This window comes from Niabella aurantiaca DSM 17617 (assembly GCF_000374125.1).
Taxonomy (GTDB): Bacteria; Bacteroidota; Bacteroidia; order Chitinophagales; family Chitinophagaceae; genus Niabella; species Niabella aurantiaca.
Map to the genome: position 1 here is coordinate 115,343 of NZ_KB893646.1, position 57,671 is coordinate 173,013.

41 protein-coding genes (2 of these 41 running past the window's edge) are annotated in these 57,671 nt (G+C 47.6%); 17 read left to right on the plus strand and 24 right to left on the minus strand.

Annotation, left to right across the window (positions count from 1 at the left end):
* Positions 1-637: the 5' portion of a DUF1800 domain-containing protein gene (locus B160_RS0123405; RefSeq protein WP_018630386.1), read on the minus strand. Its footprint begins 836 nt before the window's first position; the window shows 637 of its 1,473 coding nt (coding positions 1-637); the start codon lies at positions 635-637; its stop codon lies beyond the left edge, outside the window.
* A 294-nt stretch (positions 638-931) separates the two neighbouring features.
* Here B160_RS0123405 and B160_RS0123415 point away from each other — a divergent pair, with 294 nt between their 5' ends.
* On the plus strand, positions 932-1,711 hold the full coding sequence (locus B160_RS0123415; RefSeq protein WP_018630388.1) for an enoyl-CoA hydratase/isomerase family protein: 780 nt from the start codon (positions 932-934) through the stop codon (positions 1,709-1,711).
* A gap of 51 nt (positions 1,712-1,762) precedes the next feature.
* Here B160_RS0123415 and B160_RS0123420 read toward each other — a convergent pair whose 3' ends face one another.
* On the minus strand, positions 1,763-2,770 hold the full coding sequence (locus tag B160_RS0123420; protein ID WP_018630389.1) for a WG repeat-containing protein: 1,008 nt from the start codon (positions 2,768-2,770) through the stop codon (positions 1,763-1,765).
* Positions 2,771-3,001: 231 nt separating this feature from the next.
* Between B160_RS0123420 and fumC the strand changes: the two genes are divergently transcribed.
* Complete coding sequence (gene fumC, locus B160_RS0123425) at positions 3,002-4,399, plus strand: class II fumarate hydratase (protein WP_026309977.1); 1,398 nt, start codon at positions 3,002-3,004, stop codon at positions 4,397-4,399.
* Positions 4,400-4,689: 290 nt separating this feature from the next.
* On the opposite strand, the gene B160_RS0123430 is transcribed toward fumC, so the two are convergent.
* The 6 genes from B160_RS0123430 to B160_RS0123455 all read right to left on the minus strand — a co-directional run bounded on the left by B160_RS0123430 (position 4,690) and on the right by B160_RS0123455 (position 12,548).
* Complete coding sequence (locus B160_RS0123430; protein ID WP_211218107.1) at positions 4,690-5,766, minus strand: Fic family protein; 1,077 nt, start codon at positions 5,764-5,766, stop codon at positions 4,690-4,692.
* Positions 5,767-6,016: 250 nt separating this feature from the next.
* Positions 6,017-6,724, minus strand: a complete 708-nt coding sequence (locus B160_RS0123435; protein WP_018630392.1) for a lipoprotein signal peptidase — start codon at positions 6,722-6,724, stop codon at positions 6,017-6,019.
* Positions 6,725-6,822: 98 nt separating this feature from the next.
* The gene (locus tag B160_RS0123440) at positions 6,823-8,181 is read right to left on the minus strand and encodes a phosphatase PAP2 family protein (protein WP_169540124.1); all 1,359 of its coding nucleotides are present in this window, start codon (positions 8,179-8,181) and stop codon (positions 6,823-6,825) included.
* A gap of 512 nt (positions 8,182-8,693) precedes the next feature.
* Positions 8,694-11,177 (minus strand): bifunctional UDP-N-acetylmuramoyl-tripeptide:D-alanyl-D-alanine ligase/alanine racemase, encoded by a 2,484-nt coding sequence (locus B160_RS0123445; protein WP_018630394.1) that lies wholly within the window; start codon positions 11,175-11,177, stop codon positions 8,694-8,696.
* Between the two features lie 2 nt (positions 11,178-11,179).
* Positions 11,180-12,151: a TerC/Alx family metal homeostasis membrane protein gene (locus tag B160_RS0123450; RefSeq protein ID WP_018630395.1), complete on the minus strand. Its 972-nt coding sequence runs from the start codon at positions 12,149-12,151 to the stop codon at positions 11,180-11,182.
* Between the two features lie 31 nt (positions 12,152-12,182).
* Positions 12,183-12,548 (minus strand): HesB/IscA family protein, encoded by a 366-nt coding sequence (locus B160_RS0123455; protein WP_018630396.1) that lies wholly within the window; start codon positions 12,546-12,548, stop codon positions 12,183-12,185.
* Positions 12,549-12,751: 203 nt separating this feature from the next.
* Here B160_RS0123455 and B160_RS0123460 point away from each other — a divergent pair, with 203 nt between their 5' ends.
* From B160_RS0123460 to B160_RS0123485, 5 genes are all read left to right on the plus strand, one after another.
* On the plus strand, positions 12,752-13,708 hold the full coding sequence (locus B160_RS0123460) for a Fic family protein (protein ID WP_018630398.1): 957 nt from the start codon (positions 12,752-12,754) through the stop codon (positions 13,706-13,708).
* A gap of 74 nt (positions 13,709-13,782) precedes the next feature.
* A complete protein-coding gene (mqnC, locus tag B160_RS0123465; protein WP_018630399.1) occupies positions 13,783-14,907 on the plus strand; it encodes a cyclic dehypoxanthinyl futalosine synthase in 1,125 nt (374 codons plus the stop codon).
* Positions 14,908-15,014: 107 nt separating this feature from the next.
* The gene (locus B160_RS0123470; RefSeq protein WP_018630400.1) at positions 15,015-16,292 is read left to right on the plus strand and encodes an NAD(P)/FAD-dependent oxidoreductase; all 1,278 of its coding nucleotides are present in this window, start codon (positions 15,015-15,017) and stop codon (positions 16,290-16,292) included.
* Positions 16,293-16,550: 258 nt separating this feature from the next.
* Positions 16,551-18,161, plus strand: a complete 1,611-nt coding sequence (locus tag B160_RS0123475; RefSeq protein ID WP_018630401.1) for a Na+/H+ antiporter — start codon at positions 16,551-16,553, stop codon at positions 18,159-18,161.
* A 308-nt stretch (positions 18,162-18,469) separates the two neighbouring features.
* Positions 18,470-18,958: an asparaginase domain-containing protein gene (locus B160_RS0123485; RefSeq protein WP_018630402.1), complete on the plus strand. Its 489-nt coding sequence runs from the start codon at positions 18,470-18,472 to the stop codon at positions 18,956-18,958.
* A 9-nt stretch (positions 18,959-18,967) separates the two neighbouring features.
* On the opposite strand, the gene B160_RS0123490 is transcribed toward B160_RS0123485, so the two are convergent.
* The 7 genes from B160_RS0123490 to B160_RS0123520 form a co-directional block, all read right to left on the minus strand.
* Entirely contained in the window at positions 18,968-19,441 is a 474-nt protein-coding gene (locus B160_RS0123490; RefSeq protein ID WP_018630403.1) for a hypothetical protein, read from the minus strand.
* A gap of 75 nt (positions 19,442-19,516) precedes the next feature.
* Positions 19,517-22,174 carry a beta-glucosidase gene (locus tag B160_RS0123495; RefSeq protein WP_018630404.1) on the minus strand — a complete coding sequence of 886 codons (2,658 nt, stop codon included), beginning with the start codon at positions 22,172-22,174 and terminating at the stop codon, positions 19,517-19,519.
* Between the two features lie 247 nt (positions 22,175-22,421).
* The gene (locus tag B160_RS0123500) at positions 22,422-24,182 is read right to left on the minus strand and encodes a SusD/RagB family nutrient-binding outer membrane lipoprotein (RefSeq protein ID WP_018630405.1); all 1,761 of its coding nucleotides are present in this window, start codon (positions 24,180-24,182) and stop codon (positions 22,422-22,424) included.
* 44 nt (positions 24,183-24,226) lie between these two features.
* Entirely contained in the window at positions 24,227-27,553 is a 3,327-nt protein-coding gene (locus B160_RS0123505) for a SusC/RagA family TonB-linked outer membrane protein (protein WP_018630406.1), read from the minus strand.
* Between the two features lie 372 nt (positions 27,554-27,925).
* The gene (locus tag B160_RS0123510) at positions 27,926-29,590 is read right to left on the minus strand and encodes a SusD/RagB family nutrient-binding outer membrane lipoprotein (protein WP_083927750.1); all 1,665 of its coding nucleotides are present in this window, start codon (positions 29,588-29,590) and stop codon (positions 27,926-27,928) included.
* A gap of 42 nt (positions 29,591-29,632) precedes the next feature.
* On the minus strand, positions 29,633-33,106 hold the full coding sequence (locus tag B160_RS0123515) for a SusC/RagA family TonB-linked outer membrane protein (protein WP_018630408.1): 3,474 nt from the start codon (positions 33,104-33,106) through the stop codon (positions 29,633-29,635).
* Positions 33,107-33,155: 49 nt separating this feature from the next.
* Positions 33,156-34,364 carry an ROK family protein gene (locus tag B160_RS0123520; protein ID WP_018630409.1) on the minus strand — a complete coding sequence of 403 codons (1,209 nt, stop codon included), beginning with the start codon at positions 34,362-34,364 and terminating at the stop codon, positions 33,156-33,158.
* A 181-nt stretch (positions 34,365-34,545) separates the two neighbouring features.
* Here B160_RS0123520 and B160_RS0123530 point away from each other — a divergent pair, with 181 nt between their 5' ends.
* Positions 34,546-35,775 (plus strand): TCR/Tet family MFS transporter, encoded by a 1,230-nt coding sequence (locus B160_RS0123530; RefSeq protein WP_018630411.1) that lies wholly within the window; start codon positions 34,546-34,548, stop codon positions 35,773-35,775.
* A gap of 150 nt (positions 35,776-35,925) precedes the next feature.
* On the opposite strand, the gene B160_RS0123535 is transcribed toward B160_RS0123530, so the two are convergent.
* Together B160_RS0123535 and B160_RS0123540 are read right to left on the minus strand one after the other, a co-directional pair.
* Positions 35,926-36,294, minus strand: coding sequence for an arsenate reductase family protein (locus tag B160_RS0123535; protein WP_018630412.1), 369 nt, complete (start codon positions 36,292-36,294; stop codon positions 35,926-35,928).
* 227 nt (positions 36,295-36,521) lie between these two features.
* On the minus strand, positions 36,522-38,624 hold the full coding sequence (locus tag B160_RS0123540) for an LTA synthase family protein (RefSeq protein WP_018630413.1): 2,103 nt from the start codon (positions 38,622-38,624) through the stop codon (positions 36,522-36,524).
* A 269-nt stretch (positions 38,625-38,893) separates the two neighbouring features.
* Here B160_RS0123540 and B160_RS0123545 point away from each other — a divergent pair, with 269 nt between their 5' ends.
* The 3 genes from B160_RS0123545 to B160_RS0123555 all read left to right on the plus strand — a co-directional run bounded on the left by B160_RS0123545 (position 38,894) and on the right by B160_RS0123555 (position 40,773).
* Positions 38,894-39,469: a NifU family protein gene (locus B160_RS0123545; protein WP_245562275.1), complete on the plus strand. Its 576-nt coding sequence runs from the start codon at positions 38,894-38,896 to the stop codon at positions 39,467-39,469.
* Between the two features lie 21 nt (positions 39,470-39,490).
* Positions 39,491-40,126, plus strand: coding sequence for a M23 family metallopeptidase (locus tag B160_RS30000; RefSeq protein ID WP_157558203.1), 636 nt, complete (start codon positions 39,491-39,493; stop codon positions 40,124-40,126).
* Between the two features lie 83 nt (positions 40,127-40,209).
* A complete protein-coding gene (locus B160_RS0123555) occupies positions 40,210-40,773 on the plus strand; it encodes an AAA family ATPase (protein WP_018630416.1) in 564 nt (187 codons plus the stop codon).
* Positions 40,774-41,289: 516 nt separating this feature from the next.
* Here B160_RS0123555 and pdxA read toward each other — a convergent pair.
* The 4 genes from pdxA to B160_RS0123585 all read right to left on the minus strand — a co-directional run bounded on the left by pdxA (position 41,290) and on the right by B160_RS0123585 (position 49,015).
* Positions 41,290-42,375 (minus strand): 4-hydroxythreonine-4-phosphate dehydrogenase PdxA, encoded by a 1,086-nt coding sequence (gene pdxA, locus B160_RS0123560; protein WP_018630417.1) that lies wholly within the window; start codon positions 42,373-42,375, stop codon positions 41,290-41,292.
* Positions 42,376-43,024: 649 nt separating this feature from the next.
* Positions 43,025-45,883 (minus strand): carbamoyl-phosphate synthase large subunit, encoded by a 2,859-nt coding sequence (carB, locus tag B160_RS0123570; RefSeq protein ID WP_018630419.1) that lies wholly within the window; start codon positions 45,881-45,883, stop codon positions 43,025-43,027.
* Positions 45,884-46,177: 294 nt separating this feature from the next.
* A complete protein-coding gene (locus B160_RS0123580) occupies positions 46,178-47,779 on the minus strand; it encodes a S8 family serine peptidase (RefSeq protein ID WP_018630421.1) in 1,602 nt (533 codons plus the stop codon).
* Positions 47,780-48,046: 267 nt separating this feature from the next.
* A complete protein-coding gene (locus B160_RS0123585; RefSeq protein WP_018630422.1) occupies positions 48,047-49,015 on the minus strand; it encodes a c-type cytochrome in 969 nt (322 codons plus the stop codon).
* A 235-nt stretch (positions 49,016-49,250) separates the two neighbouring features.
* Here B160_RS0123585 and B160_RS0123590 point away from each other — a divergent pair, with 235 nt between their 5' ends.
* Together B160_RS0123590 and bcp are read left to right on the plus strand one after the other, a co-directional pair.
* Positions 49,251-51,113, plus strand: coding sequence for a M23 family metallopeptidase (locus B160_RS0123590; protein WP_157558204.1), 1,863 nt, complete (start codon positions 49,251-49,253; stop codon positions 51,111-51,113).
* A 23-nt stretch (positions 51,114-51,136) separates the two neighbouring features.
* Entirely contained in the window at positions 51,137-51,604 is a 468-nt protein-coding gene (gene bcp, locus B160_RS0123595) for a thioredoxin-dependent thiol peroxidase (protein ID WP_018630424.1), read from the plus strand.
* Between the two features lie 15 nt (positions 51,605-51,619).
* Here bcp and B160_RS30005 read toward each other — a convergent pair whose 3' ends face one another.
* On the minus strand, positions 51,620-52,132 hold the full coding sequence (locus B160_RS30005) for a Uma2 family endonuclease (protein WP_051107233.1): 513 nt from the start codon (positions 52,130-52,132) through the stop codon (positions 51,620-51,622).
* A 192-nt stretch (positions 52,133-52,324) separates the two neighbouring features.
* Here B160_RS30005 and B160_RS0123610 point away from each other — a divergent pair, with 192 nt between their 5' ends.
* Positions 52,325-52,666, plus strand: a complete 342-nt coding sequence (locus B160_RS0123610; RefSeq protein WP_018630426.1) for a hypothetical protein — start codon at positions 52,325-52,327, stop codon at positions 52,664-52,666.
* On the opposite strand, the gene B160_RS0123615 is transcribed toward B160_RS0123610, so the two are convergent.
* Together B160_RS0123615 and B160_RS0123620 are read right to left on the minus strand one after the other, a co-directional pair.
* Entirely contained in the window at positions 52,663-53,418 is a 756-nt protein-coding gene (locus B160_RS0123615; protein ID WP_157558205.1) for a hypothetical protein, read from the minus strand. The two genes, B160_RS0123610 and B160_RS0123615, sit on opposite strands and share 4 nt — an antisense overlap.
* A 107-nt stretch (positions 53,419-53,525) precedes the next feature.
* On the minus strand, positions 53,526-54,305 hold the full coding sequence (locus B160_RS0123620) for a biotin--[acetyl-CoA-carboxylase] ligase (protein ID WP_018630428.1): 780 nt from the start codon (positions 54,303-54,305) through the stop codon (positions 53,526-53,528).
* Positions 54,306-54,397: 92 nt separating this feature from the next.
* Here B160_RS0123620 and rsfS point away from each other — a divergent pair, with 92 nt between their 5' ends.
* The 3 genes from rsfS to B160_RS0123635 all read left to right on the plus strand — a co-directional run.
* Positions 54,398-54,802 (plus strand): ribosome silencing factor, encoded by a 405-nt coding sequence (gene rsfS / locus B160_RS0123625; RefSeq protein WP_018630429.1) that lies wholly within the window; start codon positions 54,398-54,400, stop codon positions 54,800-54,802.
* A gap of 75 nt (positions 54,803-54,877) precedes the next feature.
* Positions 54,878-56,944 carry an ATP-dependent zinc metalloprotease FtsH gene (ftsH, locus tag B160_RS0123630; protein WP_018630430.1) on the plus strand — a complete coding sequence of 689 codons (2,067 nt, stop codon included), beginning with the start codon at positions 54,878-54,880 and terminating at the stop codon, positions 56,942-56,944.
* Positions 56,945-57,165: 221 nt separating this feature from the next.
* Positions 57,166-57,671: the 5' portion of a LutC/YkgG family protein gene (locus B160_RS0123635; RefSeq protein WP_018630431.1), read on the plus strand. 136 nt of this gene lie beyond the right edge of the window; the window shows 506 of its 642 coding nt (coding positions 1-506); the start codon lies at positions 57,166-57,168; its stop codon lies off the right edge, out of view.

Genomic DNA, 57,671 nt, shown 5'->3' on the forward strand with positions numbered 1-57,671 from the left:
ACTCGCCGCGTGCGTTTGCCGTCCAACCCGTAAAAGCCCGGGCGCCTTCCTTTATGTCATTTTCAGTATAGTTTCCACGCCCCAATGTGAACAGCTCCATTACCTCCCGGGCAAAATTCTCATTCGGATGTCCCTTTTTATTCTGCTGGTTGTTCAGAAAATAGAGCATCGCCGCAGACTGTGATACTTCTTTCAACAGGGTTCTGAAGTTGCCCAGGGCATTTTTGCGGAGGGTATGTAAGAAAAGCTGGTTGTAAAAAAGATTACCGTTACGGCTGGCAAAGTGTCCGTGCCAGAAAAAAGCCATTTTTTCGCGCAGCTGTGCGGCACTGGCAACCATTTCCTTCAGCCAGTAGAGATTCAAATCCTTTACCGCCGCCCGTTGCTTCCGGTTCAGGATCCTGCGGTCTTCCGCAGTCAGCTTTGCCCGTTTTCCCGGCGTCAGATAGGATTCGTAAAGCTGCAGCAGCTCATCACTGGCAATATTGATATACCCCGGCTCTTTGGCCGACGCCTTTACCAGGGCCTTATAATATTGCTGCGGTGTATATTTTTCCAGATCCTGTAACTGCTCAACGGCAGGTCCAAAACCTGCGCGCCATAAAAGATGCTGATTCTTTTTCTGATTGGAAGCCATCACATCGTATTTTAACTATTGACCTGTCATATTTTAAAAAGTTTAAATCCAGAACCAAAAAGATGCCGGAGCAGCGCTTGAAGATTTGAAAACGGGAGAATGGGAAATGAGATTTCAAGCAGGAAACCGGTTCGATGCCCGGTATTGAATTTCCGAACCTGATCGATAACAGGGTGCTAAGTCAGGTATGCACATTTCACTTCTCGCGTACATTGACCCTGAAAACGGATCTGCCCTGGAACTTTAAACTTTAAACGTCGAACATTGTATCTTAGATTTGTAAAAAGGATCTTTATGAGCTATCAGACCATTTTAACATCTGTTGAGGATGCCACCTTAACCATTACCATCAACCGGCCGGATAAGCTAAATGCGCTGAACCAAACCGTACTCTCAGAACTGGCGCTGGTCATTGACGATTTCATTACCAACCCGGCGATCCGGTCGGCGATCCTTACCGGCAGCGGAGAAAAGGCCTTTATTGCGGGCGCCGATATTTCGGAGTTCTCCGCCCTGGATGCGGCCGGGGGAACAGCGCTTGCACAGAAAGGGCAGCAACTTTTTGCCCGGATCGAAAACGCACCCAAGCCCATCATTGCTGCCGTGAATGGTTTTGCGCTGGGCGGCGGCTGCGAGCTGGCCATGGCCTGTCATTTTCGCCTGGTCAGTGAAAATGCCAAATTTGGCCAGCCGGAAGTAAACCTGGGGCTTTTGCCGGGCTACGGAGGTACCCAGCGGCTGACCCGCCTGATCGGTAAAGGGCGGGCGCTGGAGCTGCTGCTCACCGGGAATATGATCGACGCAGTTACCGCCTTCAACTACGGACTTGTAAATCATGTGGTGCCCCAGGGCGAATTGCTGCTGAAAACCCGGTCCATCCTTTCCGTTATCCATACAAAGGCGCCGCTGGCCATTGCCGCATGCATAGAAGCCGCTAACCTGGCAGAATCCGCCGGGGACGCAGGTTACGAAAACGAGGCAAAAAGCTTCGGCAAGCTGATCGCCACCAATGATGCCCGGGAAGGGATCGCAGCATTTATGGAAAAGCGGAAGGCGGAGTTTAAGGGAAACTGAGAATCGAGAAATCAGATGTGAAAAATGGAAAGACTAAAACTCGATGCTCAATCAAAGCTTCTCCAGATATTCGTTCACATTAAATTTATTCGGCGCATCCGGATGTTCCTTAAAATATTGTGCACAGGACTCCAGCGCTTCTTTCAGCCATTGCCCGTATGGCGTTTTATCCTTACCATCCCACCCTGCATGAAAGTAGTCCCCGGCGGGGGTCCGGTAAAAAAGGAACGGATCCTCTTTGCCAAAACTTCCATAACGGTAACCCTGGATCTTATAATAAGGCGACAGGGCAGAAGGGCGGCCGACCAGCTCAAACTGTAGCACGGCCTCTTTTCCTTCCTGCTTTGAAGCATGATTGGCATTCCGGATCTTCGACAACACTTCCATCCCGCCGATCTCATCCAGTATCTTTTGCTCCCGTTCCGTGTATTTAAACGGGTAGGGTAAAAAACCGCCATCCACAGGCAGATCCTTTTCCGATTTCCGCTGCTGCATCAGCTGAACGCTTTTTCCTTCCCGGTTGATATAAAAGGTTTTCGCATTCTCTTTATAGGCCATGGGCGGATGTTCAGGATCCTTGCTCCGGTCCCAGTAGCAGCCGTTACAAGCAAACGCATAGCCATAGTTAAACGGCGAAACCCAATCCCATTGCGGCCGGATGGCCACCTTTCCCTGCTCATTCACAAACCCTACCTTACCCTTCTGTACACAGCGGGCCAGGCCTTCTTCAAAATAATCGGGACCGTTGTCATAAGCCAGCGGCCGGTATAGGAACAGCCCTTTCCGGTTGTACACACTTCCAAATGAGATGGCCGTTCCGTTATCTGCCGGATCAATATCAAAGAGGTTGATGAGGGGATCGGTGATGGGCTCACCGGGTTCAAAATACATGACCGGGGCTCCTTTTGCGGGGATCACCACCCGTCCCTTATCGTCTTTTACACCTATTAAAGAATCTTCGGGATCCATAAAATAATAAAGTTTTTCCTGCGCAGTCAGCAGCATGGGAAGCAAGGACATAACCGTGAGGATGCAGGAACGGAACAGGCGGTTCTTCATACTTTCTTTTTATACTGTTTTTATATTAAAAACCGGGCTGAAGATAAATAAACTTTATTTACCAATACCTTTGCGGCAAGCGGCTGTATCAAAAGTCACCGTTGTCATTGGCATTTATTTCAGCATCGAATACGAGGTTTGATTCTCAATAGATTCTGAAACAAGTTCAGAAAGACATTTCGTGATAAAACGACTTTTGAGACGGTCACAACTCAAACTTAAAAAATGAATATGGAGTACAGAATTGAAAAAGACACAATGGGTGAGGTAAAAGTGCCCGCAGATGCGCTCTATGGCGCACAAACACAACGCTCGATTGACAATTTTAAGATTGCCGCCGATATTAACCGGATGCCGAAAGAGATCATCAGGGCCTTTGCTTACTTAAAAAAAGCAGCCGCGATCACCAACACAAAAGCCAAAGTGCTTCCCAAGAAAAAATCAGACCTGATCGGAAAAGTATGCAATGAGATCCTGGAAGGAAAATTAGACGACAGCTTCCCGCTGGTAGTGTGGCAAACGGGCAGCGGTACCCAAAGCAATATGAATGTAAACGAAGTGGTCGCCTACCGGGGCCATGTGCTCAATGGCGGCCGGCTTACTGATAAGGATAAGGTGCTCCATCCTAATGATGACGTAAATAAATCGCAAAGCAGCAACGACACTTTTCCCACGGCGATGCATATTGCCGCTTATAAGATCCTGGTTGAAGTAACCATCCCCGGTATTGAAAAGCTGAGGGACACACTGCAGAAGAAGAGTAAGCAATTTATGAAAGTGGTAAAGATCGGCCGCACCCATTTTATGGACGCCACCCCTTTAACACTGGGCCAGGAGCTGAGCGGCTATGTATCCCAGCTGAACCACGGTCTGAAAGCCATAAAAAATACCCTCCCCCATTTGTCGGAACTGGCATTGGGCGGTACGGCCGTAGGAACCGGTATCAATACGCCTCCCGACTATGCAAAGAACGTGGCCGCTGAAATTGCAAAGCTGACCAAACTACCGTTTAAGACCGCAGAGAATAAGTTTGAAGCCCTTGCGGCGCATGATGCCATCGTAGAGGCCCACGGCGCACTGAAAACAGTGGCGGTAAGCCTGATGAAGATCGCCAACGATATCCGCATGCTGTCTTCCGGTCCGCGCAGCGGCATCGGGGAGCTGTTCATCCCAGACAATGAGCCCGGCTCTTCCATCATGCCCGGTAAGGTAAATCCTACCCAATGTGAGGCGCTCACCATGATCGCCGCGCAGGTACTGGGCAACGATGTAGCCATCAATATTGGCGGTGCTACCGGCCATTTTGAGCTGAACGTGTTCAAACCGGTAATGATCTATAACTTCCTGCACAGCGCGCGCTTGATCGGCGACGGATGTGTTTCCTTTAATGATAAATGTGCCACAGGGTTGAAGCCGATCGAAGAGAATATTAAAAAGCACCTGGACAATTCGCTGATGCTGGTTACTGCCCTGAACCCGAAGATCGGGTACTATAAAGCCGCCGAAATTGCCCAGAAGGCGCATAAGGAAAATACCACGCTAAAGGCCATGGCCGTTAAACTTGGCTACCTTACCGAAAAGGAATTTGACGAATGGGTGGTACCGGCCAAAATGGTGGGAAAAATATAAATATGCGGCTGTATTGATGTGAGATCCCTTGTGGGAGACTTCACAGCGGAGTTCATTGATTTTGCAAAAGAAGATTGCCTTTAAATCCGGCGATCTTCTTTTTTATGATATAAGCAGGGTTTGTTTACAGGATCTTTGTTTACAATCCTACTGTAATCAGGCACGCGTGTAAGCAAAACCGTTTACACGCGCTCATTTTTGGCAAACACCGTAAACAAATAATACCCGGGCCGGTAAACGCAGAAAGCCCGTGGCCGTATGAATTTTTGGGGTGCTGTACAAAAAAGAGACTATTGGCCGGGATCCTTATGATCATCAAACAAATGCAGGTACCCTTCAAAGGCATAGAGCTTTCCTCTTTGTCCGCCGGTGATCTCTTTTACGATCTTCAATGCTTCCAGCAGCTCGATCATCTTATAAGCGGTCTTGGGCTGTTTACCAATTACGGAGCCTACGGTTTGTGCATTTACGATCGGCTGCGAATACATGTAGTTCACCACTTTATAAGCATCCCCGCTGCGCACGCCTACATCTTTCAATTTTTGATCGATGGCCTTTTGCAATTGCAGGATGCCATCAAAGGTAGCCACGCCGCTTTTTGCCGTTTCGATGATGCCGGTAAGGAAAAACTTAAACCATTGACCGATGTCGTTATGAATGCGTACCCGCATCAGGTTATCATAATAGAGCATCCGGTTGCGTTCAAAAAAATCGGACAGGTATAAGATCGGTTGTTTTAAAATGCCTTTGCTGACCAGGTAAAGGGTGATCAGCAGGCGGCCTACCCTTCCGTTTCCATCCAGGAACGGGTGAATGGTTTCAAACTGGTAGTGGATCAACGCTATTTTCAGCAGATCAGGCAACGGATTCAATTCGTCATTGGCAAACTTTTCCAGGTCGCCCATCAGTTCACTGATGCTATGCTGCGCCGGCGGCACAAAAACCGCATCATTAATGGTGGCGCCGCCAATCCAGTTTTGAGACCTGCGATATTCGCCCGGCTGTTTATGCTTGCCTCTTACTCCCAGCAGCAGTACTTTGTGCGTTTGCCGGATGAGCCGGGAGGAAAAAGGCAAAGTGTGCAGCAGTTTTACGGCTTCGTTCATTGCTGCGATATAGTTTTGCACCTCCTCCCAGTCGTTCCGCTTTTCGCTGTCAATTTCCTCTTTGGGCAAAAATGCTTCTTCTATATTTGTTTGTGTGCCTTCTATTTTGGAGGATTGGGTAGCTTCCTTAGCAATATGCATGCGGATGAACAGCTCAATATTCACATACTCGGAATACATATCCAGCCGGCCCAATTGCCTGTCGGCCCGGGATAAGAGCTGCCATACCTGCATATCCGTTACTTCCCAATTCCGGTTCATAAAACCGGGTTGAAAACTTTTGTAATATCCCTGCTGTATATAATTTCCTGCCTGAAACTGGTGCATAAGTACAATAAGAGCAATTGTTATTGTACAAATATACTAAAAAAGTAAAATAATCATATTTTTTATTTTACTTTTTTTCATAAAAGTAAAATAATGGGCCTGTTAGTTTTCTTTTCCAGAAAGTTGATTAATGCTAAAAACGCCCTGTTTGGGGGCGTTTGCTTTTAAAAAAATTTCCGGAAGATCAGGATCTTTCAGCAGAAGATGTTTGGCTTCCGGTCACTGTACCATCAGACGGGCCAGCCGGTGCTGCTTTCTTATAAAACTTCTTTTGAAAGACCAGCAGGGTGATCACCCCGGTGGAAATGGCCATATCGGCAATGTTAAAGATGGGTGCAAAAAATTCAAACGGCTGTCCGCCTACCCAGGGAAACCAGGAAGGATAGTGGGTCTTCACCATCGGGAAATACAGCATATCCACCACACTCCCATGCAGGAAGGAGGCGTACCCTTTACCCCCCATTTTTGCAATGCCTTCGTAGCCTATATAATCGCCAAATGCGGGATCAAAATGCAGTCCTTTATCGAAGATCATCCCATAGAACATGCTGTCGATCAGGTTGCCCAGTGCCCCGGCATAGATCAGTGCCACGCACACCATAAAGCCCCGGGTATATTTTTCGCGGGCAAACCGCACCAGCAGAAAAGATCCGAAGATCACCGCAGCCAGCCTGAAAAGGGTCAGTGTTACCTTTCCGGCCTCATTGCCAAACTTCCACCCCCAGGCCATACCCGAGTTTTCGATAAAGTGCAGCCGCGCCCAGTCCATGCCAAAGATGCGAGTCACTTCTCCGATGGGATAGTGTGTTTTTATATAGATCTTCACCACCTGGTCTACCAATAAAACCAATAGTATGATCCCGATTGCTGTGCTTAATTTTCCTGCTTTCATGCGGCAGCAAATATACGAGAGTTTAGGTTTTCCGCTGCTGATTGCAGACCCACTGATCCGCAAACTGATACCGATCTGCGGATCAGCGGATTTTCCGGCTAAAAATAAGCCGTCAGCCGGAGGCCCAGCACCACATAATCCATATTATTCCGCATGCGTACCCGGTTGCTGAACTCCGGTTCTATCTCAACGATCCGTTCATTAAAATCATATTTAAAAACGGGATTGGAGTAGTGATAATCGGCATAACCGGTGATCCCCAGGCGGCTGTTGAGCTTATACGTAAGCGCACCGCCGGTGCTGACGCGGGAGGTATTGGAGGGTTTATAGGCCGCAATTTCCTGCTGTCCGCCCATGCCCTTTGGAGGATTGGCCTTTACCGATATCGTACCCCGGGAGCCGATGGAGTAGCCATAATGGGCTTTTAGCATCAGCTGCCAGCGATCGGTAAAATGCAGGGCATAATAAGGGCCGGCGGATATATTGGCGGTGCCGATCGACTGTGTCAGAAACTGAACGTTCCGGTTTGCCGGGTCTTTTGCTTCGGGGGTATAGATCTCCGAAGCCGTGATGGGGAAGCTCGTAAATGAAAGATCGCTGCCGATACCCCAGTTCCGGTTAAAAAAATAGGCCCCTTCCAATCCGGCCTCAAAACCCAGTTTGGAAGACGCATTGATCTCCAGGTTCTTTACCAGGTTATGGGTGGCATTGGCATACCCCCATTTGATGGCCAGGAATGACGGTGCCGCGCCACCCTGCTTATAAGAAAGGCTGTTCAGGTTATCGCCCTTATTTTTATAGATCCGGTCTATAAAAAAATACCCCAGCTGGGTCGATAAAATGCCAATACCCGCCCCGGCAAGGATGTCCGGAAACCAGTGCCGGTTGTTCAACCCCCGGGCGATGCCCGTAAAGGTAGCCGTACCATAGCCTACAATGCTATATGAAGGGTTTATTCCTCCATATTCCTTATGCATAAACGTGGCATTGGTAAAAGCCATGGCCGTATGCCCCGAGGGAAAGGAATTTTTAGCGCTGCCATCCGGCCGCTCCACTTTTGCCGTATATTTTATCCCGTTTACCAGCACTCCCATAATGGCCAGGCTGGCACCGTAGGAGAAAGCGCTGCGCAACAGCTTATTTCTTCCCTTGACCCCGGAAAACTTCAGACCAAATGTAGCAGCGGCAGGCAGGTACTGTGCATAGTTATCAAAAGTATGCTTAAAACCGGGCAGGTAGCGGTTGCGCACTTCACGGATACCCTTCTTCTCACCCCAGGTAACGGCAGAAGCCGCCAGGAACAGTGCCGGTGCAAAACCGATCTCCACACCCTGCTTTTCAAAAAAGGATCGCCGTTGCCGGCCCTGCAAAAGACCATCGGTTTCCATAGGATCCCGCAACAACATTTCCGGCTGCGCCTTTAAAGAAAGGACGCAGTAAAAGCAGTACACAATCATAACAGCCCGTTTTCCCAAGCAACACATTCGCACAATTTTAAGCAGGAACAGGTGTTTTACCTCTTTAATCTTCACATCCGGTTTCATTTTAGCAACACGCAATCCTCTGTTACAGCAATTGAAGTTCAGGTTCCGGTCGTTGTTACCGGCCCCTTGCGAAAGTAGGGAAAATCGTTAAGAGATGAAGGGGATGCATATTAGCTGCGCACTGGCGGGCACCAGGTACAGGCTTCATTTTATTGTGCCGGCTTTAGTGCTGGTCGCAACGGTCTTCAGCCTGTCCCGCTAAAAGGCGGGATCAGACGCTTCAGCGCCTCAATATAGGGGGGCTTATGCTTTTTGGGGACGGGGCGACAAGCGTCAACTGCCAACATCCTAAAAATCGCCATAAAGGCCCTGTGCCATAAGTCCCACCCGACCCCTTAACGATGAAGCAAGCACCACAGTACAAGTGTGCGACGCAAGAAAAGCTGCTATGAGCACCACAACTGGGCCAAAAAAAATAACCACCATTATCCTTCCCCGTAATAAACCCGCTTTACACGCTGCGAAATGCCGGTCATGATCTCATAGGGAATGGTCCCGATCCATCCGGCCAGCTGCTGCACCGGAACGGGTGCTCCAAAAATGATCACATCATCCCCTTCTTTAACACCGGGAACCCGGGTGATATCGATCATCGTCATGTCCATGCAAACGGTTCCGATCACGGGCGCCAGATGGCCGTTTATCCAAACCTTACCCACGCCGTTGCCCAATCGGCGCGAATAGCCGTCGGCATAGCCGATCCGCAGGGTGGCGATCACCGAATCTTCTTTGGCAATCCCCTTCCGGTTATAGCTTACCGTTTCGCCTTTCCGGATCTTTTTTATCTGGGAGATCGTTGTTTTTAATGTGGCTACAGTTTGCAGCGGCACCTGCGCATTGCCGGAGATGCCGTACAGGCCAATACCCAGGCGCACCATATCCAGCTGCAGCTGCGGAAAGCGCAGGATCGCAGACGTATTGGCAATATGTTTGATAAAAGGATAACCGATCTCTTTTTCCAGCAGCTCCGCGGCTTCCTTCAGCAGATCAGACTGATGAAAGGTGAACGAATCCTCCACCTGATCCTCGCTGGCCGCAAGGTGCGAAAAAACAGATTGTATCCGCAGCCATTCATTGTCCTTCAAATATGCGGCCAGTGCTGCCATATCGGTAACAGCAAAGCCGGTCCGGTTCATGCCGGTTTCTACTTCAATATGTACCGGGTAATGTTTCAACCCCGAGTTTTTAATATGCCGTTCAAAAGCATGCAGCAATTCAAAGCTGAAAAGATCCGGCTCCAGGTTGTAATCCGTAAGCGCATCAAAAGCACGGGCCTCGGTATTGAGCACCATAACCGGAATAGCGATCCCTGCCTTCCGGAGCTCCACGCCCTCATCGGCATAAGCCACGCCCAGGTAGTCGGCCTTGTGAAACTGCACCACATTGGCGATCTCCGCAGCACCGCTCCCATACCCGAACGCTTTTACCATGGCCATCACCTTTACCCCCGGCTTCAGTTGCTGCTGTATCGTTTTCAGATTATACGCTACCGCATCCAGGTTGATCTCCAGCACTGTTTCATGCACTTTTTGTTCCAGCTGGGTTACAATACGCTCAAAACCAAATTTGCGGGCACCTTTTACCAGGATGTATTCATCCTGGTATTGCGTGCTGTGAAACTGCTCCAGAAATGCGCCGGTTGACGGATAGAAGGAGCATTCCGGGGCTGCATTGCCGGCCGCAAACATACCTGCCTGCTCCTGTATTTTTTCCCCGATGCCGATCAGGCGGTTGATGCCATAACGCCGCAACAAATCCAGGATGGTCCGGTACAATTGCTGTTCTTCCCCTTTGTTTTCAGGGATATCGGAAAGGATGACCGTTTTTCTTTTTCCGCCTGCCTGTTGCTGCAGGAACTCCAGCGCCACCGTCAGCGAGCTCAGATCGGCGCTGTAGCTGTCATTGATCACAATACAATTGTTGATACCCTGTTTAAACTCCATGCGCATATTCACCTGCTGCAACCCTTTCATACCGCTGATGATCCGTGAAGGGGCCATACGCAGCCAGAGCAGTACGGCAATACAGGTAAGGGCATTTCCGATGGACGCCTGGTCGGTGAACGGAATGGTTAACGACATGGCGTCCCCATCCCGCGGCTTTAAGCGGATCGCTGTTTCCTCGCCTTTTACAAGGGTATCCAGCACCTGTACGGCGTTGTGCTCCTCTTTCCCCCAGGAGAAGAAGACGGCAGGGTATCTACCAACCCCGGAGGCAATCAGCGGGTGGTCGCCGTTGGCGATGATGACGGATGCGTGTTGGAACAGTTTCAGTTTTTCGGAAAGCTTTTCGACATCGTCCTTAAATCCTTCGCTGTGTGCCGGGCCAATATTTGTTAAGACACCGATCGTGGGCACAATGATGGCTCCCAGCTTTTCCATTTCTCCCGGCCGGCTGATCCCTGCTTCAAAAATGGCCAGGTCATTTTCGGCGCTCATCTGCCACACACTCAGCGGCACCCCTAACTGGGAATTAAAGCTTTTAGGACTCCTTACAATATTTTTAAAGGGTTGCAGCAATTGGTACAACCATTCTTTGACCACTGTTTTACCGTTGCTTCCCGTAATGCCGATCACATCCGTGTAATAGTGGCTGCGGTGGGCGGCCGCCACCTGCTGCAGGGCCTGCAGCGTGTCGTTTACATGCAGGAATACCGCACCCGGATATGCTTTTTCATCAACCGGCTGCGCCACCACAAAACTACGTACGCCTTTTTTATACAGTTCCGGAATAAAAAGATGTCCGTTCCGTTGCGGACCGGTTAAGGCAAAGAACAGAGATGTGGCGGGGGAAACCAGCTTCCGGCTATCCGTAAGCAGGGTATCCACAATGCCCGCAGCAAACGGGGAGCGGATCTCCAGCCCGAGTAGCCGGGCAATGTCGTTTATCGCATAGGGTTGGCCGGCCACCTTTATAAGTTTATACTGCCATCTTCCACCTCATCGGGAACGCCTTTTTTCTTTTTATAGATCGAAAAGAGGATACTGCCTACAATACATAGCACGATAACACCCAGAGAGATGCCCACCTGCTGTTGCTTGGTGACCCACTGATTGATCCAATGCTCGCAAAGCATTTTTAGCCCGATAAAGACCAGCACGATGGCGATGCCCTGCTGGAGATAATCAAATTTATTTACAGCACCTCTTAACAGGAAGAACAGGGAACGCAACCCCAGCACTGCAAAAATATTAGAGGTATAGATGATCATGGGATGCCTGGAGACCCCCATTACCGCCGGAATGGAATCGAGCGCAAACACCAGGTCGATACCCGCCAGCATCAGCACCACCACAAAGAGCATGGTGTATTTCTTTTTTCCATTTTCTATTACAGAAAACTTACCCTCCCCATCGTGTGGCACCAGCGGGATCACTTTTTTGATCCATTTATAAATGGCATAATCATGCGGGTCTTTTTCCTCGCCATCACCGGAGGAGAACATCTTGATTCCGGTGTACAGCAAAAAGGCCCCGAAAATATACAGTACAAAATGAAAACGCTCTACCAGCGCCACGCCCACGGTAATAAATATGATACGGAACACAATGGCCATCAATATGCCCAGCAGCAATACCCGGCCAAAATGCTTTTCCTTTACGGCAAAAGAGGAAAAAATAAGGATGAATACAAAGATGTTGTCCACGCTGAGGCTCCACTCCATCAGGTAAGCGCTGATATACTCCAGCGCCAGGGTTTTGCCATCCTCAAACCATACAAATGCAAAAAAGCACATCGACAACCCTACCCAGAAGATGGTTTGGAACAGTGCCTGTTTGATCGTAACCACTTTATTTTTCTTGCTCAGCAATCCCAGGTCAAAGATCAAAGCCAACACGATGACTATCCCGAAAACCAGGTACGTGATCTGTTCTTGTGTCATTATTTGTATTCAGTTTTAAACAGTATGTGATCTAAACGGCAAAACTTTCCCCGCAGGCGCAGGTCCGGGATGCATTGGGATTATTGAAATAAAACCCTTTGCCATTCAGCCCGTCGGAAAATTCAAGAGTAGTGTCCAAAAGGTAGAGCAAACTTTTCATATCGGTAACTACCTTAACGTCGTTGTCCTCAAAAACCTGGTCCATCGGTCTTTGCTGGCTATCAAAATCCAGCTTATAGCTCAGGCCGGAGCAGCCGCCGCTTACCACGCTCACCCGTAAAAAATAGGCTGCATCCTCTTCGGCTTTTTTTTCGGCCAGGATCTCCCGGATGCGTTTTTTTGCGCTTTCGCTGACGTAAATATTCCCTGGGATTGTATTTTCTATGCTCTCCGCCATTTTTTTTCTCCTATTTAGAAACAACGATAACAATTTGTCCGGCCTAAATGTTCAATTACCCGGTTGTACCCGCCATCTCTTTTGCAAAGATACTTTAGAAACCGGCTTTCGCCAAACCGGATGCGCAGCCCTTTGTTTTGTGGCCTTGGATATGATGGATGGATTTTGTATTTTTGATAGTATCAAATGATAGTATCAAATTCATGAGGCCACCATACGAAATAACAACCGGAATTTTAAAATCCGTAGCGGCTATTTCCAAAAAAATAGGGGAGGTAAACGCAAGACTTTTAGTCCGGCAGAACCCGGAACTCAGAAAACAAAATCGAATTAAAACCATTCACTCCTCATTAAGTATCGAAGGAAATACACTTTCCGAGAAACAAATAACCGCTATTATTGAAAACAAAAGAGTCGTTGGACCTGAAAAAGACATTAAAGAAGTTGTAAACGCTTTAGAGGTTTATAAAGACTTAAAAGGTTTCCATTGTCATTTGGAGAAAGATTTTCTGAATGCACATAAATTGTTGATGAACGGGCTTATTGAAAAGCCCGGGAAATACAGATCACAAGGGGTTGGGATCATTAAGGGGTCAAAAGTTACACATATTGCTCCATCGCATGAAAATCTGCGATTTTTAATGAATGACTTATTTGACTACTTAAAAGACAAAACGGAGTTAACGCTCATAAAAAGCTGTGTGTTTCATTATGAGATGGAATTTATTCATCCTTTTATAGATGGCAACGGAAGAATGGGAAGATTATGGCAAACCCTAATACTGATGAGTGAATATCCACTATTTGAGTTCCTACCATTTGAAACGCTAATTTCAAAAAACCAAAACAAATATTACCATACGCTTTCTATTTCAGATAAAGAAGGAAAATCAACAAAATTCATAGAATTTATGCTGGACATAATAGATCGGTCACTGGAGGATCTTCTGGAAAACACCGCAAAAAAACCCAATGAAACAGAGCGGCTGGAAATATTCCTGGAACGGTTTACCAGGACCTTTACCCGGAAAGATTATATGAAGCAGTACCCGGAATTATCCACAGCGACAGCAAGCAGAGATCTGAAGAATGGCGTTCATAAAGGACTAATTAAAAAATTCGGTGATAAAAGAACGTCACATTACAGGAGAAGGACATAAGGGATCGGGAAAACTACCGTCAACACAATTATTAGCAGGATCTGTCGTACTTTTGTACTTTATTTCAACAGTCTATGATATTACAGGATCTCTATAAAAAAGCCGCAGCGTTTGAATTTTTAAGTGTAGAAGAAGGCGTTTTTCTTTATCATCATGCCCCGCTTTCCGACCTGATGCTGATCGCGGATGAACTCCGGAAACAACAGGTACCGCATGGAAAAGTGACCTGGCAGATCGACCGCAATGTAAATACCACCAATGTATGCATTGCCAATTGTAAGTTCTGCAATTTTTTCCGCATACCGGGGCACCCGGAAGCCTATATTACCGATATGGCTACCTACCGGAAGAAAATTGAGGAAACCATTAAATATGGCGGTGATCAGCTGCTACTGCAGGGAGGGCACCACCCGGAACTGGGTCTGCAGTTTTATGTAGACACGTTCCGGCAGATAAAGGCTGAATTTCCGGATATCCGCCTGCACGCTCTTGGCCCTCCTGAGGTAGCTCATATTACCAAACTGGAAAAAAGCACCCATAGGGAAGTTTTGCGGGCGCTGAAGGAGGCCGGTCTGGACTCTCTTCCCGGAGCCGGAGCCGAAATACTGATCGATCGCGTGCGCCGCCTGATCAGTAAGGGAAAATGCGGAGCACAGGAATGGCTGGATATCATGCACGAGGCGCATAAACTGGATATCACCACTTCTGCCACCATGATGTTTGGTCACGTAGAAACCATCGAAGAGCGTTTTGAGCACCTGGTCAAAATACGGGAGGTACAAAGCCGCAAGCCGGAAGGCGCCAACGGGTTCCTGGCGTTTATTGCCTGGACCTTCCAGGATGTGGACACCCTGTTGACGCGGATACGGGGCGTGCATAATCTGACCACCGCAGAGGAATACATAAAAATGGTGGCATTGAGCCGCATCATGCTGCCGAATATAAAGAACATCCAGGCTTCCTGGCTCACGGTGGGCAAACCCACGGCACAGTTATGTTTGCATGCCGGGGCCAATGATTTCGGAAGCATTATGATCGAAGAGAACGTGGTCAGTGCTGCGGGCGCTCCGCACCGGTTCACCTATAAATCCATACAGGAAGCCATCCGGGAAGCCGGCTTTGAGCCCCAGTTGCGCACACAAAAATACGAGTGGCGGGAAATACCGGAGACCATTGTAGAGCAGGTAGTGGATTATTAAGAAAGACCATTTTAAAAGAGACCTGTGAGGTTTTTAATCGATGGGGTAAAAACCTCACAGGTCTTCCCGGAACCAGCGGTTTGCCATAAACATTAAAACAAGTTCCCATGGATCAATCCTCTAAAAATGTAGTGATCGTCGGTGGTGGTTTTGCGGGCATCGCCCTGGCAAAAAAACTCCGTAATAAACCGGCCTTTGACATCACACTGATAGACAGTAATAATTACAATTTCTTCCCCCCCCTGCTATACCAGGTAGCCACCGGCTTTTTGGAACCTTCCAGCATCAGCTATCCCTTCCGGAAATTTTTGCGGGGTAAAAAGAATATCCGTTTCCGGATGGGAGCGTTGCTAAAGGTCATTCCCGGCGAAAATAAACTCATCCTGTCTACAGGCACCCTGAATTATGATATTTTGGTGCTGGCAACCGGCGCTGCAACCAATTACTTTGGCATGGAGCAGGTGCAGCAGAACGCGATCCCGATGAAGACCCTCAGTGATGCCCTCGCCATGCGGAATACGCTTTTGAACCGGCTCGAAGAGGCTTCCCGCACAACAGATCCTGATTACAAAAGAAAACTGCTGACCTTTGTTGTGGCCGGTGCGGGACCCACGGGAGTGGAAATTTCGGGTATGTTTGCAGAAATGCGTGCTACCATCATCCGCAAGGACTATCCTGAGCTGATCGGAAGGAACCTGGGTGAGATCTATCTGGTGGATGGCGGAGACGCCGTTCTGAAACCCATGTCGAAAAATGCACAGCAGTACTCCAAAAAGTCGCTGGAAGCACTGGGGGTACATATAAAGCTCAATACCACTGTAAAAGATTTTTTGCAGGATACTGTTTTTTTATCGGACGGTACAACCATCGAAAGCAAAAACCTGATCTGGGCCGCCGGTGTTGCCGCAAAAACATTCGAAGGCATTCCGGCAGAAAGCTACGGCCGGGGCAAGCGGCTGATCGTAGACCCTTATAACAAGGTGCAGGGCTTTGAGAATATATATGCCATCGGCGATACCTGTTTGCAGACCTCGGATGCCGCTTTTCCGAACGGGCACCCCCAGGTAGCGCAGGTTGCCCTTCAGCAGGGCGCCAATCTTGCCAAAAACCTTTTGCATCCGCAACATTTAAAGCCCTTTGCTTATACCGATAAGGGATCTATGGCCATTATCGGGCGCAATAAGGCGGTAGCGGATCTGACCAAACCCAATATGCGCTTTGGTGGGTTTTTTGCCTGGCTGATATGGCTGTTCATCCATGTAATGTCCCTGCTCACTTTAAAGAACCGGCTCCGCACGCTCACCAACTGGATCATTGCCTATTTCAGCCGGGATCAGTCGTTCCGGATGATCATCAGGCCGGAAGACAGAAACAAGACCGTTTAAAGTTTCAGGTTCAATGTTCCAGGTCAGGTCCGTTTGACGCTTGATGCCCGGTAGCTGATGCGAATGCTTCCAATCCATGTCCCTAAGGCCTCGTGGCTGATAGCCAATGGCTGAAAACAAAACACCCGTTTATAAGGTCCAACGTTCAGGCTTTCCCGACGTGGAAGTTAGTCCCGGTTCTATGCCGGATGCCCATTTTCACATTTTCAAATCCTCAAATTTTCAAACTTCTAAAACCAAAATTCCGTATATTATGGCATGATTGAAAGCAGGCTTTTACTGATCCTTTCCATGCTCTTTGTGATTACCCTGCTCACCATGCTGGGTAATAAGCTAAAAATATCCTACCCTGTTTTTTTAGTAATTGCGGGCCTCATCATCAGTATGCTGCCAGGCACGCCGGAGATCAAGATCGACCCCGACATTGTATTTCTTATTTTTCTGCCGCCGGTGCTTTTCTCCGCTTCCATGCAAATGCCCTGGGCCGAGTTCTGGAAATTGAAACGGCGCATCGCCATGCTGGGCTTCGGCCTGGTCTTCTTTACATCTACCATCATTGCATTTATTTCCACCGCGCTGATACCCGGCTTTACGCTGGCATTGGGTTTTGTATTGGGAGGCATTATCTCTCCGCCGGATGCAGTAGCTGCCACTTCTGTACTGAAAGGATTGAAGATCCCGCGCAATATTGTAAACCTGCTGGAAGCAGAAAGCCTGGTCAATGACGCCTCCAGCCTGATTGTGTACCGCTTTGCCCTGCTTGCGGTCATCTCCGGCAGCTTTAATGCGTGGACCGCCACTAAAAGTTTTTTCCTCGTTGCCGGCATGGGCATCCTTATCGGCCTGGTCATCGCATTTGTGATCTACCTGATACTCCGCTTTTTTACCACCACTTCTGCTATTGACACGGCCTTTACCCTGCTCTCGCCCTATGTGATGTACCTGGTGGCGGAGCACTTCCATTGTTCCGGTATATTGTCGGTGGTTGCAGGCGGGTTATTTCTAAGCTATCACTCCCACCGGATGCTGAGCTACCAGTCGCGCATCAGCACCGCTGGCGTATGGGACACGCTCACGTTTTTGCTGAACGGGTTCATATTTATCCTGATCGGCTTACAGTTGCCGTACATTGTTGCCCATTTTACAAAGAATACGATCAAAGAGGCACTGGTTTACGGGCTTATTATTAGTGGGGCAGTGATCATGATCCGTATGGTATGGGTGTATGCCTCTAATTACATCCGGATACGTATCAAGCGAAAATGGGTTCCGGACGCCATTGTACCTACACATAAAGAGACCTTTCTGGTGGCCTGGTGCGGCATGCGGGGTATGGTATCGCTGGCTGCTGCGCTGGCCATGCCGTTCTCGATCCACGGCGGCGCAGAATTTCCCTACCGGTACCTGATCCTGTTCATCACCTTCGTGGTTATCATTGTAACACTGGTCTTACAGGGGCTTACCATATCACCGCTGATACAACTGCTGAAGATCCAGGACCGGGGAGAAGAAAAACTGAAAAAACAACATCAGCAGCTTAAACTGCAACTATCAGAACTGGCGCTTGCCCATATAGACCGATATTATAAACAGGACCTTGAGCAGGGCGGGCCTTTTTCGCTGACGCGTAACCGGTACAAACACATGATCGATGCAACGAAACGGAAGCTGGGCCTGGTGCAGGGAAAAAATAGCATTGCCGATGAATCCATGCCCCGGTTCCGGCAGCTGATGCTGGAACTGATCCAGTTAAAACGAAAGGAGCTGATGAAATACCGGATAAACAGGACTTTTAGCGAAGATCTTATCAAGGAAAAAGAATGGGAGCTTGATCTGGAGGAAGCCCGGCTGAAAAGCAGAAAGGGATGAACAATTGCAAGTTCCACGTTCAAGGTTTCACGTTAGGAGCTCCTTCGGAAGAAAGATCACAGAACTGTAACCGGACCTTCATTTCCACATCCTCAAATCCTCAAATTCCGATCATTCACCGCTGATTTCAGAATATCCATTTATTTAACCGATGTGTTTTAATTTTTGCAAGTTTGCCTTTGGATCACCATTGAAACCGTTAATAAAAGCCCGTACCCATCATTTAAATTAAAAAAAGCAATCCGCCATTTTTATTGTAAACCGGCGCTGCGCCTGTATTCTGGGCCGAATGCGATATTTTTGTGCACATGGCAATACGCATCTTTATAACCGGCGGAACTTTTGACAAGGAGTACAATATGCTGAACGGGGAGCTTTATTTTAAGGATACCCATCTGCATGAGCTGCTCGAAAAAGGACGCAATACGGTTCCTGCTGAAATACGGACCCTGATGATGGTGGACAGCCTGGAAATGACCGATGAGGACCGGGAGCTGATCGCTTATCAATGTGAACAAGCGGATGAAAAACAGATCGTGATCACCCATGGAACCGATACGATGTCTGTAACAGCACAGCTATTAGCAGAACGGATCAAAAACAAAACGATCGTGCTGACCGGCGCCATGATCCCCATTAAATTCGGCAGCTCCGACGGCTTCTTCAACCTGGGCAGCGCTATTGCTTTTGCCCAATCCTTACCTCACGGCGTTTATGTGGCCATGAACGGGCGCTACTTTAAGGCGGGGAAAGTACGCAAGAACCGGCAAACAGGCGTGTTTGAAGAAACGGTATAGGCCGGTTGCCTATTCTACTTTCCGGAAACGGTATCCACATCCTTCCACACAGGAAACACCCGCCAGCTCCAGCGTATCTTTGGATATACGAAGGCCGAAAAAGGCAGTATCCCGGCTATTGGCAGGTAACAGGTATATCACTTTTGACCGGAACCGGCTTGCTAACCCCGTTGTTCCATTTTTTGAGGTAGTTGGCCAAAATAAAGACATATCTCCATTTATCTCATAAGAAGAAGTATCCTTAAACGTCAGCACAGGCCCGTTGTTCACCCTTCCCCAGTCAACAAGAATCCCTGGCGATATCCTGGTTTCAGATAATTGCCAGGAGCCCACTGCTGCAACAATGCCCTGCTTCACTATATTACTATCTGGTTTGGCCGTATTGTCAACCACGTCCGTTTCATTGCTCGTTTTTTCGGTTTTCGAGCAGGCAGCAACAGTAATGAACACCAGTACTGCTAACAAAAGCTTCTCATTTCTCATACATAAGGTTTGGTGAATGTAAAGGATATATTCTTGTTAGAACGCAAATAACCGGAAAACAGCAACAATCTAAATTTATTTTATTACCAAAGTGGTCCGCAACCGGATATCTGCTGATGACGCACCGATCATGATGCTAAAACTACCCGGTTCCACAACCCATTTCATTTGTTGATTCAACATTTGCAATAATTCCGGAGTGATCATAAAATCAAGCTCCCGGGTTTCGCCAGGTGCCAGCCGCACCCGTTGAAATCCTTTTAAGGCCAGTACCGGCTGCGCCAGCGAAGCCAGATCATCGCGGATATAAAGCTGTGGTACTTCATCCCCGGTTATGGCACCGGTGTTCTTTACGGTAAAACGGACCCGTACTGAATCGGAAGCGCCGATCGCTCCCTTATCCAACCGGAGATTGCCGTATTCGAATGTCGTATAGCTCAATCCAAAACCAAAGGGGAACAATGGACGGCCGGAAAGGTTCACATAATCATCGCCCCGCCCGGTGGGCTTGTGGTTGTACACCAGGGGCAGCTGCGCTTCATGCAAAGGAAAGGTAATGGGCAAACGGCCGGCGGGGTTGTAATCACCTATCAATACATCTGCTACCGCATGACCGCCTTCTTCCCCGGGGTACCAGGCCTGCAGGATTGCATCTGCCCCGTCGATCCAATTGCCCATGGTTACGGCACTTCCACCCACCAGCACCACTACCACCGGCTTCCCTGTTTTTGAGATCCGCTGTATCAATGCCTCCTGCTCGCCGGGTAAAGACAGCATGGCACGGTCTCTGAATTCGCCTTCCTCAATGCCCGCTACGATCACCACCGCGTCGGCCTTTTCTGCAACAGCCACGGCTTCCCTGATCTTCGCTTCGCGGTCATCCGTTCCCTGAAAGACCAATTGCAGCTTTCCGTTACCTACCGGCTCATAATATTCTACCTTTAATTTATATTCTTTTCCTTTTATCAGGGCAACCGGGGTCAGCAATGTCCGGAACGATTCCTTTTTCCAATTGTCGATAACCAGCCGGTCATTTATATAAAGCCGGAAACCATCATTACCATTCAATCCCAGCTGGTAACTTCCCGAAATATCCGGCCGGATCACCCCTTCCCAGCGGACCGCGTAAAAATCCTGCTTCAATTTTAACGATGGACGCGAAAGAGTCCAGAGTTTATTGATCTCCGGATCAATCCCTGTATCAACCGGCTTGCCCGAGAAATCAATCCGGTCAAACACTCCAAACTGCAATCCCTTTTTTAAAGCCCCGCCCTCATAATGCCACAGGAAATTTGCCGGCACGATCGCCCACGCGACCTCCTTCCTGCCCGGACCCGGAGCATATGTGATCCTGGTGGCAGCTCCTATCTTTTCCTTCAATCCTTCCAGTATGGAAACTCTATGAATGCCGGGCCCGCTGTACCCCCCCAGCCGGGCTTCAACAGCATCTGTGCCGATCACTGCAAGCTTCTGGATATCCTTTGCAAGGGGAAGACTTTTATTTTTGTTCTTCAGTAATACCAGTGATTCAAGGGCGGCCTGCTTTGCCACCGGCCTGTGATCAATGTTTTGTGCTGCTCTCTGCTCATCCACATAAGGATGGTCAAACAATCCCAATTCAAATTTTGCGCGCAATACCCGCGCCACGGCATCGTCGATCCGTTTTTGATCGATCTTCCCATCATAAAAATGCGGATCAAATAATTGATGGTGCCGGTAGTCCGTCTGAAAAATAACATCAAGGCCTCCGCTGATCGCCTGTGCGCCGGACTCCGGATAGTCTTTTGCCGTGTGGTGCAGTACCAGTGCCCCGCCGGTTGCCCCCGCATCTGAAATGACAAAACCTTTAAACCCCCATTCATCTTTCAGTTTTGTATTGAGCAGCCAGGAACTGGCAGTACAGGCCGTTCCGTTCAGCGAGTTATATGCCGTCATCACCGACCGGCTGCCGCCCTTGAGGAAGCAGGCTTTGAAGGGCCGGAAATGCGTTTCTTCCAGATAATGTTCGCTCCAATCAATGGGGTAGCTATCCCTGCCGCCATCGCCCACATTTGCCACAAAATGTTTGGGTGTGGTAATGATGTTCTTTTTTTCAAAGGAGCTTACAAAAACGACCCCCATCTGTGACGTAAGGAACGGGTCTTCGCCATAGGTCTCCTCTGTTCTTCCCCAGCGCACATCGGTGGCCAGGTTGACCACCGGCGTCAATATCTGGCGGATGCCCCGCTGCTTTGTTTCGTCGGCAATGGCATTGGCCACCCGGCGCATCATTACCGTATCAAAGGTGGCCGCCAGGCCGATGGCCTGCGGAAAGGAGGTAGCATCACTGCGGACCAATCCATGCAAGGCTTCATCAAAAAATAACAATGGGATCCCCAGCCGGGTCTGCTCCACAAAATATTTCTGGATGCTATTGATCTTTTTTGCCAATGCCAGAGCGTTCTCACTGCTTTGGTTGTAGCTGAGCATCTGCTGCGCCGCTTCCCCGGCGCCGGTCGTGGCCGCACTTACCTGAAAACCGAATAACCCATTCTTATATTGCCCCGGAGCCGCCTTATCGAGATCGCCGGGGATCATAAATAACTGCCAGAATTTTTCTTCCGGTGTCATACGGGAGAGTAGGTCCTGCACACGGTCTTCGAGGGAAAGCGAAGGGTTTTTGTAGGGGGGGGCCTGGGCATAAAGATTTAAAATATCTAACAGTAACCCTAAGAAAAAAAAAAGGCGAAGCATAAAATATAATAAAGTTTGAATTTAGTGATGGTCGTTCATTTTTTAACGGGATGACCGTTTTAAAAAACTTATATCTATTCAACTTGTAAAAATACGGCATCAACATCTGTTTAATATTGCAGGGCCTCTGTTCTCGGCCTGCTTTTCTTCCGGTGTTCACGACATATAAATAAACAGCAATATGCTTGTTGTAATATAAAATAAGGTTGCCATATACCGGCAACCTTATTCTGAACTTCATCGACAGCTATTCATAATCGTAATTATCCCAATAAGGGTTAACGCTTCTCAGGTTTTGAGGAACCCAAAATATAGGACTGGTAAAGTTATCCTGACTTTTTACCGTATTATAATTATCAGGATTGTTCTGCTGCTCGGCGGTTGGATAACGCAACCTCTCGGGAAATGGTTTCATTACCTTCGAATTGAAGGTAAACGGCTCCAATTTCGGATGCCTGGTCCTTCTTTGCTCAGTCCATAATTCATATGGACACATAACATTTAAATGGATAAACTTCTGCTGCATGATCAGTTCCATTTTTTCGTCCAGCGTTCCCCGGTTATCTACTCGTACTGACAAGGAATCTGCATACTTCGATATATCACTTGCAGCAGGCCTCCCCGGATGCAGTATCGGAAACTCAGTCGCATAGCTGCTTTCTGCATTCCTCGCATACCAGAAATCTGTTGAATGCGTTATAGCATCTTTAATATATGCTCCCGCTGATTTTCCTGTTGACGCCAAATTTTTTGCAGCAATTTCTGCCAATAGCAGATCAACCTCTGCCAGAGACATCATGTATACAGGGAATCTATTATTCAGTGTAATGGTTACAAAATTGTACATCGACCGGGAGTTTTGTTTCAGGTGCTCTCGAATATCACCTAAAGGCCCTCCTGTGTAATATCGCTCACCGCCATCATACCCGGGCTTCTGACCATCTGCATTCATATTCACTCCCCGGTAAGCACCCACTGCAGGTGTAGCAACAAGGTCACTTTTATTGGTAGGAAATGCAATAACTGGTAAGCGTGGGTCATCTATCCCGGCTTCATACAACACGTTGTTTTTATTCATCCTGCGCATGATAATATCCGGAATAAATGTGCCAGGCCAACCTTCGTTAAGTCCGCGGATCCACTCACCGCCATTACGGGGATCCAATTCATAAGGCATTGCAAAGACCATATCTGCTGTAGGCAGGTTGTTTTTAGACAATATATCCTGAATATGTGTTTTCGCAGCTTGCTCAGCAACTCCTGAGATCCGAACGGCATACTTAAGCCGTATGGCATTGATATATTGAACCCATTTATTCAGATCGCCTCTAAATGCTATGTCCTGGGTATTAAAAGTGGACTTTGCAGATTCTGACATTTTATCGTAGACCGCAGGCAATGCTTCGGCGATACGTTTCAGGTCATCTAAAACACTCAGGTAGATCTCCTGGGGATCGTCATATTCCGGAAAAAACACCCGCTCAGAACCTTTAAATGCCCCTGAATAAGGAATTGAATTATAAAAATCCACCGCAAGTAATGCTGCATAATCCTTCACCACGGATGTCAGTTCAAAATAAATTTGGTTATCATCCAGTTCCTGACCGGATACTTGCGTCAGGTTGTCTTTCATTACCGCCCATGTATTTAGGCCTGTATAAAATGACCCCAGTCGTCCCTGCCATAGAGAAGTGGCGTTGCCAAACCCATTGGTTCCGCTTAGATCGTCGTAGCCGCCGAACCAGTCATATCGGTTCGTAATATATCGTTGGGCCACCTGCGTGTATCCCAATACCCCCATAGCGCCGCTACCGGCAATTTCCCACCAGTATTCACCATAATCCTGCACATATATTTTCCAATTAAACATCGTACGCGTAAAAAGTCCCCCAAACAGGTTCCCTGTTTTATCATAGTTTTCCGGATTGAAAAACTGGCTATCCAGATTCTTCTTACAGGAAGAAAGTAATAGTGGTATGATCACCAACCCTAATAATATTTTTTTCATTTTTCTAAAATTGAATAGTGAGTGCTACAATTAAAGTCTGTCAATTAAAAACTAACATTTACCCCAAAAGAATAAGAGCGAATAGAGGGATAAAAGGAATTCTCAATATATCCCTGGGCTCCTAAAGCACCTTCTGGATCAATATTGGGAACCGTTTTATAGATGTATCCCAAATTCCTTGCTGCAGCCGTAAGTGTCAATTTCTGCAATCCCACCCGCTGCACTAATTTTACAGGCAATGTGTATTGCAATGCCAATTCCCTGATTTTAATATAGTCGTTCTTAAATAAGCGGTCCGGAGGCCAGGAAGTACTCAGATCATTAATATAAGTTCCATAATAATATGGAGCGTCAACAATAATATCATTCTTGGCATATGTTACCTGATCCCCATTGGTAATTTCTTTTACGCCATCGAGGACGATCCCATCATGATATACAATGCCATCTTCGGCATTTGCTGGTGCTGGTTTATTGTGTTCCCATCTCACCTTACTTCCGTTGTCCTTATCTATATAATAAGCTATTCCTCCATGCTCTTCGTCTCTTCCGGGCAAACTTGCTTTAATTACCCCGGTACCCATCAGGTAATTGTTGGTATAAGAAAAGATGGTACCGCCAAACTTATAGTCTAACCCAAAATGCAGATTGAAACCCTTCAGGAAGAAATCACTGTAAAGCCCGCCAAACATTTTCGGATTCACATTTTTACCGGTATAACTCACCTTATCTTCCAACTTATATACTCCATTGCTACCAACGATCCTGTTACCGGAGGGATCCCTCTGATAGTCGTAAGCCTTGATATCCCCTATCCTTTTTCCTTCTTCAGCGAAAACCTGGAATCCAGAATTACCATCAATGTACTTTTGTTTGATACCCGGATATAGTTTCAATACTTTGGAAAGTTGATTAGCTCCGGTAAATGTGAGCTCCCATCTGTATTTTTCTGTCGCCAGCGGAGCCACTTTTACAAACAGCTCATATCCCCAGTTCTTCAGATTCCCGGTATTAATTTTTGCAGATTTATAACCCGTTGCTTCAGAGAGCGGCTGGGATACGATCTGATTATATGTATTATTGGTATAGAAAGAGAAATCGACTTCTAACCTATTCTGTTCAAACCAGCGGGTATTGAACCCTACTTCAAATTCTCGTTTTCTGAAAGGTTTAATCATTTCAAGAAACAGAGAACTGGGAGGTGTTACCACTACCGGTCCGTAAGAATAAGGCAACTGGCTTACGTTAAAAGAATTGTTGGCAAAATACCTGTCACCGGTAGCCGTGCTGGGACCTCCTCCCACGTCAGCCCACGCAAATCTCAGTTTACCGTAATTTAATTTAGGCAATTTGAAATTATTCGTAAAATTCCAGGTAAGTGAAAGTCCCGGGTAAAAATAGGAGTTGTTCGGAGACTGCAATGTCGAATTCCAGTCGTTTCTCGCCTGAGCTTCCAGATAATAGGTATTCTTATACGATAAGGTCGCTGAACCCAGAACACTGTATAAAATATCAGATCCCCTTGTTAGTCCCAGAACCCTGCTATAATCACCTCTTGAAGGCCAGGAACGAAAATCTGCATTATATATAGAAAACCAGTCGGGATATATTAACCCCATGTTCCCTGTTGAAACATAACTATTATTCTCCGTTATTTTTTGAAAAGCACCACCTCCGTAAAAGAAGAAGTTAAGATCACTGTTGAGGTCTTTTTCATATTTCAGTAACCCCTGGTAATTTTGAACAGTCGTATTGCGCTTTGTCCAGCTATACTTCCCCCCCGTCCTGGTTGGAGATAATCTTGTTATTTTATTCTCTGTAATAAAGTCGGTATTCGTATAATCAACAGATGCCTGTCCGATAAAAGAAAACGCTTTGGTAAACTGTAAGGTAGATTTCACAGCACTTACGAGGTGAAATTTATTATCCTTATCCAAGTTATCATTCTGCTCCCACAATATGCCTGCGATCGCATTTGGCCAGAAACCCGGTGAACTCCCCGCTAAACCATAAGGATCCAGATCTTTCCGGAACCCGTCAGCATCATGATAGAACCCCCGCATCCAGTTATAATCGTAGTCTCTATTCAGTCCGGTTGCAACCAGTTGCTGAATGTTAGGCCTTCTGTTTCTTGTGTTAACAGTATATAGATTATTTATAAACTCGAAAGTTGCAAACGGGGATACTTTAAAGTTACCATTAAAACTAAAAGAATTCTGCTTTTGCTTAAACCCATCCAAAATATCCTCATAGCTATTTCTGGTATAGGAAGCCCGAACGCTCCCCAGGGTTCCTCCACCTGCAACTGCAATATTCGTTCGATTATTCAAAGCCGTTCTGAAAAAATCAATAAAGTTATCTGGATGCGCTGCGTATGTCCCCATAGTACTGTCATAAAGCATAACAGAAGTGCCGTCGAAACGGGGGCCGAAACTCAGCCGGCTCAATGGAAGTTTTCGGACCTGTCTTCCGTTGAGCGTTGCATATTGCGTGTCTCTTATGCTTGCTCCTGAACCATATTCGTTCTGAAACTCGATGAAGGTAAATGGCTTGTCAACAGTTAGTTGATGTGACAGTTGTATGCCCAGCCCTCTTGTTTTTCTTCCGGCTTTTGTTGTTATCAACACAACCCCATTTAATGCCTGGCTGCCATATAACACGGTGGCTTTCGCCCCTTTTAGTATTTCAATTGACTCTATATCATCAGAATTGATATCGTTGATCCCCGAGCCATAGTCAAAAGAATTCAAAGGATCATAGCCTCTGCTTTCCATTGAGGTTTTTTCATCATACATTGGAACTCCGTCTACAACAAATAATGGTCGGGTATTGGTTCCTGATTCCAGACCCGCTGCGCCTCGTATCCTTACGTTAACACCCGCGGTTGGTCCCCCGGAACCTATATTTACCCCAACGCCGGCAGCCTTACCATATAATGCAAGAAAAGGATTTTGCGTTGCTCCCGCTTTTAACAGGTCCTCGCCATTAATGGTTGACGTAGCATAGCCCAGGGAACGTTTTTCCCGTTTTATACCCAATGCTGTTACCACAACTTCCTCTTCTGCCTTTCCCTCCCTGTCCAGATTAACGTCGGCAGTATTAGAATTGCCTACGCTTATCACCTTGGTAAAAAATCCAACGGCCGATACTTCAAGTTCAATATTACGGCCATCCACCGAAATACTGTAGTATCCCTGGTCATCCGTGGGAACCGCACTTGCGGTCCCCTTAACCGTTACCGTAGCACCTGGTATTGGTTTACCTTCTCCGTCCGTAACCGCCCCGGTTATCGTACGCTTTACCTGAGCGAGCACCGTTGTGCTGTACAAGAACAACACAATCAATGTAATGAATACTTTTGTTTGGTTCATTTTTTTCTCATTTTAATCATTAAAAATTGCTGGGTTCATTGGCTATTGCAAAACAATCGTTTGCTAAAAAAATGTTAATACAAATTTAATGAACTTTTTAAAATAATTAATAAGTCATTAATTATTTTTTTTCTGATGGACAGGCAACAGGCCTTTAGCAGCAGCAACCCGGAAATAAACCTTGCAGACTTTTCAAAAGGGGACGTTCGTCAAACCCCTTTCTGCAAGCCGCCCAAGGACGACATCGGTCTTCATTGCGCATGTTGATTCGGGTACAAAAAAAGCTGTTCCGGAACTTTTCCCAAAACAGCTTTAAGAGCACGGATTAAAATAATTCAATGCCTGAAAACAGATTCTATATACCACCTTCCGTTACGGCATCCAATACACTTTTTGAATGGCTTGTACATCAGGATCAGCATTACTCGAAGCCTTCAGCCAGTTCGCATTATTGTTTATTTTTTCATCATTCGGATAAGGCAGCTTATTAAATACCTGCGGATTATAGTTGGCATCTTTGGGTGTAAGTCCTGTTCTTCTTGTAATGGCCCAGGCCTCCGGCTGCTCCCACAATGCAGCTAGCCAGGCCTGTGTGATGATCTTCTTAAGATTACCGGCATTATCACCACCTACCAATGCTACTTTGGGGTGTGCTAAGAAATTGGAAAGCGCGTCCGCTTCTAACGTAGGTTTTGCCGTTCCTGGCCATATACCGCCATTTGTTGTTGCAACGTAAGTGTACCAGAAATTCACCGATGCCGTCAATCCTGCCCGATATTCCTGGTTGGCTTTTGCAAAATCCGCAGCGACCCCCATGCCACGGGCATATATTTCTGCCTTTAATAAATGCACATCGGCTTCTGATATGGTAACATAAGGGAAAGAAAGATAATCTCTCACCAAATAAAAATTGAACCCTGCAAATTTGTTATCCGGCAATGTATTGGGCTCTGCAGGTGCATTACTACTGGTATTTGGATATAGGGTACTTGACCCTTCAGCAACCGATCTGTCCTGCGGCTGTGGCACCCATTTTCCCGCATTATTTGGCATAAACCAAACATAAGCGCGCGGATCAAAAATACCGGATCCATTGTCTGCATTGGTCGCAGATATCTGGTTCCAAACATTCGAACTTAACCGGATGTTCGATACCGATATTTCCCGGAAGGCATACCAAAAGCGATCGCCGTAACTGGGATTTGTACTGAGTAATTGAGGGTACGTTCCATAATTGTTTTGCCGCATCTCTTCCATACTTGCATACGATGTTGTATTGGGTAAGGGCTTGTTTCCGCCGATTATATCCGTTATAATACCGTTTGCAAGCGGTGCGTTTTTAGCATGAAGACGTACTGCGTACCGCAGGCGCAGCGCATTTCCAAATTTTATCCAGGAGCTGTAATTGCTACTCAGGAAGGATTCGCTGGCACCCAGTGCAACCTGGTCGCTCGCTGCTGCGCCGGTTTTAATTGCATTTACGGCTGTTTCCAGATCATTCAATACAGATGTATATACCGATGCTTCATCATCGTAAGCCGGCCTGTAGCTTGAAGACCCGCTTGCTGCCAAAGCAGCCTGCGAATAGGGAATGCTTCCGTACCGGTCCAGCATAGACAACGTTTTTGAAGCGATCAATATCGTTGCAATGGATCTTAAATTAGTGTATGCTGCCGGGCCGGTGCTCTCGTCAATTAATTTTACCAATAATTTGTAATCCGCCAGATCCTGGTAATAATTATTCCAAAAACTGGCTATATAGTTTGAATAATTAAAAGGCGTATTCTGAACGCCCTGCTGATTGGCAACAGGCATAAACAACCCTGTATAAATGGTATAGTCTTCGTTTGACGCGTTGCGGGATAGTTGGTTAAAAAGCCCAACAGGGGAAGCCGTACTGACGGCCACGTCTTTATACGGGGTATTTATTTTTTCAAAATCCTTGGTACAGGAACTCACTGACAGGAGTAGCACGAATGCTCCTGACACCATACCTGTCCACCTATTTAAGATACTCGTGTTTATATTTCTTTTCATGACAATGCTTTTTTCAAATGATGGAATTCCTTCATGTGCGATTTAAAATGCTGTTTTTATGGTAAACCCAAATGAACGGGTCTTTGGCATTGATGCATACTCAATACCCTGAATGTTTCCGATACCATTTACCCCTTCAGGATTTAATCCTTTTGGTATTGTAGTAAAGATGTAAAACAAATCACGACCGTACAGCGATAGATTCAGATTCTGGAGTATCCTTGTAGCCTTCACAATGTGGTTGGGTACCTGGTAGGATAATGAAAGCTCTCTTAACTTCATCCACGAGTTTTCAAAAACACCTGATGACCGGGGTACACCAAGATGATTCCAGGCGGAATAGGTGCCGGCATAGTACCAAAGATAATGTACCACATCCGTATTGGGTGTCGTGCTGACAATCTCGCCTTTCTCATTATAGGTTGCAAATGCACCTCCGAAGTTAACCCCGGTATTGGCAGTAGAGCCGTCGGGATACACAAGAGGAAGCCCACCTCCGTTACGTTCCTTCAATGTTCCCTTAAGCGTACCACTGCCCATCCCCGCTTCATACGAACCAAAATAGGTATCGCCTCCGATTTTCGCATCTGCCAGTACATACAAGGAGAAATTTTTATAGCGCAATGTATTTGTAATGCCGCCTGTTACAAAAGGCTGTGAATTACCAATGGGAACCTCGTCTTTTGTTAATTCCCATAATGTACCAGCATAATAGGTCTGACCATTCGCAGTAAAAGTTACCGGCTGACCATCGGTACCAGTGGCACGTTTTACTAATTTTTGCCCATTGTGATATCTGTAATCTTTCCCGTAAATGGTTCCGTAATACTCGCCTACTTTAACCCGCTGGGAAACACCTGCTCCTCCAAAATAATTTCCTAAATTCAGCTCATTAATACCATCGGACAATGCCAGCACTTTTGTTCTTGAATTCGCAGCATTCAACCCGATATTCCATGAAAAATTGCTCGTTTTAACAGGAGTTGCACTTAATACAACCTCTATACCCTGGTTGCCCAAAGAACCGGTATTGATGGTAATGGTGCTATACCCTGAAGAAACAGGCAATGGATTACTCAGGATCTGGTTAAAGCTCTTCATCCAATATGAAGTAACATCAAGTGTGATCCGGTTCTGAAGAAAAGCCAGATTCAACCCCACCTGAAACGATTTACTACGGGCCGGTTTTACATCAGCCGACTTTAAGCTTGACGGAAGGCTGGATGCCAGCGTACCATTGTACGTAGCACTTTCCAGCAAATTATGTATGTAGTATGGGTCTGTATCACTGCCGGTTTCCGCGTAGGAAAGCTTCAATTTTCCAAAGCTCAACCACGGCAAACCTGCTTTCAGTCGACCAATTCCGTCTGTAAATACATAACTCATATTCACCGACGGATAGAAATAGCTGTTATTATTTAACGGCAGGGCGCTCGACCAGTCATTACGCGCTGTTGCTTCCAAAAACAACTGGTTTTTATACGAAAGGTTCACAAACGAATAAACCGAATTGATCTTCTTGGCATACTTTATTTCTTCCGCGGGGTCGGGAGCGTTAGCCCCGTTATTCAATGCAAATATGAATGGCTTCACAAAGTCGCCCTTGGTCGCATTGCTTACAGCATAATCACTTCTGTAATAGGTTTCGCCCCCAAATGTAATGCTGGCATTTACATCAGGATGTACAAAGCCATCTTTATGGAGTCTTAAATAAGTCATCAAGTTCCGGCTGAAATTTTTTGCCATCGTTTCCTTATACGCGCCCCCTGCTTTACCCAAAACATCGGTAGGATAACTTATGAATGTGGATAGATCATGAGAATTATCCACGCCCCCCTGAGCCGTTACACTCAGGAAATTTGTTAGATCTGCCGTCAGTTTCAGGCTTCCCAGGAACTGATTCCTGGTAAAATCATTATTATTTTTTAACAGGTTCCAGTATTGATTATTCAAATACCCGGTATTATATGGGTATGCCGGCACATCCTCTCCGGGATATGAGCCATTTCCATTGGTAATATCAATCCGCTCGCCGTTTGGCCCGAATTGTTGCGAAAAAGCTAACGAGGGATCATAGCCCCGTGCCATCGAATAAGTAGGTGCCGCCTGCCAGGTATTTCCGATTTGCGGAGCATTCAGGCGATAAAAATTCACATAGCTGGAAGTTACCTCTCCGGAAATCTTATTACTTACCTTGAATGTAGAGCCCAGGTTAAACGTATTGGAGTACATTTTACTATTGATCATATTGGGCTTGGTGTTATTCCTTGTATAGGACACCCGGAAAGTAGCATTATCATTGCCTCCGGAAACAGCTACATTATGCTGGGCCACCGATCCATTGGGAAAGAAGGCTTTCCAGTTGTTGGGCTGAGCCGAATAAGGCCTTAATACCCCATCGTAGTTCATGATGGGCTGATCGTCAAATTTAGCCCCCCATGAATAACTTCCGGGATAACTGAAATAGGTATAAAAATCAAATGCTTTGGGATAAGGAAGTGCCCCAAAAGAATTCTTCAAAAAATCGCCCCCGGCATTGGTGCCGTTGCCAACCTGCATACGCTGCTGGTTACTATTCAAAGGAAACCATTTCGATTCGTCGGGCGTAGTCATGCTGGCCACACCACCCTGGCCATATTCATTCTGGTAGTCCAGCAGCTCATAGGGGTTTGTAGACCTATAAGAAAAGCTGTAATCCACACCCAGCCCAGGTCTATTGCCGCCTTTTTTACGGGTAATAAGGATCACCCCGTTGGCGCCTCTTGCCCCATACAGCGCAGCAGCTTCCGGGCCCTTTAATACAGTAACATTCTCAATATCTTCCTGATTGATCATATTCATGCCCGTGCCCCAGTCGTTATTTCCTGAAACATCTGCACCTACACCACCCAATACTGATTTTCCAGAGCCGCCATTATTATTGTTTACGTTCACAGGATCATTGTTAATCGCTACACCATCCACAATGATCAACGCCCGGTTATCACCGGTAAGCAGGGTATTTCCCCGCACTACGACCCTTGATGAGGCTCCGTCTGCCCCACCACCCGATTGAGAAATCTGCAAACCTGCTACCTTACCCATCAACCCCTGCGCTATGGTGGGAGCCTGTGCAATGGTCAGATCACTACCTTTTACCGTTTGCGCCGAATACCCCAGCGACCGTGCTTCCCGCTTTATTCCCAGCGCTGTAACCACAACGGTCTCCATATCACCTGCCTGTGAAGTAAGCGTAACGGATACATTATTATCTGTCCCTACCTGCAGCGTTTTTACGGCATATCCAACAGAAGTTACTTCTAATTCCGGGTTTCCCTGAACTTCGATCGAATAGGTTCCGTTCTCATCGGCAATTGCTGCCCTGTTGGTTCCTTTAACCGTTATGGTGGCACCCGGAACCGGCTTTCCGTCTGCGTCCATAATGGTTCCTGTAATTGTCCGCTTTTCCTGCGCTAACAGACTTCCGCAACTGAACAGCGTAACAAAGAACACGAGCAATAAGTGTTTCTTCTTCATTTTTCTCATTTTTTTAATCGTTAAAATTTTTGGTGTTCCGGTTCTATCGTTAAACGAGCATTTTTTTTGCTTCCCTGCTTCTGGCACGTACCAGGTTCTCCAGCACCAGCGCAGCCGCGCCAATGAGCTCCGCCCGGCTTCCCATCTGGGAAACTTTAACGGCGGTATTTTCCGCAAGACGCAGGATACAATGTTCATTCACCGCCTGCAACACCGGGGCCTGCCAGATACGCCCCGCCTGAGCGCCCCGGCCACTCAGTAATACCAGCTCCGGGTTGAACAAATGGATCAGCACGGCCACGCCACGCCCGATATCGTAACCTGCAGCGGTGAGCAGCCGGATCACGTATTCATCGCCGGATTGCGCCGCTTTTACGATGGCCTGCCAGTCTTTCTCAATGGCCCCGGTCCGGAAGTTCTTTTTCAGAAATGAAGTGCTTCCCTTCCGTTTCAGGCCCTGCTCCGCCTTGTCTATAATTACTTTTAAAGAAGTTTCGGTTTCCAGACAGCCCTTTTTTCCGCAGGAGCATATTTTATTGTTGTTAAAAAAAGGAATGTGGCTAAACTCTCCTGCAAAGCCGTTCTCACCCCGGTACAACTGGTTATTGAGCACCAGGCCCAACCCCACACCCCAGCCTAAATTAACCACCATGGCATTCCGGGTTCCTGCCGCTGCCCCAAAACGATGTTCTGCTAATGCGATAATACTGGAATCATTGTCGATGTAAGCCGGCACTTCCAAAGCACTGCTCAGATAGGCAGTAATACTATGGTGTTCATTCGAAAGAAATGAATAATTAATGCCCTGCCGCGCATCAATAAAACCGGGCATTCCAATGCCTACCCCCAGGATCTTTTTTTTGGGGACCTTCGACTTTTTGATGGCTTGCTCAATAATGGTCTTTAACTGCGGCAATGCATTGGGATTATTGGCCAGCAACAGTTCTTCCTGCACGATTGCGCCCACCGGTTTATTATGAAAATCAACAATGGCAACCCGGGTAAGCATCTGGTCCATTGCCACAGCAACCACATACATGGCATCCGGTTTTACGGAGTACATGGCAGGGCGACGGCCTCCGTTGGAAGGCGCCAATCCGCCTTCCTCTACAATTCCCTCATCAATCAGATCATTGATCATTTGGGTCGTTAGCGGAATACTTTTGCCAATACGGGAGCTCAGCTCGGCGCAGGACAAGGAGCCTGCATAATAGAATTCCCTAAAAATCAAATACTTATATTGCAATCGTTTTTGCATGACAAAATTGTTATTTCAAATTTAATAAACTTTTTAAAATAATTAATAAGTATGCTAAAATATTTTTTTCAAAAAAGACCGCCAACCGCTGTATAAACCAATATATTTTATCCATCTTTGCTGCCCTTTTTCAAAACCGGGGTTGAACAGGTTACCGGAGACTCCGCAAATAAACCATTAAATGAAACAGTCACGCAGCGCTGCTATCGGCTTTATCTTTATTACCATGACCATCGATGTCATCGGCTTCGGACTGATCATCCCGGTCATGCCCAAACTGATCGCCGAACTAAAGCATATTACCATCAATGAAGCCAGCGTTCCGGGTGGCTACCTGCTGGCGGTTTATGCTGCCATGCAGTTCCTGTTCTCTCCTTTTATGGGAAACCTAAGCGACCGGTATGGAAGAAGATCCGTTATCCTTTTGTCGCTGCTGGGCTTTTGCGTCGATTACCTGATCCTGGCCTTTGCCCATACCTACTCGTTGCTTGTGGTTGGGCGTTTCTTATCGGGTATTACCGGAGCCAGTTTTACAACGGCCACCGCTTATATTGCCGATATCAGCACCAATGAGAACCGGGCGAAAAATTTTGGACTGATCGGAGCCGCCTTTGGACTGGGGTTCATCATTGGACCGGCATTGGGAGGACTCCTTTCCGTATGGGGACTGCGCGCACCATTTTTTGCCGCCGCCGCCCTGTGCTTTATCAACTTCCTTTACGGCTTCTTTGTACTCCCGGAATCGTTAAAACCGGAAAACAGAAGACCCTTTAGCTGGCTAAAGGCAAATCCCATCGGATCCCTGCTCCTGTTTTTTAAATACCCCGGTATCCAGGGACTGGTACTTTGTTTTTTCTTCATCTTTCTTGGAGGACATGCCGTTCAAAGTAACTGGAGCTATTTTACCATGGACCAGTTTAAATGGTCTGAAAAACAGGTAGGCATTTCCCTGGCTATTGTAGGTGCACTGGTCGGGATCGTACAGGGCGGATTGATCCGGTACACCAGCCCCCGCCTGGGCGATGAAAAAAGTGTTTATACCGGCTTATTCTTATATGCGTTTGGAATGATCCTCTTTGCCTTTGCTACCAAAAGCTGGATGATGTATGCCTTCCTGGTGCCTTATTGTATAGGTGGCATTGCCGGGCCTGCCCTGCAGGCATTGATCACCAACCAGGTTCCGGCAAATGAGCAGGGCGCGTTACAAGGCGGTCTCAATTGCATTATGAGCCTGACCTCTATCATTGGGCCACTGATGATGACCCGGACATTCTATTTTTTCAGCCACGACCAGGCGCCGGTCTATTTTCCGGGGGCACCCTTTGTATTGGGAGCAGCCCTGATGCTGACCAGCGCAATCATTGCCTACTATCTGCTGCATATTAAAAAGAAGCGAATGCTGGCTTCATAACCCCTGCACTTTTTGTTTCATTTGATTGCTCCGGACGCCAGGTCCCGGTTACCATCGATACGGACTTGTTGCAGCAGGTGCTAATAATTTCCCCGATACCGGTTTGGATTCTAAATCCTTTACGGAATATCCAGCTGCGTCGCCTGTTTTTCAGGTCGCTTTCTGCTTCACAAAAGCCGCCAGGGCCTCCACATTTTTCTTTTCGCTGCCAATGAAGATATGGCCGTTCATGATCACTACCGGGCGTTTTAAGAAGGTATCGTGCTTTAGAATATAATCGCGGTAGTCGTTTTCGGTCAGCTTTTTATCTTTCAGACCCAGCTCTTTGTATAACAGCGCCCTGCGGCTGAATAACGCTTCGTAGCTTCCCGCAAGCGTTTTCATTTCCCCTAATTGCTCCGGTGTTATTTTTTGAGTCCGGATATCCTGTAGCTGAAACCCGCTTTGGGCACTGATGCCCACATCCTCCATTATCTTTTTGCAGGTATCACAAGTGGCGAGGTAGTATATTTTTTTCATTTCTGATTTTAGATTTCTGATTTGATCCGTCTCCGGCGCGCCCGGTGGAGTGTTTCGTTTCCTAATGCTGGATTCCGGATGCCCGTTTCTCATGGACCCTGACAGCTGAAAGCTAAGGCTCCTATGTTTGAGTTTAAAGCTGGATGTTGGGTCCTTTTTTATATTTATACTCCATGAACTATTAACTACTTGACTATTGACCATTGACCACTCACATTTCAAATTCGCTATTTCTTATAGCCTCCGGATTTAAAGATCTTTTCCGCCAGCTGATAATAGCTCAGCGCCTGACGGTATAAACTGTCATTGACCGCCATTTTTACCGCCGTTCCGGTACTAAAATCAGGGCGCTGCTGTTCTACTTTATGCGGCGGCGTTTGTACCACCAGCTGGCTATCTCTTAAATAGCCCAACCCGCTGTAAGTGCTGATAAATGCCCGGTCTTTGCCCGGCGGCATCCGCAGCAGATCCTGCCCAAAAAACTTTGAACGGTAACTTTTGTTCAGCAGTCCCAGGATCGTTGGTACCACGTCCATCTGCGATACCATATGATCTACTGTCTGCGGCTGCAGGTTGGCCGGACTGTAAATAAACAGGGGAATGTGATACCCGGTAACCGGCAGATCTGTTTTACCCGCTGCCGAAGCACAATGATCGGCAACGATCACAAATACCGTATTCGAAAACCAGGGTTTTGCCGCTGCCTGCTTCAGAAAATTACCGATACAGTAATCGGTGTACTTCACCGCCCCTTCCCGCTTCTGAAGTTTAGGTGAGATATCGATGCGCCCCTCCGGATAGGTATAGGGCCGGTGATTGGAAACGGTCATGATCTGGGCAAAAAAAGGCTTTCCTGTTGCCGCATTCTTATCAAACTGCTTTAGTGCCAGGGTAAACATATCTTCATCCGCTACACCCCAGATATTTGCGTAGTGGATCTCCTCCTGTTTTAATGCAGAACGGTCGATGACCTCATAACCGTTCGCCGAAAAATAGGGGCCCATGTTGTCAAAGCTGCTGTACCCTCCATATAAAAACTGGGTGGTATAACCCCGCTCCCGCAATACCGCACCGATGGTGAACAGGCTGTCGTTATGAGGGCGGCGCACAATGCTTTGCCCCGGTATGGGCGGTATGGAAAGCGAAAGCACTTCCAGTCCGCGCACGGTACGGGTTCCGGTGGCATAACATTGACTAAAGAAAATGGATTGCCGGCTCAGACTGTCTAAATAAGGCGTAATCTTCTGTGTATTCCCAAATACACCCATAAACGAAGCACTAAAGCTCTCAATGCTGATCAACACCACATTCATCCGCTTTTCCGGGCCGGTATAGTTCACCATTCGCTCTACAGAAAACCCATCATTATTAAAAAAGCTGTCGGTTGGGGACCGCTCCAGCAACTGCTTCCGCACTTCGGCAAGCGCATCCGTATCCGGTATGGTCTTATAAAACCGGTAAAAATCCAGGTCATTGTTCCAGAACGCCGCCCCAAACTCATAAACCCCGTTGCCGGCCAGCTGGTTTACATAATCATTGTCGCTGAAATTCTTGATCCGGTTGTTCACCAATAAATAAACCAGCGCCGGCACCACCAGCAACCCCAACGCCAGCACCGACCGTTTTGCAAAACCCGGCCGGGAAAAGGCCCAGGCAGCCAGGTGCTTTTTTACGACCAGGAAAACGAGCACTGTCACCAGCAATACCCCCGCAATGATCCAGCCGATGGGATACGATTCCCGGATATTGCCCACCACCTCATTGGTATAGATCAGGTAATCCACGGCAATAAAATTGTAGCGGGAGCCAAACTCATCCCAAAAGAAATACTCGCTGATGATATTAAAGACCAACAAAAACAGGATGATAAAAAAGAACACCTTCATACCGCGGATCCTCCAGCGGTGGCGATATGCGTCCGTTTTTGAAGCCAGCAGCAGGTAAATGCCAAAGAGCAGGACCAGCAACCCCGTAAACACCCAGGGCAATTTTTTATCAAACTCGCTAGGAATGGGATTCCGGAATACAGAAAGGATGATGCCGGCAATAAACAGCACGATGACCCCTTTTTTCCAGGGCGCTTTGAAAAGAAGATCATTAGTAAGCCAGGCGATCAGGACAAACGGAATGGAGACAAAGGACAGGAAACAGATATCGTAAAACAACCCGATGAAAAAGATGCCGGCAATATTCTTTATACTAAAGGAGAGTTCGTTAAATGAAACAAACAGCAGCATAAGCCGCGTAATAAAATTGACGACAATACCCGTAAGATAGAGAAGCGCTACGGGTTTAAATCGCTCTGCTAAAACACCTTTATTATCAAGCATTTAATACTTTTTTCTAACAAACAGAAGCATTGATTTTTTTACATGCCGGGAAAAACAACGCCAAGATACTGATTATTCGCTCTTTTTAACCAGCCATCCTGTTTTTCATGCACTTCTTTACGCTGGCAGCGATATTTGCCGCTCTTACACATCAGGTTCGGTTCAGGACCCAGTAAAAAATGTTATGTTCTCCTTTTCAACCAATACGGACAAATATTGTTAATTTTGTAAATTAATAGCAGCATATCATGATAAAAACAGGTAATCCAGTGATTAGTATTTATACAGAAATGACGCCCAACCCGGAAACCATGAAGTTTGTGGCCAATAAGTTATTGTACCCGGGCAAAAGCATCGATTTTCCGGATGTGGAAGCGGCCAAACCTTCTCCGCTTGCCACCGAATTGTTTGGTTTTCCTTTTATTAAGGCCGTTTTTATCGCCAGCAATTTTGTAACCCTCACCAAAACCGCCGATGCGGAGTGGCAGGATGTTACACCTTCTATCCGCCAGTTCTTAAAAGATTACCTGGAGGAAGGAAAAGTGGTGATCAACGAAGACGAGGTAGTGACTGTGAAAAAGGAGAGCAGCAACGAGGTTTCCGCGGACGATGACGATGTGGTAAAGCGTATTAAAGAACTGCTTGAAAATTATGTAAAGCCAGCCGTGGAAATGGATGGGGGTGCTATTCAGTTCCGGAGTTATAACGATGGCGTGGTAAACCTGATGATGCAGGGAAGCTGCAGCGGCTGTCCCTCCTCAATGATCACCCTGAAGGCAGGTATTGAAGGCATGATGAAACGCATGATCCCCGAAGTGAAAGAAGTAGTGGCAGAAGCTGAATAATGGGGCAGAATTAATACATTTGTGAGCGTCATCCATACTGATGGCGCTTTTTTAATGCGCTTCATCGTCCTCATACTCCTGTTCCTTGCTCTTTCATCGGGCAGCTGTGTCTATATGAACAACCCGTTGCGCCGAGAAACCCACCGGCTTCAAAGCGGAAAGATCATGGACACCACTTCTTTTATTTATGACCTGCCTTACCCAAAGGGCACCACGCATACCCTGGTTCAGGGGTATTTTACACAATTCACTCATAAACGGCGGGCAGCCCTGGACTTTAAAATGCCGGTAGGATCAGTGGTTTGTGCGGCGAGGGAGGGACTGGTGGTGCGGCTGAAAGAAAACGGGCATCAGGGAGGTATACAAAAATCGAACCGGCCACATGCCAATTATGTGGTCATCCAGCATGCCGACAGCTCCCGGGCCGGATATTGGCACCTGCGGCAGAACGGCGTTTTGGTACAGGTGGGCGATTCGGTCAAAAAGGGCCAGCCCATAGCGTATAGCGGAAATACCGGCTATACGTATTTTCCCCATCTCCATTTTATTGTATGGACCTTTGACCGGAACGGAAGATTTAAACAGATGCCGACACGTTTCCGGACCAAAAAAGGCCCAAAATACCTGCGCGCTATTCGTAAATACCGCAATCCGTGAACTGAGTTGCGTATAGACCCTGTATATTGCGCAAACGCAGAATATCAGCTTCCGGAGCAACACATGAAATGATCAACAGTCTTATGATGTATCCAACCGCTAAAGAATTCCCGGTAAAAAAGATCGTGGCCATCGGCCCCGAAAGTACCGGCAAAAGCAATTTATGCGCCGGGCTCGCCGCGCACTACAATACCCTCTGGTGCCCTGAGTATGCCCGCAGCTATCTTATGGAATATGGAAAAGACTATACTTATGAAGATCTGCTGACCATTGCCAAAGGTCAGATCGCATCCGAAGACCGCTACCATCTGCAGGCGCAAACCGCCGCCCGGCCCCTGTTGTTTATTGATACGGATATGTATGTAATGAAGGTTTGGTGTGAATTTGTTTTTAATCGATGTCCGGCATTTATCCTGGACACCATCGCATCCCGAAAATATGATCTTTATCTATTATGCAATACGGATCTGCCCTGGGCACCGGATGATTTAAGAGAATATCCCGATCTCAAAACCCGGGAAACGCTGTTTGGGATCTACCGGTCACAGCTGATTGATCAGCAAATCCCCTGGGTGGAGATCCGGGGTCAGGGCCCCGCCCGCCTGCAGGCGGCTATTCAGGCAGTGGACCAGCTGCTGAGTGCCTGAAACCTTCCGTAAACAGGAATCGATGCCTGTAAGCAGCATCTTTTGAAAAGGAACGGAGAAAAAGCCAAAAACAAGCATTCCCGTTTTGCTTTATCTTTTTTTTTACAGAGCCCGGCTTAAAAATCAGGCAATTCATCGAATAAATTTAAAACACGACTTTAAGGGTACTACTTTTATGTCGGTTTAGAGGGCTTAAGAGTGGGCTACCGGATCTTTCCAGATCATCGTACCCCCTCTTATTTTTTTATATATATTCCTCTTTCATTTACAGCATCGTAACCCTTAAACACTGAAAATTTTACGCATCCCCATCTCCGCAAATCATGGCCGAAAACAACGGGCAAACAATTGTATCCCCGGGTCCGGTGAAATACTGTGTGCGGCCAGGGTACCACGGAGAATATTGACGCATTAAAGACTTCTGTGTTCCGGGCATTTGGAACCGACCCTCAGCCGCCCCAAAAAAAATCCCGCCGTGTTACCGGCAGGACCCTGAATAATAGCTCATTTGTCGCATTACTCCTCTATCTTTTCATCTTCCAGCTTTGAAACCACATCCGGAGAAACTTTGCGCAGCGGGTTGGCGCGTTGACCGGTATATTCGGTACGCTGGCTGATGATATCTGCGCAGGTGTAGACGGCCTGCAGGAACGACCCTGCATCTGCCCGGCCTTTGCCCGCAATATCAAAGGCCACCCCATGATCCGGTGAAGTACGGACCACTTCCAGCCCCGCAGTATAGTTGACGCCCTCCCCCTGGGCCAGCGATTTAAAAGGAATCAATCCCTGATCGTGGTACATGGCCAGCACGACATCAAATTTTTCATATTGCCCTCTGGCAAAAAATGCATCGGCGCTGTAGGGCCCAAATGCAAGGATGTTTTTGTTACGTGCCTGTTTGACGGCCGGCGCGATGACTGTTTGCTCCTCGTTTCCCACAAGACCTTCATCGCCCGCATGCGGGTTCAATCCAAGTACCGCGATCCGGGGTTTATTGATGCCAAAATCCTGTTGCAGGCTGCTGTTCACAATAGCCAGCTTGCTCAGGATGGCCTCCGCGGTAATATGCTTTGCCACTTCACTGATGGGCACATGCTCGGTGACCAATGCCACCCGCATATTCTCCGCGCACATCATCATTACCACATCTTTGGCGTTAAAGCTGGCTTTGAGATAAGGCGTATGCCCGGTATAGGAAAAACTGTCGGATTGTACATTTGTTTTATGAATGGGAGCCGTCACCAGGCCATCGATCTTTTTTTCTTTCAGGGCCTCTATAGCCGTTTGCAGGGATACAACTGCATAGCGCCCACCGGTCTCATTCAGAGTACCCGGTGTTATATTGACCTCCTCCTCCCAACAGTTAAAGATGGTTACCTGTTTGGGATTGATCTTTTCAAATTCCCGGGTATGATAAAAGCTAAAATTACTATCGGGGAGGGTTTTCCTGTAAAAATTGACGACTTTGTTGTTCGCAAAAATAACAGGCGTACAGATATCCAGCAGGCGTGCATCTGCAAATGTTTTTACGATCAGCTCAATACCTATACCATTCAGATCTCCGGACGTAATGCCGATAACGGGTTTTTGTTTATATGTCATAAAATGGACCTCAAGAATTAAGCTGTGAAAATACAATAAAATACTGTTATGCGTGACTTGAAGTCCCGCACAGGCAGGTTCCAGGTTCTGTTACAGCCTCCATTTCTGAAACAAAGAACATTTTAAATTAAAAATTTCACAGGAATAGCATTTCCCGTTTTTGCCACCAAGGCGCCAGAACCCTAAGCTGTTTAAAAACAACATTTTGATGTTCCTTATAAGCGCCATCCGGCGCGTTGTTGTCGTTAAAGCCGCGCTTTAGCAGGGCTTTAACGAGACTGTAATTCCCTAAGTGCCCCGGGCACGGATCATTATGCCCCGAGCCCATGGCGCTCTGTTGCTCCTTTGGACTTATAAACGTGTTGAAACCCGTTCTTGCCGGATCTTTCGAGGCGATGCCTCTTTTGAAAAAACGATCGTTGAACCCCGTTTTTACAGATGGTGGCTACAGCGAAGCCCCAAGTAGCGGCGATAAGAAGCCGGTACCTTTTGTGACGATAAGGATGCTCCCGGATCGTTTTTAAACAGCTTCCAGGAAACACCAGGGCTTTTATAGTTCCCTTCGTGGTTCTTCGGGCCTTTGAGACTTTGTGGTTTTCATTGCCAGGTCACCGGCAAGCACAAAGGCCTTTTATTAAAATCTCAACTCCTACTTGCTCAGGAACATGCTCCTGTCTTTGTATAACTGGCGGAAATAAGGGTCCTTCAGGTCCTTTATAAAGCGGATGGCTTCGCCGGTACTCTTCATTTCGGGTCCCAGTTCTTTGTTTACGCCTGGAAATTTATTGAAACTGAACACCGGCTCTTTGATGGCATACCCTTTCAGTTTTTTCTCAAATTTAAAATCGGTCAGTTTATTTGCTCCGATCATTACCTTGGTCGCCACATTCAGGTAAGGGATCTGGTAGGCCTTTGCAATGAACGGGGTGGTACGCGATGCCCGCGGATTGGCCTCAATTACGTACACGGTGCCGTCTTTGATGGCGAACTGTATATTGATCAGCCCGCGAATGTCTAAAGCTTTTGCGATCTTTTCCGAATAGTGCTCCATCGTGGTTACTTCCATCGGGGAAAGATTGAAGGCCGGTAATACTGCGTTACTGTCGCCGCTGTGGATCCCCGCCGGCTCAATATGTTCCATTACACCCATTACATGGAAGTTTTCTCCATCGTAAATGGCGTCTACCTCTGCCTCCTGGCAACGATCCAGGAAGTGATCGATCAGGATCTTATTTCCGGGGATATGTTTCAGCAGGCTTACCACTGCGCGTTCTACTTCATCGTCGTTCAGTACGATCCGCATCCGTTGGCCACCGAGCACATAGGAAGGACGCACCAGCACCGGGTATCCTACGCGGTTGGCGATCTGAACCGCTTCATCCACCGTCCAGGCCGAGCCATATTCCGGATAAGGGATCTTCAGTTCTTTCAGCATATCAGAAAAGCGGCCGCGGTCCTCGGCAATATCCATGTTGTCAAAGCTGGTCCCCATGATCTGCACGCCCATCTCCTTGATCTTCTCTGCCAGCTTCAGCGCGGTTTGTCCACCCAGCTGCACAATCACACCCGCCGGCTTTTCAAATTCGATCAGCTCCCGCACATGCTCCCAGAACACCGGTTCAAAATACAGTTTGTCCGCCATATCAAAGTCGGTGCTCACCGTTTCGGGATTGCAGTTCATCATAATGGCCTCATAACCGGCTTCTTTGATCGCCAGTAATCCGTGCACACAGCAGTAGTCAAATTCAATACCCTGTCCGATGCGGTTGGGGCCACTGCCCAGCACAATGATCTTTTTCTTATCAGAAACGGTTGATTCGTTATGTACCAGGTCACCCGCATTCAGCTCCGACCGGGCAGGCGCATCAAAAGTAGAGTAGAAGTAAGGGGTCTTTGCCTCAAATTCGGCGCTGCAGGTGTCTACCATTTTATAAACACGGTCGATGCCCAATTCTTTTCTTCTTGCGTAAACAGCATCTTCTGTATTGCCATGCCCCATGATCTCGGCAATCTGGGCATCGCTGAAGCCGTTCGTTTTTGCATCGCGCAGCAATTCGGCAGGCAATGTAGCCAGGGTATGCTCCGCAATTTTCTTTTCCAGCACACAAAGCTTCTGGATCTCCGACAGGAACCAGCGGTCGATGCCGTTGGTGGCTTTTGAAATGGTGCCTACGGAAATCCCCGCCATCAGGGCATCCTTGATCCGGAAGATCCGGTCCCATTTGGGCGTCTTGATGTATTCCAGCAGCTCTTCTGCACGCATCAGGCTTTTACCATAATAGCCCAGGCCGATGGCGTTGTTTTCCAGACTCTGGCAGGCTTTCTGGATCGCTTCATTAAAGCTGCGTCCGATGGCCATTACCTCGCCCACACTTTTCATCTGCAGGCCCAGGGTGTCATTCGCTCCTTTGAATTTATCAAAATTCCAGCGTGGTATTTTTACGATTACATAGTCCAGCGCCGGTTCAAAATAAGCGGAAGTGGTTTTGGTGATCTGGTTTTCCAGTTCATCCAGGTTATAGCCGATGGCCAGTTTGGCTGCTATTTTTGCAATGGGATACCCGGTTGCTTTTGAAGCAAGCGCCGATGAGCGGCTTACCCGGGGGTTGATCTCGATGGCGATGATCTCTTCCGTTTCAGGATTCATGGCAAACTGCACATTACAGCCGCCGGCAAAATTGCCGAGGTCGCGCATCATCCGGATGGCCGTATTCCGCATCAGCTGCATACCGGTATCGCTCAGCGTCATAGAAGGCGCCACGGTAATGGAGTCGCCGGTGTGCACTCCCATCGGGTCAAAATTTTCAACCGTACAAATGATACATACATTGTTAGCGGAATCCCTCAACAACTCCAGCTCAAATTCCTTCCAGCCCAGCACGGCTTTTTCCACCAGTACTTCATGGATGGGAGAAGCCTGCAGACCCCGGTTCAGGGCTTCGTCCAGCTCGTCCTTATCATGCACAAAACCGCCACCGGTACCACCAAGGGTAAACGAAGGCCTGATCACCAGGGGAAAACCGATCTCCTGGGCAAATTCTTTTCCTTCCAGGAAAGAGTTGGCCGTTTTGGCCGTAGCCACCTGAATGCCCAGCGCGATCATCCACTGACGGAACAGCTCGCGGTCTTCGGCCTTGTCGATGGCCTTGATATCCACCCCTATCAGCCGCACATTATATTCCTTCCACAGGCCCAGCTCTTCCGCCTCTTTACAAAGGTTCAATGCCGTTTGGCCTCCCATTGTTGGCAATACCGCATCAATGTCGTTTTCCTGCAGGATCTGCTCAATGCTTTCGGCGGTCAGCGGTAACAGGTATACACGGTCTGCCATCATCGGGTCGGTCATGATGGTAGCCGGGTTGCTGTTGACCAGGATCACCTTGATCCCCTCTTCACGCAAACTGCGGGCGGCCTGGGTGCCGGAGTAGTCAAATTCGCAAGCCTGGCCTATTACAATAGGACCGGAACCAATAATCAATACTGTTTTTATGGAAGTATCTTTGGGCATCTTTTTGTTTTCTTTAAAAAAAATAAATTGCGCAAAAGTATGTCTAAAACAGGAAAAAGAAGGCCTAAAGGCCGAAGAATTTCCAGCTAATTTTCATTTTCAGGAAAACGAACGATAGTAAAAGCGGTAACCGGCTCTGGAGGATAATTGCAGAGCCGTCTCTTATCCGGTAGAGCAGGACGCTATTCCTACCCGGTAGCATCAACTACGCAGGAACAATAACCCAGTAAAAAACTTTCCGCCATTGGCTACTTTAAGCCTTTTGGGGCGGACAACGTCTGCAACTGCTAATCATCACTTCTTCCTTTCATATTCCAGTGCCATCTTTACCGCCCCCGCCGCATTGGCGATCCTGCCGGAATTACATAATTCGGAGAGCAGTACTTTTTCATGGGTGCCCGGTTTGGTAACAGGTTCGCTAACCGTAGTTCCGGATTTTTTGATGATGTCTACAATCTCTGCCGCTTTCAGTTTTGGAAAATAGGAGCATAGCAATGCTGCAATACCCGCTACTACGGGGCTGGATAAACTGGTACCGCTGGCCATCTGCGTACCGTTTCCCGCGATCGCGCTGTGGATCTCAAGCCCCGGTGCAAACAGATCCACCCTTTTTTTCCCATAGTTGCTAAACGAAGCCACCAGCGTACCCAAACTGGCATCGCCGCTGGCTCCTACCTGGAGGATATTGGGCAAAAAACGGCCTTTAATGGTGTAAGAACTGGGATAATGATCGTCCAGGTCCGTATTTATGGCATCATTGCCCGCGCCATGCACCAGGACCACGTCCTTTGATAATGCGTATTCGATCGCTTCGTCTACCCAGCGTTTATCGGGCGATATGTATTTTCCAAAGCTCATATTGATCACTTTGGCGCCATGATCAACGGCGTACCTTATGGATAAGGCCACGTCCTTGTCAAACTCATCCTTTCCCAGGATCCCCCGGATCATCATGATCTTTACATTGCCGGCAATGCCATCGATACCAATCCCGTTATTGCGGACAGCACCGATCACGCTGCTGACGCCTGTTCCGTGATAACCGCTGAAGCCGGTAAGATTGTGATTGCCATAGCCCGTTTTTGTAATATCATAATCATCATCCTGCAGTAGCTCCCCCCTGTAATCTTTTGGAGGCCTTGTCAGCTTTATCAGGTTATCTTCCTGTTCCTTTTTATAATCGCCAAATCCTTTGATAAAACCGACGTTGTTGGTTGCTCCCGCTCCCAATATACCCTTCCAGATCGTTAGGATTTCCCTGTTTTCCGCGGTAACAGGCAGGCTGTCAAGGTCCTTGCGTGTAAAGACTTCCTTGTTTAGCATTTTTTTCAGAAGCGCATTCGTGCGATTGGCAATGTCCCAGTTTATACGCAGTTTATCGATGATCTCAGAAGCCTTGCTGTTAGCATCCAGCAGTTTCTGGTGGGCACGCTTCCATTCGCGATACTGCCATCGCTGGTTTGCCGGGACCTGTGCACTATCCCTGCCCTCAAACACGGCTTTGAACCGGTACCAGGTCCGCCAGTCATCGCTGACACTTACGGCAAGGTTCTCCCCTCCCGGAGCACCAAGATAGTTCCATCCGTAATAATCATCAATCAGTCCATTACCATCATCATCTTTTTGATTATTGGGAATCTCCCGGGGGTTTCTCCACAACACCGGCTCCAGGTCGGGTTGCAAGGTATCAATACCACTATCGATGACCGCTACAATAACGGGTTCGCTCTTGCGCCCTTTTAAAAGCGCATAAGCCTGGCGGAGGCTGATCCCCCGGTATCCGTCCTGCTGATAATCCAGATAATGCCAGTCTTTTACTTCAGGCTTCACAGATTGCGCCTTTGCGGTAATGATCAGGCACACCAGAAGGCCCGCTACCGCTATATGTTTTTTCATGATTTTGTTTATATAGGACCATGAAAGTAGCGCATATTCCATTTCCGGCAATAAAGTTGTTCAGACTTTGGGAATTCGTAATGAAACGGGCCGCTCCTGCGAAAGTCAATGCTGCAGGGGCTATTTTACCAGGATGTTGTCCCCCCTTCGCACCAGCATGGGGGCATGGGGAACCGCCCATAGGGCGCTATGCTGATCACGCTACAAGACCAAGGTCCCTGCGGATACGATCCTCAAAAAGTATAAACAACCTCAATAAAAAACCACCTATTTTTTTGCCGGGGTAAATAAAACCACCTTGTTATTGGCCGGCTTTATGGTTCTCAGGTAGGCAAAAATGGCTTTCAGATCGTCCTCCGTCATGCCCGCATACATGCTCCAGGGCATGATCGTATTGAAGTCATTTTTACCCACCCGGGGAAGACTGTCCACACGGCTGAAGGACTTAAAGCGGCTTACGAACATGCTGTCTGACCAGCTGCCGATACCGGTTTTAATATCGGGGGTAATATTGGCGGTGTGCAAAATACCGGCAGGCATGTTAAACTCCCTTCCGCCGTTAAATGCTTTTTCAGGTATGATCTGTCCTTTTTCAACCGGTGTGTGGCATTCCACGCAAGCCGCGATGGTAACCAGGTATTCTCCCCGTTTAACAATATCAGCCGGCCCGGGCCTCGTCATTGGTGCAGCCTTTTGCGGTATGGTATTAATAATAAAATTCAGGGGGAAATCAACGCTCCGTGCGGGCGGATCACTTTTCTGAGGTGCCAGGGTGCGCAGGTATGCTATGATGCTCAGCACATCCTCCGGATCCATCTTCCCATAATTTAAATAGGGCATTACCGGAAACAATGCGTCCCCATCCCGGTTCACCCCGGTAGTGATGGTTCTGTAGATCTCACCATCCGTCCAGTTGGAAAGATGATACGGCGTAATGTTTTTAGAATAGAATTTACCGGGGAAACCCATCTCAGGACCAAAATATTCTCCCCCAATCCCCAGGGTGCCCTCCAGGAGCGGCGCCGAGAACCGGCTCCAGTCTCTTGTTGAGTGGCAATCCATACAAACAGCCACATGGTTGGCCAGGTACCGGCCTCTTTCGATCCGGTCCGGCGCGGGTGTCGCTTTTACATCGGGCGCATCCCCTACGGCCGGCAATAAAAACTTCAGATAGCCCAGCCCGGCAAGGATCAAAATAAGCACTACGATCACCAGGTATTTTAAGAATCGTTTCATAACAGCAGTTTTTTGGTACAATAGAATATTTCTATATGCGAAATAAATATAATTCTTTTTTGCGAATGCAGGGCGCTATCGCTGAAAATGGCGATCTCACCACTCTTAAAATATGGGGCCGGAGCACACCCGGTGGAAGGTTCTCACGCGTCCTGCAGCCACAAAAAAGGGATGTACGGCTAAAAATCAGGACACCCGGGGTGCCCGTTTTACCCGTTTTGCTATATTTGACCCAATGGCAAAACATTTTATATTATCCGTATTCCTGTTAGCCGGTCTCTTTTCTCATGCACAGCTTTATAAAAAGCCGGTATATCCTCAAAATTATTTCCGGTGGCCTACGTTGCTGAATCCGGATATTGTTGCCAACATGGGGGAACTCCGGTCCAATCACTGGCATATGGGCCTGGATGTGCGGACAAACCAGCGGGTAAACCAGAAGGTAGTTGCCACTGCTGATGGTTATATTGCCTTTGTGGGCATTGAGCCGCTGAGCTGGGGGCGATGGATCATCATCAATCACCCCAACGGGTTGTCGACCCTTTACGGCCATTTGAACAATTTCAGACCCGACCTGGAAGCATATGTAAAAGATTATCAGTACCAGGAGGAATCCTGGGAAACGCACCTGACCATACCACCGGGTATGTTCCCCGTAAAAAAAGGAGATTTTATTTCCTACAGCGGTACTACCGGCGGATCACAGGGCCCGCATGTGCACTGGGAGGTGATCGATACAAAATCCGGCAGGCGCCTGAACCCGGCACTGTTTGGTACACCTTTCGGGGATGCATATCGGCCAACGCTTGTGAAATTGTTCCTCTACGACCGTAACAACAGTACGTATGACCAGCATCCCGGCAGCTTTGCCCTAAAAAAGTCGGGACCGTCTTACACCGTTCCCGGGGGCATCATCCATACACCCTTCCGGAACCTCGGTTTTGCCATACAGGCTTATGATACCTGGAACAGGGCCGGCAACCGGGATGGCATTTACAGCGCCCGGTTATTTGTTGATGGTAATGAGATCTCCAGCTTCTATATCGACAGCATTGGCTACAACAGCACCCGCTATATGAATTGCCAGGTCGACTACCACATGAAAGCCAACGGCGGAGCCTGGGTGCAGCACATTTCCAAGCTGCCGGGCGACCGGGGTGGCGTCTACTATGATCTCGGATGGAATCACAATACCATCCGGTTAGCAAATGGCGGCGAACACGCAATAAAGATCCTGGTAAGCGATACCTACGGCAATACATCTACCCTTTCCTTCCAGTTAAAGAATAACGGCGCATCTCCACCTCCGGTCAAAAACTATGAATGGCTGCCCAACCGGCTCAACCGCATTTTTAAATATGACTTCGAGGCCTATTTGCCCATGTTTGTTTTGTACGACAAGATGAATTCCGGTTATGCGCGGCTGTCTTCCAGCGGAGGGAACAGCGTTTCTGCAAGGCATGAACTGGGAGAAAAGGATATTCCGGCGCACAGCGAGTTTGAGGTGCGCATCAAACCCGACAAGCCCATTGCTCCTGAAAACCGCGACAGGATCGTGATCAAAAGAACTGCAACAGGCAGTTCCTACAAAAAAGCCACCTGGAACGGAGACTGGGTTACGGCCCTGTTCCGGGACTTCGGCACTTTTGAGGCATTTATCGACAATACCCCCCCATCACTGAATGCACCGGCCGATCTCAGCCATGCTTCCCGCATCTCCTTTACACCCAAAGACAACTCCGGTATCGCCGACTTCCGGGCCGAAGTAGATGGCCGCTGGATCCGGTTTACCAACGACAAGGGAAAGACCTATCTCTATTATTTTGACGAAAAAGTGCCTCCGGGTGAACATACCCTCAAAGTAACTGTTACCGATATAGCGGGCAATAAAACAGTCAGGAGTTGGAAGTTCCGGAGAGGGGGCGGCTCTGTGGCAAAAGAACCCGTACAAAGACCCAGGGCCACGGTAAAGAAACCGGCCTCCGGCAAACACACGGTTGCAAAAAGAACCAATACTTCCAGGACAAAAGCGACTGTCAAAACCGCTTCCCGGAAAGTCACAAAAAAGACCACATCCGGAAGCAAAAAGAAAAAATAAAGATCAAAAACTGTTAAAATAATATGGCAACGCATTTGAAAGAAGGAGACAAAGCTCCTGTGTTTACCGGTACGGATCAGGATGGAAAGAAGATCTCGCTTAAAGACTTTAAAGGACAAAAAGTAGTCTTATACTTTTATCCGGAAGATGATACACCTACCTGTACCCTACAGGCCTGTAACCTGCGCGATAACTATGCCCTGCTAAAAAAAGAAGGCTTACAGATCATCGGCATCAGTCCGGATGATGTGGCAAAGCATAAAAAATTTGAAAAGAAATTTTCTCTTCCGTTCTCCCTCATCGCAGACCCCAGGCATGCCATTATTGATCAATACGGAGTATGGGGCGAAAAGCAGATGTTTGGCAACAAATACATGGGACTGCACCGCACTACTTTTGTCATTGATGAAAAAGGAATCATTCAAAAGATCTTCCTCAAGCCCAAAAGCGCCAAACATGCAGAGGAGATCATCAGCAAGCTGAAAAAATAAAGGCGGGGGCTCAGGTTATACCGTTAATTTGGTCCCTTCGTAAATTTCATGGATCGCGATAGCGGTATCAACGGCTTTGATCAATAAGGTTTCGTTCTGCGTTTTATATTCCTCCAGTTCCCAGTGCCCGGAAGCGTTGACCCGGAACACTTCTATATTGATGCTTTCCGAATCGATGAGGATGTATTCTTTTAAGGCAGGAATATCCCGATACAACTTAAATTTTCCGCCCCGGTCATAGTCCTTTGCAGACCGGGAAAGGATCTCAATGAGGATGGTAGGAGCAATCGCTGTATCCGCATCTTCCGGAGAATGAATAATATCTCCGCAGATAATGGAAATATCAGGGTAGGTAAACAGGGTGTTTTCCGGAATATGGATCCGCATATCACTGCCATAAGGCTGACAGGTTTGACCTCGCAGGCCCATATAAAGCTGCCCCATCATGTTTTTCCAAAGACGCTCTCTCCATTTCCAGGTATTCCGGTATGGAATAAAACGCTTTCTGGTAAGCAGGTGCAGGCTCATTTAAGATATGATCTTCCATACCTGCAATTTACAACTTTTCCGGCAGCCGGGTTTCTGCTGTATTTTTGAAGAAAAGGAATCCCTTTTCTGTGATCGGGTACATTGCAGCGCTTCTGTTTGAAAATAAGTCCGGATGAAACAGGGGCTGCAAAGACCCAAATTGTCTTAACAAAAAAGTAAGGAACAGGCATCATGAACTACTTCCGTATCAAAGAAAACACATTTATTGCCCGGTTGGCTGTCCGGAAATTAAAGACAAAAAATGTAGCCATGGTTGTAGGGCATACCATTCATCTGTACGGGGTTACAAAAGAGGCCTTCCTGGCCGATGAGCGCTGGGTCCGGCATGAGTTAAAGCACATTGAGCAATATAAGCGATATGGCGTACTTGGTTTCCTGTTCCGGTACCTTATACAAACAATAAGGCATGGCTACTATAACTGTCCGCTGGAAAAGGAGGCCCGGGCAGCGGAACGGGACCCATTGATACTGGCACGGTTTGGATTGGATGAGCAAAACAACAACATTGCTTAAAACCCGGCAAGCCGGTAATTGAATCCCAGCGATAATTGCAGGGGTTTCCCTTTTTTATAACGGTCTTCGCCGGTTTGCTCTTTCTGATATATCGGTGTAAAATACCGTTGCGCACGCAGGTCGATGTTTAGGTTACGCACCACCCTGTAATGTACCGCCAGATCCGCGCCGGCCAAAAACTTTCGCGCCGCCCCCTTATCATCACCAATCGCATACGCTACGGCTACGGATTCTTCTTCTCCATGGAAGGAAACACTCCGTGTATATTTTTTATGAATAAGGTAACTGATCACCGGGCCGGCCTGGGCTTCAAACCGCCCCCATCGTTTTGTTACGTTTAAACACCTCGAATTCAGGTACAGCAACCGTAGATCGCCTAAAACCGACAGCGCCTGTTTCATCATCGGGCTGTTATCCGGTTGCTCCGTATCATAAGTAAACGCAACCTGGTTCAACCCCAACGACACCGAAACGGCCCAGTCATTCCTTAAACGCCGGTCAACTGCGCCATCCACATAAAAGCCAACTCCCGCCTTTGTCCTGGCATGATAACTTCCTCCTCGTATAAAATCGCCGTTAACGCCATTAAGCTCCGGAACAAACAACGAGTTGCGTTTGGCGGTTATCATACTATTTTGAAACGCCGGCAAAAAACTGGCATTTCCTCCTCCGTTTACAGAAAGGCGGTATTGTTGCGTAAACCCTGTAGACAGCTGTGTCATCATCAAAATAAGCAGTAGTAGTCGCTTCAAAAGAAAATCATTTTATTACAGATCAATGGGTTTCCAACACCAAAAATATTATTTTTCTCATTAAAAAACGCAGGCACCTTCCGCGTCCGTATTCATTATGCATGCACTCATTTCCGATCCAACAGCCAGCTCAATTCCCCATATTCATATACCCGCCTGGGCGCTCCGTCCAAAAGCAGTTTACCATCCGCATTTACAGCTTTTACCCCCGCATTGAAAATAGTTCCTGCTTCATCCCGGAAAACCGTTTGTTCGCCTCGTTTAAACAAAAACCGGTTGTATTGCTCCAATGTCACCGCAACGGACCGTTCCAGACCGGCTTCAAAATCCGCCAGTCTTTTAAAGACCCGTTCCGCCAGTCCGTTTGCCAGTTTCAGGCAGTCATAGCTTTTCCCGGTTACCTGCTTTAGCGAAACCGCCTGTTTCAGCTCCTCCGGAAAATGGTCCTGGTTAATGTTGACCCCGATACCGGCTACTGCCCATTTCCATTTCTGTCCGGTAATGATGTTTTCGATCAGCATACCAACTGCCTTTCTGTCTTGAAAATAAATATCATTGGGCCATTTTATAAACCAGTTGCCGGGTGCCAGGTCAGCTAAAAAGGCCCGGGTTTCTACTGCTATCATTGCACTGAGTGCAAATAAATGATCCAGTTCCAGGCTTTTAGGCGCCATAATCAGGCTCAGATGAATGTTTTGCCCCGGCGCAGTAACCCACTTTTTACCTCTCTGCCCTTTACCCGCCAATTGCTCATGGGCAAAAACCCCCATGCCATGATATGCCAAACCTTCACGTATCTGGCTAAGGGCATAGTTATTGGTGCTGTCTACCTGCGGCAATTCAATGACCATAGGAAATTGGGGGATATCTGCCTTTTTTTGCGTCAATATTTGCTATTTTTGAACAAAGTAAAATAAGTTTAGGAATTCTGTCCTTTTAAAGACGGACATTCCGGTTAAAAAAATATAAATTCTTCTATTTGGAACCATTAGCATCGCTAACGAAACGTAAAATTTCAGGTACAGCCAGGCTTACAAGAAATTCTAAAATTTTCAAAACGATCATTTCCGCCATCCAGGAAAAAAAGGGTGAAAATATTGTTTCATTGGATCTGAGGCAGATAACGGAAGCGGTATCTGACTTTTTTATCATATGCGAAGCTACCAGCGGTCCCCAGATCAAATCGATTGCCGACAACATCGAATACCGGGTCCGGGAGGCTACCGGGGAAAAGGTGTACCAGCAGGAAGGGTTGCAAACACTGCAATGGGTTTTAATGGATTACGTAAATATCGTGATCCACATCATGCTGCCCGAACAACGCAAATTCTATAACCTGGAAGAAATGTGGAGCGACAGCAGTTCCAAAGAGCACAAAGAGTGATCTTAAAAGAAGAAAAATAATACATCTCATAAACATTTCTATAAAATTTGCCTTATAGTATCATAATTACAGAACATGCCTCAAAACAATTATAACAGACAAGAAAAGCAGCGGAATAATCCGTTTTCACCCAAGCCTTCGGGCAATGGAGGCGGTAATGAACCCAAGAAAGTGAAGTTTGGCAGCTATTGGGCATTTATTATCATCCTGGGCATTATGCTGGCCCTGCAATTCCTGGACCCATTTGGCACCAGCAGCAGCCAGACCACCTTCCAGGACTTTAAAAAAATGGTGGAAAAAGGAGATGTTCAGAAATACGTGGTCATTAATAACCGGAATGTAGTGCGTGTATGGGTAAACAAGGACAGCATTCAGAAATACCCGGACCTTGCGAAACATGTAAGCCCCAAATCCACACTTGGAGCTTCCAATGATCCCCAGCTGTTTTTTAAGATCACCAGCGGGGATAGTTTCCAGGAAGATATGTCTAAGTTTTATACAGATCACCCGAATGCAAAAGAACCCAAGGCGGATGTGGATGAAGACAGCGATTTCCTGGGCCGTTCCATCAGTTTTATCCTGCCGTTCCTGCTGCTCATTGGGGTCTGGATCCTGATGATGCGGAAGATGGGGGGCGGTGCCGGCGGTGGTGCCGGGCCCGGCGGCATCTTCAATATCGGCAAATCAAAAGCCACCCTTTTCGATAAAGGCACCCGTGTGAACATCACTTTTGCCGACGTAGCCGGGCTGGATGAAGCCAAGGTAGAGGTAATGGAGATCGTGGATTTTTTAAGAAACCCCAAAAAATACACCAGTCTGGGCGGAAAGATCCCCAAAGGAGCGCTGCTGGTAGGCCCTCCCGGAACCGGTAAGACCCTGTTGGCAAAAGCTATGGCCGGCGAAGCACAGGTACCCTTTTTCAGCCTGAGCGGATCCGATTTTGTGGAAATGTTTGTAGGCGTAGGTGCCAGCCGCGTGCGCGACCTCTTCAAACAGGCCCGTGAGAAAGCGCCCTGTATCATCTTTATTGATGAGATCGATGCCATTGGCCGTGCCCGTGGTAAGAATGCGATGATGAGCAATGATGAGCGCGAAAGTACTTTGAACCAGATGCTGGTGGAAATGGATGGCTTTGGCACCGATACCGGTATTATTGTGCTGGCGGCCACCAACCGTCCGGATGTACTGGATTCGGCGCTGCTGCGCCCGGGCCGTTTCGACCGGCAGATCACCATCGACCAGCCGGATCTTGCCGGCCGGGAAGCTATCTTTAAAGTACATTTGAAGGAGATCAAAACCTCCGAATCCCTGGATATTCATAAGCTGGCAGAACAAACACCCGGTTTTGCGGGAGCCGATATCGCCAATGTTTGCAATGAGGCCGCCCTGATCGCCGCCCGTAAAAATAAAAGCGGGGTGGATATGGCCGATTTCCAGGATGCGATCGACCGGGTGATCGGGGGACTGGAGAAGAAAAACAAGATCATTGCCCCTCACGAAAAAGAGGTGATCGCCTATCATGAAGCGGGCCATGCGGTAGCCGGCTGGTTCCTGGAACACGCCTACCCCCTGCTGAAAGTTACCATTGTACCCAGAGGAACCGCAGCGCTGGGCTATGCACAATACACGCCCAAAGAACAGTACCTGTACCGGACCGAAGACCTGATCCACCGAATGTGCATGGCACTGGGCGGACGGGTAAGTGAACAGATATTCTTTGATAAGATATCTACCGGTGCCGGAAGCGACCTGGAAAATGTAACCCAGATAGCCTACTCGATGGTTACCGTATATGGAATGAGCAAAAAAGTGGGCAATGTGAGCTTCTACAATCCGCACCAGGATACATCTTTCACCAAACCTTACAGTGAAGAAACTTCTAAGCTCATAGACGAAGAAGTCCGGGCCATCATAGCAGAATGTTATGATAAAACGGTAGCGCTGTTAACGGAGAAGAAAGGGCAGGTAGAGATCATTGCAAAGGCGCTCCTGGAAAAAGAAGTATTGTTCCAGGCAGATGTGGAGACCCTGATCGGCAAACGTCCCTTCGAGGAAAAGAAGCTGCTGGCAGATGAACCGCCGGTAGTACCGATCGAGCCGGTTCCCGGCGGTGTGCCGCCAACAAGCCCAACGGCAAATTAATACCGAACGATATTCACCTGATCAAAAGAGTTGTTCCTGAAGAGCGGAACAGCTCTTTTTTTATACCCCCCAGTAACACCGGCCAGATCATCCGGGCCCGGAAAAACCGTTTTTTCTCTACTCCCTTATCCTTTGCCCGCAGCGGTCAGGTGCGGATCGCATCCCAAAATATTGTAAGTGGAATCGCCCCGCTACGTTTCTTAATTGATTAAATTCGCAAAGTGATCAGATCCTCAAAAGATACCGTACTAAAAAAGATCCGGGAAGCGCTGAGCCAGCCTACCCCCATCCCATTTCCCAAAAGTGAGGGACAATCACTGGTCTTTCAGCCACTGCATCAGGAACTTGAAATTGAATTTGCGGAACGCTTTACCACGCTCCAGGGGCAATTTGCCTTTTGCCTGAGCCGTAAAGAGCTGGTAAGCCAGTTCAATGCGCTCCTCTTTAAAACGGGCTGGCAAAAGATCTATTGCCAGGAACCCGAACTGGCTGTTCTGATCGGTCAGCAGCTCGACATCAGCAGCAACCCGGCTGACCTTGCCGGCTGCGATGTAGCCATAACCGGATGCGAATACCTGGTGGCGCGCACCGGAAGCATTGTTATGAGCGCTGCACAATTAAGCGGCCGCAGAACCAGCGTTTACGCGCCGGTTCATGTTTGTATTGCTTATACCAGCCAACTGGTCTTTGACGTAAAAGATGCACTCGAAGGAATAAAGGAGCGTTA

Coding starts and splice junctions, on each gene's coding strand:
- B160_RS0123415 (WP_018630388.1), top strand. CDS start 932: ATGAGCTATCAGACCATTTTAACATCTGTTGAGGATGCCACCTTAACC.
- B160_RS0123420 (WP_018630389.1), bottom strand. CDS start 2,770: ATGAAGAACCGCCTGTTCCGTTCCTGCATCCTCACGGTTATGTCCTTG.
- fumC (WP_026309977.1), top strand. CDS start 3,002: ATGGAGTACAGAATTGAAAAAGACACAATGGGTGAGGTAAAAGTGCCC.
- B160_RS0123430 (WP_211218107.1), bottom strand. CDS start 5,766: ATGAACCGGAATTGGGAAGTAACGGATATGCAGGTATGGCAGCTCTTA.
- B160_RS0123435 (WP_018630392.1), bottom strand. CDS start 6,724: ATGAAAGCAGGAAAATTAAGCACAGCAATCGGGATCATACTATTGGTT.
- B160_RS0123440 (WP_169540124.1), bottom strand. CDS start 8,181: ATGATTGTGTACTGCTTTTACTGCGTCCTTTCTTTAAAGGCGCAGCCG.
- B160_RS0123450 (WP_018630395.1), bottom strand. CDS start 12,151: ATGACACAAGAACAGATCACGTACCTGGTTTTCGGGATAGTCATCGTG.
- B160_RS0123455 (WP_018630396.1), bottom strand. CDS start 12,548: ATGGCGGAGAGCATAGAAAATACAATCCCAGGGAATATTTACGTCAGC.
- B160_RS0123460 (WP_018630398.1), top strand. CDS start 12,752: ATGAGGCCACCATACGAAATAACAACCGGAATTTTAAAATCCGTAGCG.
- mqnC (WP_018630399.1), top strand. CDS start 13,783: ATGATATTACAGGATCTCTATAAAAAAGCCGCAGCGTTTGAATTTTTA.
- B160_RS0123470 (WP_018630400.1), top strand. CDS start 15,015: ATGGATCAATCCTCTAAAAATGTAGTGATCGTCGGTGGTGGTTTTGCG.
- B160_RS0123475 (WP_018630401.1), top strand. CDS start 16,551: ATGATTGAAAGCAGGCTTTTACTGATCCTTTCCATGCTCTTTGTGATT.
- B160_RS0123485 (WP_018630402.1), top strand. CDS start 18,470: ATGGCAATACGCATCTTTATAACCGGCGGAACTTTTGACAAGGAGTAC.
- B160_RS0123490 (WP_018630403.1), bottom strand. CDS start 19,441: ATGAGAAATGAGAAGCTTTTGTTAGCAGTACTGGTGTTCATTACTGTT.
- B160_RS0123495 (WP_018630404.1), bottom strand. CDS start 22,174: ATGCTTCGCCTTTTTTTTTTCTTAGGGTTACTGTTAGATATTTTAAAT.
- B160_RS0123500 (WP_018630405.1), bottom strand. CDS start 24,182: ATGAAAAAAATATTATTAGGGTTGGTGATCATACCACTATTACTTTCT.
- B160_RS0123505 (WP_018630406.1), bottom strand. CDS start 27,553: ATGAACCAAACAAAAGTATTCATTACATTGATTGTGTTGTTCTTGTAC.
- B160_RS0123510 (WP_083927750.1), bottom strand. CDS start 29,590: ATGAAAAGAAATATAAACACGAGTATCTTAAATAGGTGGACAGGTATG.
- B160_RS0123515 (WP_018630408.1), bottom strand. CDS start 33,106: ATGAAGAAGAAACACTTATTGCTCGTGTTCTTTGTTACGCTGTTCAGT.
- B160_RS0123520 (WP_018630409.1), bottom strand. CDS start 34,364: ATGCAAAAACGATTGCAATATAAGTATTTGATTTTTAGGGAATTCTAT.
- B160_RS0123530 (WP_018630411.1), top strand. CDS start 34,546: ATGAAACAGTCACGCAGCGCTGCTATCGGCTTTATCTTTATTACCATG.
- B160_RS0123535 (WP_018630412.1), bottom strand. CDS start 36,294: ATGAAAAAAATATACTACCTCGCCACTTGTGATACCTGCAAAAAGATA.
- B160_RS0123540 (WP_018630413.1), bottom strand. CDS start 38,624: ATGCTTGATAATAAAGGTGTTTTAGCAGAGCGATTTAAACCCGTAGCG.
- B160_RS0123555 (WP_018630416.1), top strand. CDS start 40,210: ATGATGTATCCAACCGCTAAAGAATTCCCGGTAAAAAAGATCGTGGCC.
- pdxA (WP_018630417.1), bottom strand. CDS start 42,375: ATGACATATAAACAAAAACCCGTTATCGGCATTACGTCCGGAGATCTG.
- carB (WP_018630419.1), bottom strand. CDS start 45,883: ATGCCCAAAGATACTTCCATAAAAACAGTATTGATTATTGGTTCCGGT.
- B160_RS0123580 (WP_018630421.1), bottom strand. CDS start 47,779: ATGAAAAAACATATAGCGGTAGCGGGCCTTCTGGTGTGCCTGATCATT.
- B160_RS0123585 (WP_018630422.1), bottom strand. CDS start 49,015: ATGAAACGATTCTTAAAATACCTGGTGATCGTAGTGCTTATTTTGATC.
- B160_RS0123590 (WP_157558204.1), top strand. CDS start 49,251: ATGGCAAAACATTTTATATTATCCGTATTCCTGTTAGCCGGTCTCTTT.
- bcp (WP_018630424.1), top strand. CDS start 51,137: ATGGCAACGCATTTGAAAGAAGGAGACAAAGCTCCTGTGTTTACCGGT.
- B160_RS30005 (WP_051107233.1), bottom strand. CDS start 52,132: ATGAGCCTGCACCTGCTTACCAGAAAGCGTTTTATTCCATACCGGAAT.
- B160_RS0123610 (WP_018630426.1), top strand. CDS start 52,325: ATGAACTACTTCCGTATCAAAGAAAACACATTTATTGCCCGGTTGGCT.
- ftsH (WP_018630430.1), top strand. CDS start 54,878: ATGCCTCAAAACAATTATAACAGACAAGAAAAGCAGCGGAATAATCCG.